This is a genomic window from Bacteroidota bacterium (assembly GCA_034439655.1).
GTDB lineage: Bacteria > Bacteroidota > Bacteroidia > UKL13-3 > UKL13-3 > CANJUD01.
The window spans coordinates 1-44,952 of record JAWXAU010000135.1; the positions used below are offsets into that span (position 1 = coordinate 1).

The 44,952-nt window shown below is 37.4% G+C and carries 36 protein-coding genes and 5 tRNA genes; 22 read left to right on the forward strand and 19 right to left on the reverse strand.

All coding sequences use genetic code 11. The features are described 5' to 3' along the window. Nucleotides 1-34: 34 nt before the first annotated feature. Genes SGJ10_09510 through moaA form a run of 4 tightly spaced genes read right to left on the reverse strand, consistent with a single transcriptional unit; the run spans nt 35 to nt 3,183 of the window. Nucleotides 35-274, reverse strand: coding sequence for a MoaD/ThiS family protein (locus tag SGJ10_09510; protein ID MDZ4758361.1), 240 nt, complete (start codon nt 272-274; stop codon nt 35-37). Continuing rightward, on the reverse strand, nt 274-1,020 hold the full coding sequence (locus SGJ10_09515; GenBank protein MDZ4758362.1) for a sulfite exporter TauE/SafE family protein: 747 nt from the start codon (nt 1,018-1,020) through the stop codon (nt 274-276). The genes SGJ10_09510 and SGJ10_09515 overlap by 1 nt, the downstream gene beginning before the upstream one ends. Nucleotides 1,021-1,024: 4 nt before the next feature. After that, a complete protein-coding gene (locus SGJ10_09520) occupies nt 1,025-2,206 on the reverse strand; it encodes a molybdopterin molybdotransferase MoeA (GenBank protein ID MDZ4758363.1) in 1,182 nt (393 codons plus the stop codon). A gap of 11 nt (nt 2,207-2,217) precedes the next feature. Continuing rightward, nucleotides 2,218-3,183, reverse strand: coding sequence for a GTP 3',8-cyclase MoaA (gene moaA, locus SGJ10_09525; GenBank protein MDZ4758364.1), 966 nt, complete (start codon nt 3,181-3,183; stop codon nt 2,218-2,220). A gap of 139 nt (nt 3,184-3,322) precedes the next feature. On the opposite strand from moaA, the gene SGJ10_09530 reads away from it, so the two are divergent. Then, nucleotides 3,323-4,420 (forward strand): glycosyltransferase family 4 protein, encoded by a 1,098-nt coding sequence (locus tag SGJ10_09530; GenBank protein MDZ4758365.1) that lies wholly within the window; start codon nt 3,323-3,325, stop codon nt 4,418-4,420. Further along, a complete protein-coding gene (locus SGJ10_09535; protein ID MDZ4758366.1) occupies nt 4,420-5,481 on the forward strand; it encodes a glycosyltransferase family 1 protein in 1,062 nt (353 codons plus the stop codon). Before SGJ10_09530 ends, SGJ10_09535 begins: the two co-directional genes overlap by 1 nt. A 147-nt stretch (nt 5,482-5,628) precedes the next feature. Here the strand turns inward: SGJ10_09535 and SGJ10_09540 are convergent, their stop codons facing one another. Further along, nucleotides 5,629-6,384: a biotin--[acetyl-CoA-carboxylase] ligase gene (locus SGJ10_09540; GenBank protein MDZ4758367.1), complete on the reverse strand. Its 756-nt coding sequence runs from the start codon at nt 6,382-6,384 to the stop codon at nt 5,629-5,631. 66 nt (nt 6,385-6,450) lie between these two features. Between SGJ10_09540 and rsfS the strand changes: the two genes are divergently transcribed. Further along, nucleotides 6,451-6,837: a ribosome silencing factor gene (rsfS, locus tag SGJ10_09545; GenBank protein ID MDZ4758368.1), complete on the forward strand. Its 387-nt coding sequence runs from the start codon at nt 6,451-6,453 to the stop codon at nt 6,835-6,837. Here the strand turns inward: rsfS and SGJ10_09550 are convergent. The 4 genes from SGJ10_09550 to argS are packed head-to-tail and all read right to left on the reverse strand — an operon-like array spanning nt 6,834 to nt 11,354. Further along, nucleotides 6,834-7,529 carry an RsmE family RNA methyltransferase gene (locus tag SGJ10_09550; protein MDZ4758369.1) on the reverse strand — a complete coding sequence of 232 codons (696 nt, stop codon included), beginning with the start codon at nt 7,527-7,529 and terminating at the stop codon, nt 6,834-6,836. The two genes, rsfS and SGJ10_09550, sit on opposite strands and share 4 nt — an antisense overlap. 9 nt (nt 7,530-7,538) lie before the next feature. Beyond that, nucleotides 7,539-8,153 (reverse strand): SCO family protein, encoded by a 615-nt coding sequence (locus tag SGJ10_09555; GenBank protein MDZ4758370.1) that lies wholly within the window; start codon nt 8,151-8,153, stop codon nt 7,539-7,541. A gap of 20 nt (nt 8,154-8,173) precedes the next feature. After that, complete coding sequence (locus SGJ10_09560) at nt 8,174-9,586, reverse strand: HD domain-containing protein (protein MDZ4758371.1); 1,413 nt, start codon at nt 9,584-9,586, stop codon at nt 8,174-8,176. A gap of 1 nt (nt 9,587) precedes the next feature. Further along, nucleotides 9,588-11,354, reverse strand: a complete 1,767-nt coding sequence (gene argS / locus SGJ10_09565) for an arginine--tRNA ligase (protein MDZ4758372.1) — start codon at nt 11,352-11,354, stop codon at nt 9,588-9,590. A 181-nt stretch (nt 11,355-11,535) separates the two neighbouring features. On the opposite strand from argS, the gene ahcY reads away from it, so the two are divergent. Continuing rightward, a complete protein-coding gene (gene ahcY / locus SGJ10_09570) occupies nt 11,536-12,840 on the forward strand; it encodes an adenosylhomocysteinase (protein MDZ4758373.1) in 1,305 nt (434 codons plus the stop codon). Between the two features lie 317 nt (nt 12,841-13,157). On the opposite strand, the gene SGJ10_09575 is transcribed toward ahcY, so the two are convergent. The 9 genes from SGJ10_09575 to SGJ10_09615 all read right to left on the reverse strand — a co-directional run bounded on the left by SGJ10_09575 (nt 13,158) and on the right by SGJ10_09615 (nt 24,607). Continuing rightward, nucleotides 13,158-14,036, reverse strand: coding sequence for a glycosyltransferase family 4 protein (locus tag SGJ10_09575; GenBank protein ID MDZ4758374.1), 879 nt, complete (start codon nt 14,034-14,036; stop codon nt 13,158-13,160). A 340-nt stretch (nt 14,037-14,376) separates the two neighbouring features. Continuing rightward, on the reverse strand, nt 14,377-15,315 hold the full coding sequence (locus SGJ10_09580; GenBank protein MDZ4758375.1) for a glycosyltransferase family A protein: 939 nt from the start codon (nt 15,313-15,315) through the stop codon (nt 14,377-14,379). A gap of 96 nt (nt 15,316-15,411) precedes the next feature. Beyond that, nucleotides 15,412-16,467 (reverse strand): NAD-dependent epimerase, encoded by a 1,056-nt coding sequence (locus tag SGJ10_09585; GenBank protein MDZ4758376.1) that lies wholly within the window; start codon nt 16,465-16,467, stop codon nt 15,412-15,414. 9 nt (nt 16,468-16,476) lie between these two features. Next, complete coding sequence (locus SGJ10_09590; GenBank protein MDZ4758377.1) at nt 16,477-17,766, reverse strand: nucleotide sugar dehydrogenase; 1,290 nt, start codon at nt 17,764-17,766, stop codon at nt 16,477-16,479. A gap of 9 nt (nt 17,767-17,775) precedes the next feature. Then, the gene (locus SGJ10_09595; protein ID MDZ4758378.1) at nt 17,776-20,325 is read right to left on the reverse strand and encodes a polysaccharide biosynthesis tyrosine autokinase; all 2,550 of its coding nucleotides are present in this window, start codon (nt 20,323-20,325) and stop codon (nt 17,776-17,778) included. Nucleotides 20,326-20,339: 14 nt separating this feature from the next. Then, nucleotides 20,340-21,038, reverse strand: a complete 699-nt coding sequence (locus SGJ10_09600; protein MDZ4758379.1) for a polysaccharide biosynthesis/export family protein — start codon at nt 21,036-21,038, stop codon at nt 20,340-20,342. 151 nt (nt 21,039-21,189) lie between these two features. Further along, nucleotides 21,190-23,307: a peptide MFS transporter gene (locus SGJ10_09605; GenBank protein MDZ4758380.1), complete on the reverse strand. Its 2,118-nt coding sequence runs from the start codon at nt 23,305-23,307 to the stop codon at nt 21,190-21,192. 186 nt (nt 23,308-23,493) lie between these two features. After that, a complete protein-coding gene (locus SGJ10_09610; protein MDZ4758381.1) occupies nt 23,494-23,793 on the reverse strand; it encodes a T9SS type A sorting domain-containing protein in 300 nt (99 codons plus the stop codon). A gap of 280 nt (nt 23,794-24,073) precedes the next feature. Further along, complete coding sequence (locus SGJ10_09615; GenBank protein MDZ4758382.1) at nt 24,074-24,607, reverse strand: hypothetical protein; 534 nt, start codon at nt 24,605-24,607, stop codon at nt 24,074-24,076. A 99-nt stretch (nt 24,608-24,706) separates the two neighbouring features. Between SGJ10_09615 and SGJ10_09620 the strand changes: the two genes are divergently transcribed. Next, complete coding sequence (locus SGJ10_09620; protein ID MDZ4758383.1) at nt 24,707-25,333, forward strand: SprT-like domain-containing protein; 627 nt, start codon at nt 24,707-24,709, stop codon at nt 25,331-25,333. Here SGJ10_09620 and SGJ10_09625 read toward each other — a convergent pair. Further along, a complete protein-coding gene (locus SGJ10_09625) occupies nt 25,330-27,588 on the reverse strand; it encodes a T9SS type A sorting domain-containing protein (protein MDZ4758384.1) in 2,259 nt (752 codons plus the stop codon). The two genes, SGJ10_09620 and SGJ10_09625, sit on opposite strands and share 4 nt — an antisense overlap. Nucleotides 27,589-27,796: 208 nt before the next feature. Between SGJ10_09625 and murF the strand changes: the two genes are divergently transcribed. The 17 genes from murF (at nt 27,797) to rpoC (ending at nt 44,738) form a co-directional block, all read left to right on the forward strand. Then, on the forward strand, nt 27,797-29,086 hold the full coding sequence (gene murF / locus SGJ10_09630; GenBank protein ID MDZ4758385.1) for a UDP-N-acetylmuramoyl-tripeptide--D-alanyl-D-alanine ligase: 1,290 nt from the start codon (nt 27,797-27,799) through the stop codon (nt 29,084-29,086). A gap of 76 nt (nt 29,087-29,162) precedes the next feature. Next, a complete protein-coding gene (locus SGJ10_09635; protein ID MDZ4758386.1) occupies nt 29,163-30,443 on the forward strand; it encodes a hypothetical protein in 1,281 nt (426 codons plus the stop codon). Nucleotides 30,444-30,571: 128 nt separating this feature from the next. Next, nucleotides 30,572-31,381, forward strand: a complete 810-nt coding sequence (locus SGJ10_09640; protein ID MDZ4758387.1) for a hypothetical protein — start codon at nt 30,572-30,574, stop codon at nt 31,379-31,381. Between the two features lie 264 nt (nt 31,382-31,645). Then, nucleotides 31,646-31,721: transfer RNA gene (locus SGJ10_09645), tRNA-Thr, on the forward strand. Nucleotides 31,722-31,730: 9 nt separating this feature from the next. Beyond that, a tRNA-Tyr gene (locus tag SGJ10_09650) sits at nt 31,731-31,811 on the forward strand. A 60-nt stretch (nt 31,812-31,871) separates the two neighbouring features. Next, a tRNA-Gly gene (locus tag SGJ10_09655) sits at nt 31,872-31,944 on the forward strand. A 53-nt stretch (nt 31,945-31,997) separates the two neighbouring features. Then, nucleotides 31,998-32,069: transfer RNA gene (locus SGJ10_09660), tRNA-Thr, on the forward strand. Between the two features lie 74 nt (nt 32,070-32,143). Then, nucleotides 32,144-33,331 (forward strand): elongation factor Tu, encoded by a 1,188-nt coding sequence (tuf, locus tag SGJ10_09665; GenBank protein MDZ4758388.1) that lies wholly within the window; start codon nt 32,144-32,146, stop codon nt 33,329-33,331. A gap of 56 nt (nt 33,332-33,387) precedes the next feature. After that, nucleotides 33,388-33,458 (forward strand) — tRNA-Trp (locus SGJ10_09670). Nucleotides 33,459-33,480: 22 nt separating this feature from the next. Next, complete coding sequence (gene secE, locus SGJ10_09675) at nt 33,481-33,672, forward strand: preprotein translocase subunit SecE (protein ID MDZ4758389.1); 192 nt, start codon at nt 33,481-33,483, stop codon at nt 33,670-33,672. A 31-nt stretch (nt 33,673-33,703) separates the two neighbouring features. Continuing rightward, nucleotides 33,704-34,246, forward strand: a complete 543-nt coding sequence (gene nusG / locus SGJ10_09680) for a transcription termination/antitermination protein NusG (protein ID MDZ4758390.1) — start codon at nt 33,704-33,706, stop codon at nt 34,244-34,246. A gap of 13 nt (nt 34,247-34,259) precedes the next feature. Next, the gene (gene rplK / locus SGJ10_09685; GenBank protein MDZ4758391.1) at nt 34,260-34,697 is read left to right on the forward strand and encodes a 50S ribosomal protein L11; all 438 of its coding nucleotides are present in this window, start codon (nt 34,260-34,262) and stop codon (nt 34,695-34,697) included. Between the two features lie 13 nt (nt 34,698-34,710). Continuing rightward, nucleotides 34,711-35,409 (forward strand): 50S ribosomal protein L1, encoded by a 699-nt coding sequence (gene rplA / locus SGJ10_09690; GenBank protein MDZ4758392.1) that lies wholly within the window; start codon nt 34,711-34,713, stop codon nt 35,407-35,409. Between the two features lie 24 nt (nt 35,410-35,433). Beyond that, nucleotides 35,434-35,955, forward strand: coding sequence for a 50S ribosomal protein L10 (rplJ, locus tag SGJ10_09695; protein MDZ4758393.1), 522 nt, complete (start codon nt 35,434-35,436; stop codon nt 35,953-35,955). A gap of 69 nt (nt 35,956-36,024) precedes the next feature. After that, nucleotides 36,025-36,399: a 50S ribosomal protein L7/L12 gene (gene rplL, locus SGJ10_09700; GenBank protein ID MDZ4758394.1), complete on the forward strand. Its 375-nt coding sequence runs from the start codon at nt 36,025-36,027 to the stop codon at nt 36,397-36,399. Between the two features lie 166 nt (nt 36,400-36,565). Next, nucleotides 36,566-40,372: a DNA-directed RNA polymerase subunit beta gene (gene rpoB, locus SGJ10_09705; protein ID MDZ4758395.1), complete on the forward strand. Its 3,807-nt coding sequence runs from the start codon at nt 36,566-36,568 to the stop codon at nt 40,370-40,372. A gap of 49 nt (nt 40,373-40,421) precedes the next feature. Further along, nucleotides 40,422-44,738, forward strand: coding sequence for a DNA-directed RNA polymerase subunit beta' (rpoC, locus tag SGJ10_09710; protein ID MDZ4758396.1), 4,317 nt, complete (start codon nt 40,422-40,424; stop codon nt 44,736-44,738). The last annotated feature ends 214 nt before the right edge of the window (nt 44,739-44,952 follow it).

Here is a 44,952-nt window from a genome sequence, read left to right on the forward strand (position 1 = left end):
GTGTATATCTATTCGTATTCATTATATATATAAATTATCCACCCGAAAATGGAGGTAGAATTGCAATTTCTGAATCTGATGTTATTATAATTTCATTACTTGCTATATTTTTATTAACTGCTACCAAATAATTAATCCCATTTAAATATATATATTTCTTTTCGAGTATTGCACGTAGTTGCTCCACATTTTCGACAGACTCATCCACTTCTATCATACTTCCTATTTGCTCTTGCAACATTCCAAAAAACTTTATAGATATGGCTTTATTCATTAGGCAAATATAAGTTTAATTGATGCAATACCAAGACCTATAGCCAGCAGTCGCTTAATGGAAACTTCATGGGCTTTTGCACTACCCCACCATGCACCCAATAATCCACCAAAAATTACAACTGATAATAACGCATAGGTTTCTTTTGTAAAAATTATATTACTTGGTGGCCAGGTTTTTTCATTTAATAATCCTGCAGCAGAATTAACCAATATAAACAAAGCCGATACCGCCGCTGTTTGCTTGGCCAATGCCCATCCAAAAAGCAATATAATAGGACTTAACAATATACCGCCCCCTATTCCCAGCAGTCCCGACAAGAAACCAATAACAGCACCAATGAGCAAGGCAATATATATATTCAATTCCAATTTAATTTTTTTGATGGGTATAGGAATACCACTTAATTTGATGACAGGGAATAACAAAATAATACCTAAAATTTTCTTATATGTTACAGGATTTATGGGAATACCCGCACCTATAAATGCCGCAGGAATTGAAGCCAGAGCAAAAGGATAAAACAATTTCCAATTAAAATATTTTTTAATATAATATTGACTAAAGGAAATAGACGATACCGCAATATTCAAAATTAATGCAGTAGTTTTCATATAATCTGTTGGCAATGCCCATAAGGCCATCACGGCCAAATAACCACTGGCACCGCCATGCCCCACTGATGAGTACATAATTGAAACGAGTCCAATCAATATAATCATATATATATCAAAATGAACTGGCATAGTATTAATTAATCCAATGAATTTCTATAATATCTCCCGCATTTTTTTCTTCCACATCTTCATGAATACAAACGAGGCAATTTGCCAAAGCATACGAATGTAATATATAAGATTCTTGACCTGATAATATTTCAACACCATTTTCATCAGCAATTCCTTTGAGAAAATGGGTGAGTCCCTTCTTTTTTGTATATGAATTTTTTAGCGGTAGAAAGGATTTTTTTAATACTGCATTATCATAACCCATCATTGATTTTAAAGCTATGGAAACATACTCATAAAAACAGGTAAGCACCGAGGCGGGGTTGCCTGGCAAGCCAAATACAAGTTTATCTCCCAGTGTTCCAAAATATAAGGGTTTGCCGGGTTTTTGTTTGACATTATGAAATACTTTTTTTACGCCTGCTTTTTCTAGCATCGTAACTACATAATCATAATCACCGACCGACACACCACCCGTTACCAAAAGCATATCTACTTTCTCAAATGCTATTTGTATATCTTTGTATAATACTTCAGGTTCATCAGGAACATGATTTATATAAATAGGTTCTATTCCTAAACTTGCCAAAGCAGCCACCAACATAGGTTTATTAGAATCATATATACTTCCTTCCTCAAGTTCCAAACCAGGCTCTATCAATTCATCTCCAGTTGTAATAATAGCTACCTTGGGTTTATTATATACGAATACTTCTGTAATACCCAAGCCCGTTAAATGCCCCACCGCAGCAGGTGTAATTAACTGCCCTTTGGCAAAAGCTATTTCCCCTTTTTGTATATGTGAACCTATGGGTCTAACATTCATTCCTTGTTTAGCAGGTAATGGCGAAAAAGCTATATTTCCACCCGATACAATTGCATGCTCCTGCATAATCACCGTGTCAGCACCTTCGGGTACAGATGCACCAGTAAAAATTCGAATAGCCGAATTGGGTTCTATCATACTTGTATAATATCCCCCAGCAGCAACTTCGCCCGCAAGCCTAAAATTATTCTTTTCTATATCTTTAAATCTGATTGCATAACCATCCATTGCACTTTGATTAAAGGGTGGCAACGCAAGTGGAGAATATATGTCTTGTGCCGATATAAACCCGCAAGCCTCAATAACACCAAGCCTTACCGAAATAAGCCCTGGAATATTTTCTTTAATAAATGCTACTGCTTCGTTAACACTAATCATATATTATATAATTATCCGCCGATAGAAATCATACTGCGATTTTCCATTTCATTGCTCAATTGCTGACCACCCAACATGGCAAATTTTGATTTTACATTTTGTATAATAAGTGGTCGAATATCTTCACCCTTTCTATATGCGGAAAGTAAATCTGTTTCGGTTTGCGAAAACAAACAATTTTTCATCTTGCCATCAGCGGTTAATCTTAACCGGTTGCACCCACTGCAGAAAGGTTCGGTAACGGTGCTTATTACGGCAAAGGTTCCTGCAAATCCTTTTGCCTGATATTTTTTTGCGGTATCTTCGGGTTTGTCTTCTAGTTTTTCTATATCATACTTCCCTTCTATTTGCTCCATCATTTCCCTGTAACTATATACTTTTTCATGATCCCATTCATTCCCTTTAAAAGGCATAAATTCTATGAATCGCACATGCACAGGGAGATTACGGGTAAGCTCCACAAAATCACAAATTTCTGTTTCGTTCATGCCTTGCATCACCACTGCATTTATTTTAACATGAAAATCGTGTTGAATTAATTTTTCGATATTACCAATCACTTTACTAAAAGCATCCACTTTGGTAATTGTTTTAAATTTATCTGCGTCTAAAGTATCCAAACTCACGTTGATGGAACGCAAGCCGATTTCTTCAAAACAGGATATATATTTATCGAGGAAAACGCCATTGGTGGTGATGGCCAATTTAAGTGGCAACTTTCCTATATTATTAAAAACATGGAGAGCATCTTTTCTCACTAGCGGTTCACCGCCTGTAAAACGAACCCTATCTACACCCAACTCGGAAAATATTTGTATGATAGCTGTTATCTCATCAGCTTGCATCAAGTGTGGTGAAGGGTGGTTGATTTCGCCAAACGAAGCCACACAATATTGACAGCGAAAATTACAGGCATCGGTAAGCGAAACCCTTAAATAATTATGGGCTCGACCAAAGGTGTCTGTAAGGCTATTCATGTCAGTCATTTAGATTTGATGCGTGAGGGATTTGATATGCAAATTTACGCTAAGTAACCCTAATTAAATAAGAATTTAAAAAAGACTAAAGTATCATCAGATATTGCACCTTATGTTTGCATAAAATTTTACACGGCCTTTGAAAAAGATTCTATTTTTGTGCAGCGAATTCCCTCCAGGGCCTGGTGGTATTGGTAACCATGGATTTAACCTGATCAAAACATTACAGCAAAAAGGTTATGAAGTTTCCATCGTTACCAATTTAGAAAATGCTACTCACGTTGAAAGTCAAAATTTTGCGACTGCCCAACATTTGGAGGTGAATTATATAAATCGGGAAGGCGTTTTGCCTGTTCAGTTCAGAAGAATTTTGGCAGCATTCTCTATCGTTTCTCATCATAATATTATACTTTGTTCGGGCATGTTTTCACTTTGGGTGGCTGGCTTATTAAAAATATTTTACAGAAAGAAAAAATATATAGCCATCATTCACGGAACCGAAGTTACTGATACCAATGCCATACACCAAAGATTCACCAAATGGGCTTTGAAAAAATTCGATACGGTTATATCTGTTTCTAAATATACACAAGAACAAATCGAGCCGAAAAATAAAAAAACTAAATATGAAGTAATTCCAAATGCGATCACCGCAGCCGATTTGCAAAAATATATTGTATCTGAACCTACCAAATGGAAAGGCAATCCCTCCTTGCTTACTGTGGGGAATGTTACCCGCAGAAAAGGACAACAAAATGTGATTAAAGCTTTGCCGCAAATTATTAAAATGTATCCCAAAGTACATTATCACATAGTTGGATTGCCTTCAAAGAAATCAGAATTTGAGACTTTGGCAAACGAATTAAAAGTGAGCGACTATATTACTTTCCACGGCAAGGTTGATGTACAAACACTATATACTTCCTATCAAAGTTGTGATGTGTTTGTGATGCTAAGTGAGAAACAACCCGATGGTGATGTAGAAGGTTTTGGAATAGCGATATTGGAAGCAAATTATTACGGCAAACCTGCCATTGGTGCAACAGCCTGCGGTATTGAAGACGCAATAGAAGAAGGAAGTACAGGCCACAAAGTATCCAACAAAAATCCAGAACTAATTGCAACAGCTTTACAAAAGATAATGGGGAATTACAATCACTATCATACTAATTCGAAAAGCTGGGCAATGAAACATGATTGGAATGATATTGCAGAAGATTATATAAAACTGATGTGATGACGACCAAGCTAATTGTAATATTTGACGCCACTAAAACAGGAAATAGGGAAAGTGGCCTGGGCAATTTTTGTTATAATTTAGGTAAAGAAATTTCGTTGATAAAGCCAGAACGTTTTGAGATACAATTTTTGGTACATAAGGAGCAAATTAATTTATTCGGCCCTGAACATAAATATATAATGCTGAATGCTACCCATAAATTTCCCGTAAACAATTTCAAAAACACGTCATTACTGCATGCTTGCTGGCAACTTAGCTCTTTGCAAAGCAGTAATAAAAAACTGAAATGGCTATACACGGTTCACGATTTAAATTTTCTTTTCAAATATAAAAGTTTCAAAAAAACATATTATACAAGCCGATTTCTAAGTAATATAAAACGTGCCGATAAGGTTGTATGTATCTCGCAAGCTACCAATGTACTCTTTGCTGATTTAACAGGCGATAATTACAGGGCCGATATTATATATAATGGAAATTCACTATCAAATATACTACATACTCAAAAACCTGCAATAGATTTGCCCCAAAGATATTTATTTTTTATTGGAATTATATCACCTAAAAAAAATATTGAAAGCATATTCGAACTATTACAACAAATTCCTGAATTAAACCTTGTACTTGCTGGCGAGGCACAAACTATATACAAACAGCAACTACAGCAAAAAGCCACCCAATTAAATATCGTAAATAGCATTATATTTACTGGCAAAGTGAGCGAAGAAGAAAAACTATATTTATATAAAAATTGTGAAGCATATATTAACCCTTCTATAGCCGAAGGCTTTGGTATTCCAGTAGTGGAAGCCATGAGTATGGGCAAGCCTTTGGTATTAAATAATATTCCTGCATTTATGGAAATAGCAGGAGATTTGGCTTTATATATAACCCCAGAAAACAAAACTGATTTTAGGAATAGTTATGATCACTATCTTCAAAAATTTAATGACTCTGAGATTGAGGATGAGATTAAATGTGCATCACAGAAATTTTCATGGAAACAAGCTGCAGAGAGTTATGTGAAACTATATGAAGATATTTTGTTTGGTGATTGATTCCGATTTGTCATTCCGAGTATGCGAGGCTCGCCGACGGCGGGTACTATGCTTGAGCCTTGCACCTGGCCTTATTAGCAGCAGATGTCTCCTTCTCCCGATAGCTATCGGGAGACGTGACAAACTACTTGTAAACTATGGAGCTACCTAATATATATAACCAATCTCCCCATTTTTAAATTTCAAAACGTTTCCTTCAATTTCCACCAACAAACAACCATATTCATCAATACCTTTTATTATACCTTTTACACATTGAGTCTCTATCAAGAAACTATGAGGCTCCTTCATTCCAAAAAGATGTTTTAAATAATCTGCTTTCAGTGCTTCAAACTTACGGGCACGAAGTTGTTTGTATCGTTCGTCGATGCTATCTGTTAGACGCAACTGACAGGCTGTTAAGTTATACTCCTTTGCTGTCAATATTTTTAACGACGTTGCGTGTGATAATTCAGGTTCAAATTGACTTTGGTTAACATTAATTCCGATGCCTATCACACTACTGGCTATGGAATCGCCACTTAAAGTATTCTGAATAAGCATCCCACAAATTTTCTGACCATTCACCATTATATCATTGGGCCATTTGATCGAAACCCCTTCAATAAGTTCCGCCAAAAAATCATATACCCCCAAACTCATGGCCATCGACAAATAAAACTGCTCTTCGGCTCTAATAAAAGTTGGATAAAGTACAAACGACATTAAAATATTTTGCCCTGGCAATGAGTGCCATTGCTTGCCCATTTGGCCACGTCCACCATTCTGATATGCGGTACTCACAGTAAAACCTTCCTTTACTGGCCCGCTCTTGAGGAGCATTTGCAACTGATGATTTGTGGAGTCTGTTTCCTGCAAAAAAACTTGCTCGTGACCCACAATTTTTTCTGTGGTAAGTAACATGTTGCAAATGTGTGGTATTTGTATTACATTTTTACACGATATTTGCAAAATATTTAATATTTTTTAGTGAAGGGTCAAATCAAGTTAGCACAAAAACAAAATGCCACCGCACAGCAGCTCTTAGACAGCGTGGTGGAAGGCATGAAGGAAAAGAAAGCAAAGAACATTGTAGTTCTAGACATGCTTAACCTCAAATCAGCTCCAGCAGATTATTTCGTAATATGTCATGGTGAGTCAGACAAACAAGTAGAAGCCATAGCCCGCAGTGTGGACGAAGTAGTAAAAAAGAATACAGGTGAAGATGCCCTACATATCGAAGGTCAGGACAATGCCGAATGGATCCTTCTCGATTATTTCAATGTGGTGGTGCATGTGTTCCAACAAGAAAAACGAAATTTCTTCGACATCGAAGGTTTGTGGGGCGATGCCCGAATACAAAATATCGAGGATTAATTTCCCAAATCCCAAACCGCTGCTATAGCCATAGCCGCAGTTTCAGTACGTAATATTTGTTTGGAGATTAATATCGGTTTAAATCCTTGGGCTTTTGCCAAAACAATTTCTGATTCATTAAAATCTCCCTCAGGGCCAATTAAAATTGTCGCTGACTTTTGTGCGTTAAATTTTATATATTCTTTGGCATCACAAAAAGCTATATATTTTTCACCCACAAATTCTTGCTGCATATATTTTTCATACGACATCACACCTTCTATAACGGGCAACCACGAGCGTTTGCATTGTTTTAAAGCAGCAATTGCAATCTTCTGCATTCGTTCCAAATTTAGCTTATTGCGTTCCGTGCGTTTGCATTCAATAAACGAAATTTTAGCTACGCCAAGTTCTGTTAGTTTTTCTAACATCCACTCCATGCGTTCATTGGTTTTTAAAACTGATACAGCAATGCTCAAACTATTAGTTGCAGGATGATGATATAATACTTTATCTAAAATTACTGCGGTTTGTTTGTCGTGAACAGTTTGTATTCTCCCCTCTCCTATCCAACCTTTGCCGTTTAATACTATAATACTTTCGTCATTTTTTATCCTCAATACTTTGGCTCCATGCCACGATTCTTCAGCATTTAAAGTAATTATTTCACCTTCTTTTAGTTCATCACATTCTGGAGTATAAAATGCTATCATGATAATATATTAATCTCTCAACAGCATCTTCGCATCCTCTATCAATTTATATACTTTATTCAAATCAGTTCCATCATAAGCATCACCACGCAAATGCCCTTGTTTATCGACCAACATGAAAAATTTGGTATGTAAAAAATATTCAGGTGATTTCACTCTTGCAGGCGAATCTAATAAATAGCTTTCGGCAGCCGTTGTATACAAATCTCTTTGAGTGCCTGTTAAAAACATCCAGTTTTTGCTTGAATGATGGGCTTCTGCATATTGTTTAAGTATATCAACTGAATCTGTTTCCGGATCAACCGTATGCGACAATATCATAAAATCATTCCTGTCTTTAAAAGCAGAATCCACTTTCATCATATTTTGGCCCATCGGCACACATATACTTTGGCATGTGGTAAAAAAATATTCTACCACATATACTTTCCCCTTTAAATCATTTTGTGTAACTATTTTCCCATCTTGATTGATGAATGAAAAAGGTTTTACTACGTGTCCAGAATCACCGAGAACAGGTATTTCCCTAATGGGCATTACATTATTCTTTTGCCATATATTATATAGAAAAAAACCTATCCCTACTATTGCAACTATAACTAATATCGTTTTTGTATTTTTCATTTTCTATTATAATATACTTTTCATTCTGCAATTGGAGCAAGCCCAATCTCTTTTGCTTTCTCTATCATAAATACAATAGCAGCTTCGCGGTTATTATCTATTTGTCCTTCTAATATTGCTTCTCTTATCGCATCTTTTATTACGCCTACTTCACGTCCAGGTTTTATATTAAATGTTTCCATAATATCCAATCCTGTAATGGGTGGCTGCCAATAGCGAAGATTATCACGCTCTTCTACCTCACGCATTCTTTCGCGTACCTCGTACAAATTTTTTCTAAAAGTTTCTACCTTAGTTTTGTTCTTAGAAGTGATATCTGCATAACATAAAGTAAAGAGGCTATCCACTTCCTCTCCTGCATCAACTATGAGTCTTCTAAAACCACTATCGGTTATTTGTGGACTTTCGGCCAGTGCTTTGGGACGCAAATGTAGCAATACTATTTTAGCCACAAATTCCATCTTTTCATTCAAAGGTAATTTCAGTTTCTTAAATATCTGTTTCACCATGCGTGCACCTTTATCTTCATGGCCATGGAAGGTGAAACCTTCGGGTTCAAATCTTTTGGTGATTGGCTTTGCAATATCATGCAAAATTGCAGCCCACCTTAACCAAAGATCCTCCGTTAATTCACTGATTTGATCGAGCACTTGTAAAGTATGATAGAAATTATCTTTGTGAGAAAGTCCGTTAATAGTTTCTACGCCTTGCAGGGCAACCATTTCGAGAAAGAACCGATGCAAAAGCATTGTATCGAATAAAATTTTAAAACCTATAGATGGTGTTTTAGATAAAATAATCTTATTTAGCTCATCGCTAATTCGCTCCATAGATATAATATCTAAACGGTGTGCATTTGCAGCAAGAGCTTGAAAAGTTTTTTCTTCAATTGTGAAATCTAATTGCGTGGCAAATCTCACGGCTCGCATCATCCTTAATGGATCGTCACTAAAAGTTATATCAGGGTCGAGCGGGGTTTTTATTATACTATTTTGTATATCGTCTACGCCGCCAAATGGGTCATTAAGCTCGCCAAAATTATCGGGATGTAAACTAAGTGCGAGTGCATTAATCGTAAAATCTCTTCGTTTTTGATCATCATCCAAAGTGCCCGGTAATACTTGTGGATTGCGTGATTCAAGACTATATGATTCTTTACGTGCTCCCACAAACTCAAATATCCAATCTTGGGTTTTTAATTGTGCGGTGCCATAGTTTTTAAAAAAGGAAAAATCACATTTTTCTTCATATCTTTTTTTAACTTCGTGGGCTAATTCTATACCATCTCCCAATACTACAATATCTGCATCTTTACTGGGGCGTTGCAAAATAAGATCACGCACAAAACCGCCAATCACGAACACTTGCTTTTGTTGCTCGCCTGCAATTTCTCTTATAATATTAAAAATAGGATGTTGTAATGCCTCTTTCATATTACATGCGTTCTACAGCTTCAATACCCAATATATTTAATCCTTGCTTGAGAACATGGGCAGTAAGTTGCGATATTGCTAAACGGTTGTTTTTTATGGCTTCATCGGATTCACGAACCAATGGTAATTCATGATATAAACGGTTAAATTCTTTGGCTACTTCATATATATAATTTGCTATAATAGCCGGACTATATAATTTGCCCGCTTCTATTATAATACTTGGCCATTTATATATTAATGCCAATAATTCTTTTTCATACTTATCAAATTTTTCTACCAAAACTGCTTGAGGTAATTTACCAAATGTACGCATTACCGAACATATACGGGCATGGGTATATTGTATAAATGGGCCAGTATTACCATGCAAGTCTATACTTTCTGCTGGGTTGAAAAGCATACGTTTTTGTGGGTCAACTTTCAATAAAAAATATTTAAGAGCACCCATACCCAAAGCATGATATAGTTTATTCATTTCTGCTTCAGTAAACCCTTGCGTTTTTCCTAATTCAGTAGTTTTATCTTTGGCGGCTTGCACCATTTCGTCCATCAATTCATCGGCATCAACCACTGTACCTTCGCGTGATTTCATTTTACCACTTGGTAAATCGACCATACCATAACTTAGGTGCATAACGCCCGGAGCATAAGGTTTGCCAAGCTTTTGCAAAATTAATTTTAATACTTTAAAATGATAATCCTGTTCATTTGCTACTACATATATAGATTTATCATAGCCCACCTCATCATATTTTTTTTGAGCAGTTCCTAAATCTTGTGTTATATAAACAGATGTGCCATCGGCACGCAAAACTAATTTTTCATCGAGTCCGTCTGCTGTTAAATCTATCCATACAGATCCGTCTGCCTTTTTGTAGAAAACTCCCGATGTCAAACCCTCCTCCACAAATTTTTTACCTAATAAATAAGTTTGCGATTCATAATAATAATTATTAAAATCGACCCCCATTCTACTATAAGTTTCTTCAAAACCTTTATAGACCCAGCCATTCATCAAAGTCCAAATGCGTAATGTTTCGGCATCACTAGCTTCCCATTTGCGTAGCATCTCCTGGGCCTCTATCATTAAGGGTGCTTGCTTTTCTGCATCGGCTTCTATAATACCCTTTGCTATTAGTTCTTGCACTTCGGCTCTATAATACTTCTCGAATGCTACATAATATTTGCCAACCAATTTATCGCCTTTAGAGCCTGTACTTTCAGGAGTTTCCCCATTCCCATAACTCATCCACGCTATCATACTTTTGCAAATATGGATTCCACGATCATTTACCAAATTGGCTTTATATACTTGGTAGCCGTTTGCTTTTAAAATTTCGGAAACACTCCATCCCAGTAAATTATTTCTGGTATGGCCTAAGTGCAAAGGCTTGTTGGTATTGGGCGATGAATATTCGACCATCACTTTCTGCCCATTTCCTACAGTACCTTTACCGAAAGATGGATTATTATATTGTTCATTTAAAAAATTACTCCAAATATTATCTGCAATTACTAAGTTCAAAAAACCCTTCACCACATTAAAACTACACACCACTTTGGTATTGGATATAATATATTCTCCAAGTTCCGCTGCGGTTTGTTCAGGATTTTTTTTGCTGATTTTTATATAAGGAAAGACCACAAAAGTATAATCACCCTCAAAATCTTGACGGGTGGTTTCCAATTTAACCCCCTCTGGTTTTGCACCATATAGGGTTTCAAATGCTTGTATTATATAGCCCGCAAGCTGATGTTCAATCATAATTTAATGCGGCAAATTTCGGCAAATTGAGCGACTAAGCCAAATTAAACATTGAGCTTATATATAGTACTCGCTCAAGAGGTCAAACCGTTTCAGAACTAAAATGCACACTTTCAAAAACTTTTTTTTTGTAATTAGCTCACAGTTATTATATTTTTGCACTGAAATTTAAAAAATAAACATGACAGATACAAACACAGTGCCTTACAAAGTTAAGGACATTACTCTGGCCGAATGGGGTCGCAAAGAAATCAAACTTGCCGAAGCAGAAATGCCAGGTCTTATGTCAATCCGCAAAGAATACGGTCCTTCACAACCTTTGAAAGGTGCCCGTGTTGCTGGTTGTTTGCACATGACTATCCAAACTGCGGTACTTATTGAAACCTTGAAAGAACTAGGTGCGGAAGTTACTTGGTCATCTTGCAATATTTTCTCAACTCAAGACCATGCCGCCGCTGCTATTGCCGCTGCAGGTATTCCTGTATTTGCTTGGAAAGGTCAAAATGCTGAAGAATTTGATTGGTGTATTGAACAAACCCTTACTGCTTTCAGTAATGGACAATCTTTAAACATGATATTAGACGATGGTGGAGACCTTACCAATTTGGTATTGGACAAATATCCAGAACTTGTCGCTGCTATTAAAGGCCTTTCGGAAGAAACCACCACTGGTGTTCACCGTTTGTATGAGCGTGTTGCTAAAGGTACTTTACCTATGCCAGCTATCAATGTGAATGACTCAGTTACCAAATCGAAATTCGATAACAAATATGGTTGCAAAGAATCTTTGGTTGACGCTATCCGTCGTGCCACTGATATTATGCTTGCTGGCAAGGTTGCTGTGGTTGCGGGTTATGGCGATGTAGGAAAAGGTTCAGCCGAATCATTGCGTGGTGCTGGTTGCCGTGTAATTGTTACCGAAATCGACCCTATCTGTGCACTTCAAGCCGCTATGGATGGTTTCCAAGTAATGCCTATGAGCAAAGCGGTAAATCATGCAAGCATTTTTGTTACTGCTACGGGTAATGTAAATATTATCAATGGCAAACACTTCGAGGCCATGCGTGATAAGTCAATCGTGTGTAACATTGGCCATTTCGATAATGAAATTGACGTTGCTTGGTTAAATAACAACCACAAAAAAGACACTTTGAAACCTCAAGTAGATGTGTATACGGTGAATGGCAAAGAAATTATTTTGCTTGCTGAAGGTCGTTTGGTAAACTTAGGTTGTGCTATGGGTCATCCTTCATTTGTAATGAGCAATTCATTCAGCAACCAAACACTTGCTCAAATTGAGTTGTGGAATAATAGCCATAATTATAAAAACGAAGTATATGTATTGCCAAAAATTCTTGACGAGAAAGTAGCCGCATTACATCTTGCCCACGTAGGTGCAGAGTTAGAAATACTTGACACGCAACAAGCCGATTACATTGGTGTTCCAGTTAATGGCCCCTTCAAAAAGGACACATACAGATATTAATTTTATATCAATCATTCAAAAGCCGGGCTATACATTGCTCGGCTTTTTTTATGCCTTATGCCAATTCTTAAACAATAATAGTTCTAAGCCTGTGGCGGATTTGGTTTGTAGAATGTTAATGCCGAACTACAATACGTTTTGTCCCTTTCTTTTGGAATATTATATATTGAGTTTCGGTGGTAATGCCGAACTACATCCCGAAAGCCCCGCTTAATCCCGATAATTATCGGGATGAGGGGGATTAGTCCCCCTTTTTTTGGACTATTATATATTGAGTGTCGGTATTATCAGTCTCGAAGCTGCTGCTAATATCAGAACTAATAGTCAAAATTGGTTTTATAATACAATACCATTTCTTTGGCTACTTGTTCCCATGAGAATTTTGCTGCTTGAATTCTAGCATTCTTTCTCATTTGTTTGTTCAAAGATTCATCATTGAAGAGTTGCGTTACCACATCAATAGTGTCATGCATATTATTATTCTTTATCATAAAACTACAACTTTCATCTAAATAACCTCTATTCCCTAAAATATCAGTAGTTACTATAGGTAATCCGCAGGCTAAAGCTTCAAGAATTGCATTACAAGCCGTTACATCTTTCAAGGGGAGCAATAGTAACGATGAGCTTCTGTAAAGCTCTCTCAACTTCTCATCAGAGATCCCTGAATATACTTCCACATAATCAATCTTGGGCAATAAGGCCATATAGTCTTTGCGTATAACGGCACGTAATTTAAATTTAGGGAAGCGTTTTTTTAACTCAAAAGCCAATTGTGACAATACTTCAAAATCTCTTAAGTGTATACCAACAAACAAGCAAGTAAATTGCTCCCACTCTTCGTGAACGGGGGTGAAAAAATTTGTATCAATTCCATGGGGGATATATTGAACAGCTTTACCGCCCAAAACTTCATTCAACAAATTTAATTGGTTCATTCCTACAGCGATGGCTCCATCAAGTTTTTTCAAATACTTGAAATCTTTAATTTCTGCGTGAATTGCACTTGGGGGTTCATGAAATGAAGCAGTAAATTTCCAACCCCTCACCCCTTTGAAAAAAGTACCGAAACGAACATCTCTTTCTCCATTCAAATAGTGGGCGATACCACCTTTTTGACTATACATTTTTTTTATTAAAGAAATATCCTTACCAAAGCTAGAACTATCATATATCCCCTTTTTTTCGGAGACCAAATAAGCAAACCATTTTCTGAACTGATACGGGACCCTGGAATATATGCCTGTAATATATTCGCAATCCATATAATCAATTAATTTTGTATAGCCTGAATGTGAAGCATGATGTCTTGAACTATGCTTTAAATAAATTAGAGGTTTACTCATTTGAACTCATTTGCTGTTGTTAAAAAAATATTATTTGTTATCTTTTGGCAATGTCTATCATATAATTGCGATTGGCAATATATAATATGAGTAGGTATTTTGCCAAGTTGCTGTAAATTTATGATATGATTAATATAAAAAAAAATAAACTTTATTTTTTATCCATTTAATAAAAGTCAATGCTTTTAGATTATGCAGTTTTTCGTTTGTTGGGGTGCGGAATTCCTAATAGTTTCCTCCGTATAAAATAAGTTCTTAACTTGCGTGAACGGGATAGAAATAATATAGAGAATATCGGGTGTAAGTATATTTTGCCTGTCCAAGAATATAACTCATTAAGGCTTTCTGAAATTTCCTGTCGGGTATTATCAAGCCCCCTGCTCGAAATCATCCGCCCATAACAGTTAATAAAAGAATTGAGTATGGCAGGGTCACTCTTTAAGTCCGAAGTTTTTAACAGCTTCGAGATTTTTGTAACAGCAATCAATTTGTCGGGTATATTTACTTGCGAATTTGAAAGCTTTTCTAGGGCACCCATATCATAGTAACAGAGGAGTTTGGGAACACATGAAATATGGTTTGATTGAAGTGCCGCAGTAAAATCAAAAAGATAATCCTCCCATGCTCTAATATCTTCAAAATAAACTTTACCTTTTATAAATGAAAAATTCCATAAACAAGAGGAGTTGGCCCATACTTTTTCGTGGATAAAAATAGTCGGGACAATTTTATCGAAAGCATATTTATTATTCTTGTATACTGAAACAACATGATTGTCTATTACATTATTAGTGAAGGTATAACACAGTATACTTGTAGGGTTCTTTGATAACTTTTCAAAAGTAAGTCTTAGGAAATCAGGATGCCAATAATCGTCGGAATCCAAGAAAGCTAGATAGGTCCCTTTTGCCAACTTCATTCCGCTGTTACGCGATAGACCAGGGCCGATATTCTTTTCATTCCTAATTAAATGTATTCTTGAATCTTCAAAGCCACTCTCAAATACTTCCTTCGATTCATCATCGATGAGTATTATTTCAAAATTGTTATATGATTGATTTAAAACCGAATTCAAGCATCGTTTTACCAAATCAAAGCGATTTCTGAATGGAATAACAACACTTATCATATATTATAAATTATTATGTATATATACAATAGCCCAAAACTTAGAATATATTAAGCCCAATTTGAAGCACCGCTATTTATGAGGATTGTTCCTAAATCAAACTTGATAATATTCCCTATACCAAGTAATGAAATTATGAATCCCTTCTTGCACACTGGTTTGTGGTTTAAAGTTCGTTAGCGATTCAAGTCTATCAACCCTTGCATAGGTTTGTTTCACATCGCCAGGTTGCAGTGGCATATAATTTATTTGGGCTTTAATATCCAATTCTTCTTCTATGGCATGAATAAAATCCATCAAGTTTACAGGGTTATTATTGCCAATATTAAATACCCTATATGGTGCCGAACTCTCCGATGAGCGTGTATTTGTAAAGTCGTAATCTGGATTGCTAAGTGGTGGTTTATCAATAAGCCTAGCTATTGATTCTACTATATCGGAAACATACGTAAAATCACGCATCATTTTCCCATTATTAAATACATTAATTGGTTCACCGCTTAATATAGCTTTGGTAAAAAGAAACAAGGCCATATCAGGTCTTCCCCATGGGCCATAAACTGTGAAAAACCTCAAGCCTGTTGATGGAATATTAAATAAATGAGCATAGGTGTGTGCCATCAACTCATTTGTTTTTTTGGTAGCAGCATATAACGAAACGGGATGGTCAGTTACAGCTTCTTCCCCAAAAGGCATTTCTTGGTTTAAACCATATACCGATGAAGTAGATGCATATATTAAATGCTTCACAGGATTATGTCTGCATGCTTCAATTATATTTAAAAACCCGTCAATATTACTTTTAATATATACTTCTGGATTGGAAAGTGAGTAACGAACACCCGCTTGGGCAGCCAAATTCACCACATAATCAAATTTGCTATCTTCAAATAGTTTGTCAACACCTTGCTTATCGGCCAAATCAAGTTTTATGAAATGGTGTTTCCCAGAAGTTGAATCTATTAATTTTCCATTTTCAATATGAGCAATATCGAATCCTTGCTTTGCTAAGCGTTGAAGTTTGAGATTGGGGTCATAATAATCATTAATAACATCTAACCCTGTTATTTCTAAATCGGCACTACCACACAAAAGATTGAATAAGTGATTGCCGATAAAGCCTGCGGTACCCGTAATCAAAAGTTTTTTCATCTACTAATATTATAAGCTCCAATATCCAATTTCCTTGAATTTATTGCGGTAAATTCCTTTGATATCTATCACAAAACCATTCGGTTTCTGGATGGACTTGAAGTAATTTTCGTCGAGGTTTAGATATTGATTATGGCTAACAGCCACTATCACCCCATCATAATCATTTGCCGTTTTTTCGGCAAGGCTATAATTATATTCATGTTCTAGTTCTTCTGAAGAGGCACAGGGGTCGACCACTTCCACATTGACCATAAATGATTTGAGCTCGTTAATAATATCCGCAACTTTAGAATTGCGTATATCGGACACGTTCTCTTTAAATGTGGCCCCCATAATCAATACTTTGGATTGTTTAATATTCCTATCGCGTGATATGAGTTCATTAACTACTTGACGAGCTATATATAATCCCATTGAATCATTGATACTTCTACCTGACAAAATTACTTTAGAGTGATAGCCAAGTTCGCTGGATTTATAAGTAAGATAATAGGGATCTACGCCTATGCAGTGGCCTCCTACCAAACCTGGTGTAAACTTAAGGAAATTCCATTTTGTACCTGCTGCTTCTAAAACATCGAAGGTATTAATATCCATTTTATGGAAAATAAGAGACAGCTCATTCATCAATGCGATATTGATATCGCGTTGCGTGTTTTCAATAACTTTAGCTGCTTCTGCCACCTTAATAGTAGGTGCTTTGTGTATTCCAGCTTTTATAATACTGCCATATATCTGGGCAATAGTTTCTAGGCTTTCGGCATCGGAACCTGATACTATTTTCAATATTTTTGTAAGGGTGTGTTCCTTATCGCCGGGATTAATGCGTTCAGGTGAATATCCTGCTTTAAAATCGTGCATGTATTTCAAACCCGAATGTTTTTCAAGCACTGGGATGCAATCTTCTTCGGTGCAGCCAGGATATACGGTGGATTCATAAACTACAATATCTCCCTTTTTTAATACTTTACCTACCGTAGTAGAGGCACCAATTAAGGGTCTTAAATCAGGATGTGTATGCTCGTCGATAGGAGTGGGAACAGCCACCACAAAAAAACAAACATCACGAAGGTCTTCTATAGAATGGCTAAATAATATATCTGCATCGTCAAACTCTTCGGGCTTCAATTCTTTGCTAGGGTCGATTCTGTTTTTCAACATCTCAATCCTAGCAGGGTTAATATCGAAACCTACAACAGAGAATTTCTTTGCAAATTCAAGAGCGATGGGCAAACCAACATAGCCTAACCCAATTACTGCCAATTTTTTTTCCCTATTGGAAAGTGCTTGAAACATCATAATTAATTATTCTTCGCGTCTTGGTTTTATGTTGAGTTTCCGCTGCAAATATTTAATAAATTTCTTAAATACATTGCCTTTATGTTGATCGTCTTCATCGTAGTATCCGTAGCCGTATCCATAACCATAGCCGTATCCATAACCATAACTATTACCTCCGTATTGACCACCATAACTGCCATAACCCGAGTAACTGCCATAACCACCATAGCCACCGTAACCATAACCATAGCCATAACCGGAGCCATAACCATAACTATAGCCGTAACGGTAACTGCTCGAATATATATTTGAGTCGTTTAGTACAATACATGTATTCTTTAGTTTACGCGTTTCAACCAATCCGTTAATGGCTTGTAGGAAATTCAGCCTCGAATAGTTTTCACGCATTACATACACATTGATATTGGAATAATCCATCAACAAAATAGCATCGGTTACAAGTCCTAATGGAGGTGTATCAACAATTACATAGTCATACTCTTTTTTAAGAACATCGAACAATATAGGAATTTTGTCACTCGCAATCAGTTCGGCAGGGTTGGGTGGAATAGGACCTGATGGTATAAAATATAAATTTTCTATTTGAGTAGGTTGAATGATATCTTTTATCTCGGCTTTGCCAATCAAATAATTGGTAATACCAATATCATTTTTTAATTTAAAATCTGTGTACAGTTTTGGTTTCCGCAGGTCAAATCCCAATAGCACCACTTTCTTATCGGACAATGCAAATATTGTCGCCAAATTCATTGAAAAAAAGGTCTTACCTTCGCCACCCACTGTAGAACTAGTAAGTATTACTTTTTTTTCTGACTCTGTCGAAAAATACTGTAGGTTAGTCCTTATGGCTCTAAATGCTTCTGCAATATGCGACTTGGGATTATTGTTCACCACCAAATTAATTTTCTTGAAGTTGTGGCTAATAATACCAATTAAGGGAACGAGTGAGGCTTTTTCAACTTGGAACCTGTTCCTAATCTTATCATCCAACATATTAATAAGATATATAAGTAGTGAAGGCAAAAACAAACCTAGCATAATAGCTATGGTATAATTTTGCGATTTTAAAGGTTTAATAATTCCTTTGGCTGTTGCATCATCCACCAATTTATTGTCAGGTATATTGGCTGCTTTTGTAATACTTAGTTCAGCCCTTTTCTGCAACATATATAAATATACGTTCTCACTAAGGGAGAACCTTCTTTTGATTTGCAGCAATTCACGTTCTGTATGAGGCACATGTCGAAGTTCTTCTTCAAAAACATTCATTTGCTCTTTTAAGGTGGTAATTGAGCTTTTGGTCGTAAGAATGGTATTATTAATATTTTCTAACAATAATCTTTTTGTATTCGAAATTTTATCTTTTAAAATTTTGATACTGGGAAAGGCATCTGTAACGTTTACCTGAAGTTCTTTTAGATTACTTTGGGCACCTCTTAATTCTTCAACAAAGTTCAATACCGATGGATCCTTTACATCTTCGAGTGTGGGTGCCAATAATGTTAAATCTTTATTAAGCACTATATAACTCCTCAACAATTCAAGAGAGTTCAGCTTTAATAGTATAGCTTGTTGCTGCCTGTTAATATCGTTGATATTTGTCATGAACTGCCGAGTCTCATCACTCAGATCCACAAAATTTTTGCTCTCTTTGAAATTCTCCAAATCACTCTCCACACTGTTCAATGAATTGGATATTTCTTCAAGTTGATTATTAATAAATTGAATTGATTTTTCCGAAATTTCATTCTTTGTTTCCAGATTTTGTTCTATATATACTTTGCATAGCATATTAAGAAAATCAACACCCTTCTGCACATTGGACGATGAAATAAAAATATTTAATAAGTTTGTTTCACGGTCATTTTTTGTGGTGATGGCCTCATTAAATTCCTTAATTAACGCTTCCCTGCTATTTAAAAAAAACTTGTATTCCCTGCTTTCTGAATTTAATACTTTTTTCAAACTATCGTTTACAGTGAGCACAATATCTCCAAATTTAAACTTGATCATCTGACCGTACTTAAAAATACCGGAAGAATTATCACCAGTTTTAGGGTCAGTAAAAACTAACTTGAATTCCTTATCGTCTTTGGTTTGTACGTAAAAGGCGTTACCATACGCACTGCTGTCCTTGATAAGTATATGTGCCTTAAATGGACATTGATTATATATTTCCTGAGTTGAGATATGTCCTATTTCGTAATAGCTAACCGAGAAATCCAGATTGCTCAATATCTCGGAGGTGAGCTGGCGTGAGGTTATTATTTGAACCTCGTCGGAAATGGATGACCCAAATTCCACAAAGTTCATGCTCCTATTTTTGTCGCCCAGTATGGATTGGGCCGATGAGTTTTGCTTATCATTAATCATCACCGAGCAACTCACTCTGTACACAGGAACGGTGTACTTATTAACGAGATATGCAACAATCATTGATGAAATGACAATAATGGCATACAAATACCAATATTTGATCACCAAATATATAATGGGCCTAAAATTATATTTTTGCCCTATTCCTGATAGTATACTTTCTTCCTGACTAGCCATTAATTATATCTTTTTTATAGAAAACGGAAGGAAATAGTTAAGATAATATTAATCGCTGACAACACTCCGTAAAATTGTTGTGCTTTATTTAGATATCTCTTATAATTATATTGCTGAACAATTATAATATCATTACTTTTCAAATAAAACGCTTCCGATGATAGCGTTGCTACAGAAGTTAAATCGAGTTCATACATATCTGTTTTATCAGCTTTGTTTTTACGCAGAACTTTGACAGTCTTCCTATTCGCTTCCTCGCTTAAATCACCTCCCATTCCTATTGCCTCAAAAATATTGATGGTAGAAACACCAACTATTTTTAACCCAGGCGTCCGCACGTCGCCCAACACAGAAATATTAAACGACACTAATTGCACGTTTACAGAAGGATTTATATATACTTTGCTATACAGCGAATATATAGTGTCGCTAAGCTGACTGATGGTCATTCCATCTACTTTCACTTTGCCTACAAATGGGATAGATATATTTCCATCTAATCCTACTTTTACGTTTGAAGCTGAACCTAATCTTTGTCCTGAACCTAATTGGTATTGATTGGGCTCAAGTGAAATAAGTACTTGGTCATTATGGTCGAGCACATGCTCAAAGGCCGCACTCGTTTTAATATTGCTAAAAATAGAATCTTGCGGGGCCTTATACCCACTCTTGTTCAAATAATAATAATTTCGCTTACTAACGCATGACAACATAAGACAGAGAGCAAAAAATATGTATGCGAGAAACTTGTAATTATACTTGTTCATTTTTATGGCTGCAAATATAGGCACGCCTATTCAAACGAAAAAACCCCGTTTGAAAATACCAAACGGGGTGTGAATTTTATAAGTAAGTGAGTGAACTCTACCTTACTCCATGCATCATTTTAAGCATTCTCCTCGATAAGAAAAACAAAATAATGGAAGCTGCTCCTGCCATGAAAACGAAAATCATAAAGAAATCTTTCAAATTGTTTATCTGAACACCCATGAAAGAAGGTTTGACTGGTTTCAAATCCCAAACCTGTAATTTTGCTACTTTCACAAACCCGCCATCTTTCTTTGTTTCAACTGAATCATGGGTATATAAATATCTACCATCGGCACTTACGGTGGCTCGGTCTATATTTCCGTTGGTCGACTTAATTATGCTTAGGAAATAATCGGAAACCTCTACTGATTTTCCATTACTGGCTATAGCAGTTACACTATCGATTTCGCTTTGTTTATTCTCAATTTTTGTAACGGCAACCATAGGTAGGGAGGTACTTAAATTTAATTTTAAGTCCTTCTTCCATACGTTGGTATCAATTTTATAATTTGACAAACTATCCAATACTGATTTATTTACCTCCGTATTAATTGATTTTTCTATTTTAACTTCTTCAGGATATAACGCACTTAAGGTTCCGGCAAACTTGTTTGCAAATGAAGTAGACAAGAACCATACGCCCATGAGCAATGATGCAAATTTAATGGGTGCCAATTTGTTAACCATGGAAAGGCCAATTGGCGACAAACAAAGTTCTCCGAAGGTATGGATTACATATAACATAACCAACCATAACATGGTTACCTTAACACCAGGGGCAAAAGGTGCTTGAGCTATAACCAAATATCCCAAAGCTAAAAGGAACAAACCAATAGATTGCTTATATGGCGATGCAGGTTCGATGTTTTTCTTGCCCATCCATGTCCACAACATAGCGAAGAAGGGAGCGAAAATAACAATGGCTACTGCATTAATAGATTGAAAGGAACTCGCTGTAATTGTTTTTATCTCTAATCCAGTTTCTGGTATTTTAATAAAACCATATATACAACCCCCGATACTGGCAAGCATGAGTAGCATAAACAACTCTTTTACCCCTGCCTTTTCATTTTTCATCTTCACAGTTTTGCTTAGCAGCCAACTCATAATTACAACAATTAAGCCCAATACTCCATATATTACTTCCCTTGGGAAATGCCAGTTTACATCGCGTTCTGTTTGGTCGGATGCAAAATAGGTGAGTGAGGCCCCTGCCTGCTCAAATGCTGCCCAAAAGAATATAACAAAAAATGCAACAATATATATTACCCAAATCCTATCTCGCTCTAATTTAGTAAGCGATTTATCGGAAATAATTAATCCCGGAGCAGCTATAGTTAACCCCAATATTATAGAACCAAACATATCGAAAAAATGCGTAAAATAAGAGGCCGCAGTAATTGCAGCAAAAATTACAGTCCACATTCCTATTTGTCCCATCGTAAATTCCGATTTAAGCTCGGCTGGAGTATCAATATCGGCCGCATCTCTGCTTACATTAGGAGATACGCCTATTTGCTTTCCTTCTGGTGTAACAATATAATGATTCTTGAGCCACACAAAAAGTATAATGCTTAATACCATCCCACAACCTGCGGCAAAAAATCCCCATTTAAATTCACTCGGCACTATACTGCCCGTTGAATCGTATACTTCACCCAAAGCACCACATAAAAGCGGTGCGATAAAAGCTCCCAAATTAATTCCCATATAGAAAATTGTAAACGCCGAATCTATCCGCTTATCCCCTTTGGGATACAACTGCCCAACCATGGTAGAGATATTGGGTTTAAAAAATCCATTTCCGAATATTAAAAAACCAAGTCCCGAATACATGATTAAACTAGCAGTGCCAGGATCCTGATACATACTACCACTAAAGAACATGAGGAACTGGCCCATAGCCATCATAATACCGCCTATGATTATTGATTTGCGATTGCCCCAATACCTGTCAGCCATATAGCCGCCCAAAAGAGGTGTTAAATAGACTAATCCAGTATAACTTCCATAAATTTGTGAACCCAAAGACTTGTCGAATAACAGTGCTTTGGTCATAAAAAGTGTGAAAATTGCTCGCATACCATAGTAACTGAAACGTTCCCACATTTCTGTTACAAACAGTACGTACAACCCCTTCGGGTGTCCATTGTTTGTAGATAGTTGATTCATGTTTTTTATATTTTATTTAGTTTTTGCGAAAGTGCAATAATACACCACTTTGCACACTTTAAAAATTTTGAATAATTTACTATCTCAATAAATTGATTCCCAAAGGGTAAAATTATATTTCCACAAATAAAAAAAGCCACATTGCTTTTTAGGGCAACGAAGCTTTCACTCAAAAAAAAACAGATATTACTTTATTACAATTATCTTTTGAGCATCAGTCCATTTTGCAGCTTCGCCATTTATCCGCACTATATAATTGCCTGCGGGCACACGTCGTAAATCGAGCTTACAGGTTTTGCCCGTGAAGGATTCGGTTTTTATAATACTGCCTGCCATATCAACTAAAAACACACTGGCCCTGATACTTTCTTCGCTCAACTCTATATCCCCACCCGAGCCGTCTGCGATAGCCCCGCCGCGGCGGGGGGATGCAATCGGCTTGTGAAAGGAAAAGGGTTTGTAACCCATCACTTTACTCAAATCCAAAGTGTCTTTGTGTATTTTAGCAATGGTGTCGATAGAAACGGTGTCTAACTATGTTGCCAATCCCATATTAATGGGGGCAGCTTCGTTCTGGCATGATGCAATAAAAAGCACCAACCCGGCAAGGGTATATGCTATTCGATTCATGAAAAACAGGGGTTATTGTTTACAATATTAGAAACGTAAAAATGAAATATTTATTGTGGTGGACACAATAATATCCATAAACAAAAAAGAGCAGACCAACTGGCCTGCTCTTCCTTTTATTATATTTATAAATATACTAATTAATAAGTTCGCCTACTACGTTCAACCTAACGGTGGCACGCATCTGTATTGGGTTAACAATGGGGGCATTGGTACGCCCTGACAAACGAAACTGTGCCGAACTTGATTTGAGGTAGGTAACCAATTCTTGTGGCACAACATCTAACATAATTGTGCGAACATGGTCGGCTGGAATTGGATTTTTAGAAGCTATTTTTATTTCAGCTTGGTTATCCACTTTACAATAAGCTTCAGCCCACGATACCAAATCAAAAGTACTACCATTTTGGTCTATAATATCAAGACGCACTTCGGCCAATTTAATTGATTTGATCTGCGAAAGACTAATGCTGTTTGCCTTGGCCAAACTATCCAAATTGTAATCTAATTTGTTCAGCACAAAGGTCATGTCGCCAGCTTGTGAGGTAACAGGTACGGTGAACTCTACTGTTTTAGGAGTAAAGTCAAATTTGACAGGTAAACTTGTTTTGCTGCATCCCGCAACAAACACAATTGCGGCCAAGGCCAAGGGTGTGAATATTTTTTTCATGTTATTAAAGTTTTTTATACCCAAATTTGCATGGGAATTGGTTAATGATTAACAAGTTCAAAATAAAGGTATTTTATTTAATCCTGCAAGACAATTTTCGTGAAAAACTTTCATCTTCTTGAACAATTTATCCCCGATGCGGCTGTGCAACGTGTTAACAGCCTGCTGCAACGACACCCCGTCAATATCCGCATCACGGGAAGGCGGTCATCAAAATATGGAGATTTTCGTCCCTTACCCGATCAGCATTTCCACGCCATCACTATTAACCACGACTTAAACCCCTATTCTTTCCTTATTACTTTTTTGCACGAGCTTGCCCATTTGCTTACATGGCAAAACCATCAAAACGGTGTGAGCCCTCACGGAAAAGAATGGAAAATGCATTTCAAAGTATTGATGCACCCTTTTATCGAAGAGCAAATTTTTCCTGACGATGTTAAGCATGCCTTAATGCATTATATGTCAGACCCTGCTGCTTCGAGTTGCAGTAGTCCCGGATTAATAAAAAGCCTACGCAACCACGACAAACGAAAGAAAGGAATTTTGCTCGATGAACTTGCTGCAGGCTCCACCTTTAAAATGGTTGACAACAAAAATTATTTGTTCCGCAAAGGTGAAAAAGCTCGCAAGCGTTATAAATGTCTCGACCTAAATAGCGGGCGTGAATATTGGGTAAGTGGGCTTGCAGAAGTAATACCAATACAAGAAACTTTAGGAATTTAATCTTTTACAATTTTTTTGTACCCTGCTGCTCCTTTATCGTTTTCTATTTTGAGGATATAAACACCCAAGGGTTGGCTTTGCAAATCAACGCTTATATAATTCCCTGTTTTGGCTTTACTTCTCAATATTATTTTGCCAGCTATATCCGATAAAGTTATATATACATTGCCAATATCCGAAGGCAGAACTATATTAATTTTATCGTGTGCGGGATTGGGAAATATTTCAAACGCCAACTGCTCGGCTAACTGAACGGGATTGATGATGGATTTAAATTGTGTGATTTTTTGAGAGCCCCAAAAATAAAACCCGCCACGTTGGGTCCCTACAAGAATATCAGGCAGCGAATCGCCATCGAGCATTGCTACTGCTGGCGAAATAAATGTATTATATTTAATATTTTCAAAGGTATCACTCACAAAATTAAATTGAAAACTGTCGGTCTCTTCTGCTTTTGCGTTTATATATTTATGGGCATCCATATACAGTCTTAAACTACCTTTATAACTTCCGGCCATTAAATCCAATTTGCCATTATTATCAAAATCATATAATACTGGCACTGCCATACCATTGTGCATCATCATCCAACAATAACAGGTATAATCAAAAAAACTATCTGATACATTAATGTTTCCAAAAGTATCGGTTACCAAGGTAAACGTTCCACTATTATTACGATAATAATTAAGCTCTCCATTATATCTTCCAATCAACATATCATTATCTCCATCGCCGTCTATGTCGCCCAGTGCTGGTGCAATGGGAGTTCCCAAATTAATACCTGCAAAAGAGTCTTTTTGCAAACTGAAAACCGGTGATAATGCAGTTCCAGTATTTTTCCACCACATTATTTTTCCCTTTGCATGGCCCACTAGTAAGTCAGGCAAATTATCTCCATCCACATCGCCAAAGGCAGGATGGGGCCAGATTATTTTTTGGCTACGCATACCTAACCAATTACTATCGGTCAATATATATTCTGGCTTGATTTTAGTGCCGATGTTCTTATATAATTTTAGTACCGATGTGGTGTCTTGGTTATTGAAATTATCACCCCCTGTGCCCACTATCAAATCCATGAGCGAATCGCCATCCACATCAAAAAATACAGGATTGTTCATATATCCTTCATCAATAGTTTGATCATGCAAAAAACTATTTGTTTGATATTTGAAATTTGGCAATTTATTACTGCCAGTATTCTTAAAAAATTGGATATTATTGATACCTTGGTTCACTTTTTCATCGTTCGATGCTACCAATAAATCTAATATATCATCGGCATCTACATCAACCAAAAAAGAAGCTGGAAAAGTAAAAGATTTTGCCCCGCCGCCTTCATTAGGCAAGTATATAGTATCCTGTGCAATGGCAGAATCGTAGGCCCAATTATATTCCTTTTTACCATTTTTAATATATAATAGTTCTGGCAAAAAAGCATCGCCTAATAATAAATCTTTATCTCCATCATTGTCAAAATCGTAAGCAGTAATTGTTGTGCCAGCATGTGCATGACGCTCGTAATACCTATCGCATGAATAACCAAGTCCTACTTTATTGTCGCCCGTTGGCAGAAAAAAGCCGCCGTAACAGAAATCCACCGCCATAAACATTAAACTGTCTTTAGGTAACTTTCGCTCTACCTGAACATTTTGGTACAGGTTCAAAAGCCCGCCCTGCAAATCAGTCACTAAAATATCATAGTCGCCGTCGTTATCAATATCATTTACTTCGGGATACATAAATGTGAAACAGGGAAGATTGATGGTATTAAAACCAAATATGTTTGAATCCAAAAAACTATATATGGAATCGGGTCTACGCTCGAAAATCAAATCTCCGCCGGTTGATTTATTATTGTATACAATAAAGTCGGAATACTGATTGGTGAAAATATCAAGATCCCCATCTCTATCATAGTCGACCATGCGAAACCAATTACTAATCTTTGGGAACTTGGCCGAAAGAAAGGCATCATGCACCCAAAGCGGGCTTCCACTTTTGGCAGTATCAGCATATACTGAAAGGCTGGCTCCTACTCTATCATATACCACCAAATCCTTACGCCCATCGAAGTTCGCATCAATTGTTGCAAACTGTGGTGCAGTTATTCCTCCAGAGAACGGATATCTGTACAAATCATTCGTTTTATGATTTTTGAAAATAGGGGGTTGTGTGGGATATAACTTGATTTGGGAATAGGATTGGCAAAAAACAAAGATTAAGAATGCAAGGGTGAGTAGCTTTTTCATGATAAAATATTTTTCAAATATACGGGGAATAATTAATTTGAATATCGAAATTCTACAGCAAAGAAAAAGGCAACACCATATATGAACCAATAAAAAAACATAGTTGCCTTTTCCATTTAACTGCAAGTCCTGTAAAAAATATGCTTTGCAAATGTGTTACAAGACTTAAAATTGCAGGACATTTCTATTTTAAACTAACCAATTAATTATGAACCTAGAAGAACTTTACCACAAATTCAAAAGTTGTGGTTCTATAAGCATCGACTCACGAACCCTGCCAAAAGGTTGCCTGTACATTGCCATAAAAGGAAATAATTTTAATGGAAATGCATTTGCACAAGAGGCATTGCACAATGGAGCCGCCTATGCAGTAGTGCAAGAAGTTGAATTTGCTACCGATGAAAATATTTTTTTAGTCCCCGATACTTTACAATTCTTGCAACAATTAGCCCACCGGTACCGCAACAGTTTCATTATCCCTTTTATAGGTATTACAGGTTCCAATGGTAAAACCACCACCAAAGAACTATTATATAGTGTATTGAAACAAAAATACAAAACCCATGTTACCAAAGGCAATTTAAACAACCATATCGGATTACCGCTCACTATATTATCCATGCCTACCGATACCGAGATAGCGGTAATAGAAATGGGGGCTAACAAAGTGGGCGACAATGCTGAACTGTGTGAAATATTTGACCCCAACTTTGGGTTAATAACCAATATTGGCAAAGAACACCTGGAGGGTTTTGGCAATATTGAAGGAGTGGTATTGGGGAACGGAGAATTGTTTAACCATTTGCAAAAAAAAGGTGGGACAACCTTTGTAAACCTTCAACAGGAGCAGGTGCTTATGATGGCAAGTAAACTTTCCAATAAGATTACTTATGGATTGGATATTGCCGAAGCGAATTATTCTGCCGAAGTATTATCGATTAACCCATCTATCAAATTAGCAATCGAGGGTACCATTATCAATTCACCACTCTTTGGTACTTATAATGCCGAAAATATGATGGCCGCAATCGCTATCGGATTATATTTTGAAACACCATTGGAATTAATAAAAAAAGGCATTGAAGAATATGTACCTGCCAATAACCGCTCTCAGGTAATTGAAAGAAATAGCAACCATATTATAGTTGACTGCTATAATGCGAACCCCAGCAGTATGGAAGTGTCCATCAAAAATTTTATGGGTATGAATTTACCAGGCAAAAGCAAAGTATTAATGCTTGGCGATATGTACGAAACAGGTGCATTTGAAAATGAAGAACACGCGGCCATTGCAAAATTAGTTTTAAGTTTAAAACCCGATAAAACATATTTATGTGGCAAGGCATTCGGCGTGCAAAAAAACTTACTAAACTGTGAATGGTTTGAAAAATCAGAAAATTTAGCAGAGCACTTAAAAAAACATCCGATTGAAAATGCTTCTATATTTATTAAGGGTTCCAGAGGCATGCAAATGGAAAAATTGTTAGAGAACCTATAATATATATCGCTTTAGCTTTATTGCAATAATTTCTATTATAAAAACTTTGATGTGCTATAATTGTTAAACTAGCTGCATGACAAAACATACCTCTTCCAAAAGCACAAATAATAAGGATGCCCGGTACGTTCTCTATACTAAATTATTCTGGTGTGTTGTACTTGTTTTTTGTTATTCTTTTTGTCAGGCACAATCAAAAGAGCCTGTGCTAAAAGATACGCTAAACACCGATACAGTGGTTGCACAGAAAGACTTAATAGATGTATTAAAAAAATGGTTCGGAAAAAAGAAAGATTCTCTTGAAAGTAATATAAAAAAGCCAGGCGTATATTACTTTGTATTTATCCCCAGTATTGGCTATGCCCAGCAAACAGGCTTTAGCTTGTGGAGTTCTATCAATTGTTCTTTTTATAATGATAGTGTGCACAAACAAAATATTTCTGTAATTTATGGGAGCGTTGAGTATGCTCAAAAAGGGCAATTGTCCACATTCTTATCTTCCAATATTTGGACTAAAGGTAACAAACTTAATTTATTAAGTGATGTTAGATATGAACTTTATTCTCAAGAGACTTATGGTTTAGGTGGGCAAAGTAACTTAGCAGACGCAGATAGGATTTATTATAATTATTTTAGGTTTTATCAATTGTTTCAAAAAAAAATTGCACATGATTTCTTAGCAGGAGCAGGATATAGCATCGATTATTATTTTAAAATAAATGACCAAAATGCAAATAAGCACCAGCTTAGTACATTATATAATCAATATGATAGCAGTAAGCGAAACGTGGCTTCAGGGCTAGTGGTCAATATATTGTACGATGCCCGTCGTAACGCCAACAATCCGGTAAATAGTAATTATGCCAATATTATATACAAGCAATGCACCAAAAGCTTAGGCAGCGACAATAATTGGCAATCGCTATATTTAGATTTCAGGAAATATATCAAGTTCCCCGCAAACTCTAAAAACCTGTTAGCTTTTTGGAACTTCAATTGGTTCACTTTTGGTAGCAAGCCTCCTTATTTCACGCTTCCTGGCACTGGTGGTGATACCTATGCCAACTCTGGCCGCCAATATATTGCAGGGCGATTTCGCAGCAAAAATATGTTATACCTGGAATCGGAATACCGCTTTACGGTAACCCGAAATGGCTTATGGGGTGGTGTGGTATTCGCCAATGTGCAAAGTGTAACCAATATGAATACATCACAATTCGATAATTTGAAAGGTGGGTACGGGGCTGGTTTCAGACTTAAACTTAACAAAAAATCCAATATCAATTTAATCGTTACCTATGGATTTGGAGCAGCCGGAGCAAAAGGCTTATTCTTTAATTTGGGTGAAGTATTTTAACCCTAAAAGTAATCAATATTCCAAAAAAGATTTTTCACCCAAAGCAACCAAATTCACAATATTGATATCTTGTTAAAAGACAATTGTATTTTTTATGCCTAGCTTTTGTAAATTTGCCCATTGATATTTTGAGAACTACTATTTTATATCTGATAATTAGCTGCTGCCTCGGTACTGTTGCCAGTGCCCAGAAAATGGAGGAGGAGGACAAGTACCACTTTGGTGTGGTTGCTGGGCTAGCAACGGGTTGGTACCGGAGTAACCGACTTAATGTTCAGGGTGACAGCGTAAGGTATTCCACAAAACCACATACTGGGTTTTCAGTGAGTCTTTATTCACGCCAAAAGATCGATAAGTTTTTTAAACCCTTCACCAATACTCGCAAAATAAAAAACTGGTACTGGCAGGCGGAGATAAGTGGGTCATACCGTGGTAGCAATTATAATTATTACGAAGGGCCTAAGGATACAGCAGGTAAATACATATATAATAGCCAAGGCAGAATTGATAGTTATACCAAAAGTGCCAAAGGCCGGTTCAACCGCATTACTACCTTTGGGTTGGAGGTGCCTTTAATGTTAGTTTGGGATATACGAAATAAACAAAAACACCAAGTCCTTTTTGGTGCTGATATCCATTATTTAATCAGTTGGGAATTTTACAGGGCTAACGACCCCTTCCCTGTATATTTTGACCCTGGAGGATACAAAGAAGATTTTTTCGACAAATTTGTAACCCCACAAAAATGGAATAGCAGTGGTCTCTTGGGATATCAGTATTCAGGCGATGTGTGTGGGTTTCGTGCCATGTTGCGATATGGTTTTTTTAATGTGAACAATAATATAGTGGTGGATTTTAATACGCAAAACAACCAACCTACTGCTATTATTAGAGGTTATCTTATCCCAATGGCGATTGACTTAAGTATTGTTTTTTAAAGCTTGCCCAGTGCGAGGTTAATCCATTTTATCACAGTTTTTATCTCGATAATTTCTGTTTATATTTCTTCCACATTAAAAGCAGAAATTTTTATTCCCTGTAAATCAAGCAAAAAGGGCATTTTTGCTAAATTTTATCAAAGGCTTATCAAGAAATTCGTAGCCCCTGTATTGTTTTTAATACAAATAGGTCTACATTTGCAGTCCTTTTTTGGGCAGGAATGCTTAGATTCAGTTCTTAATGTATTGATAAACAAGGTGTAGGCCACTTTAGCTCAGCTGGTAGAGCAACTGATTTGTAATCAGTAGGTCGCTGGTTCGATCCCGGCAAGTGGCTCCAAAAAACAAGGGGGAGATACCAGAGCGGTCAAATGGGGCAGACTGTAAATCTGCTGAGAAATCTACGAAGGTTCGAATCCTTCTCTCCCCACGCTGCACATCTTTATTTTGATTTGAAGATATTATATATTTAAGAATTTAAAATAACTCTGCGGGAGTAGCTCAGTTGGTAGAGCGACAGCCTTCCAAGCTGTAGGTCGCCGGTTCGAACCTGGTCTCCCGCTCTAAACCAAACTTTAACCAAGTTTGGCTGCTGCGAAAAACGCAAAAGGCGAAAGCCATTGTAGCTCAGTGGTAGAGCACTTCCTTGGTAAGGAAGAGGTCGGCAGTTCAATCCTGCTCAATGGCTCAACAAGAAAAGACAAGAAATAACAAAACAATAAAACATAAATTAAAAACTAACAACAATTAAATTCTACTAAAATGGCAAAAGAAAATTTCGACCGTTCAAAACCACACGTGAACATCGGCACCATCGGTCACGTTGACCATGGAAAAACCACCCTTACGGCTGCCATTACCAAAGTGCTAGCCGACAAGGGTCTTTCAACAGCTCGTTCATTCGAATCTATTGACTCTGCTCCTGAAGAAAAAGAACGCGGTATTACAATCAATACTGCACACGTAGAGTATTCTACAGCAAATCGTCACTACGCTCACGTAGACTGTCCAGGTCACGCTGACTATGTTAAGAACATGGTTACTGGTGCTGCCCAAATGGACGGAGCTATTTTGGTAGTAGCATCAACTGATGGCCCAATGCCTCAAACACGCGAACATATTCTTCTGGCTCGCCAGGTAGGTGTGCCTCGTATCGTTGTATTCATGAACAAAGTGGATATGGTTGATGATGAAGAATTGTTAGACTTAGTAGAATTAGAAATACGTGAATTGCTTACCAAATACGATTTTCCTGGAGACGATATCCCAATCATTCGTGGTTCTGCCCTTGGTGGACTTAACGGCGATGCCAAATGGGTAGAAAAAATTATGGAACTTATGGATCAAGTAGATGCATATATCCCTGTTCCTCCTCGTGCAGTCGATCTTCCTTTCTTGATGCCTGTAGAAGATGTATTCTCGATCACTGGTCGTGGCACGGTTGCAACTGGTCGTATCGAACGTGGCGTAGTTAACGTAGGCGACGCAGTTGATATCATCGGTATGGGTGCTGAAAACTTGAAATCAGTTTGTACTGGTGTTGAGATGTTCCGCAAACTATTAGATCGTGGTGAAGCTGGCGATAATGCTGGTATATTGCTACGTGGTATTGAAAAAACCGATATCCGCCGTGGTATGGTTATTTGCAAACCAGGTTCAGTTAACCCACACAGCGATTTCAAAGCCGAAATATATGTACTAAGCAAAGATGAAGGTGGACGTCATACTCCATTCTTCAACAAATATCGCCCTCAATTTTATTTCCGTACCACAGACGTTACTGGCGAAGTAATGCTACCTGATGGAATGGAAATGATTATGCCTGGTGATAACGTAACTGTAACCGTTAACCTTATCCAATCTATCGCTATGGAAAAAGGACTTCGCTTCGCTATCCGCGAAGGTGGTCGTACCATTGGTGCTGGTCAGGTTACCGAAATAATTAAGTAATTAACCAAAAAGAGAGTAAGCCATAAGCAACCGTTTATGGCTTACTTTATCCATAAACGGGCATAGTTCAATGGTAGAATAGAGGTCTCCAAAACCTTTGATCTGGGTTCGAATCCTAGTGCCCGTGCAAAAAACAAAACAAGAAAATTATGAGCAAGTTTTCAGAAGTAATAGAATCAACAACAGACGAGTTAAAAAACAAAGTAACCTGGCCTACTTGGCAAGAGTTGCAGAGTAGTACCGTATTAGTGATGGTTGCTACTTTAATACTTTCTGTAGTAATAGGAATTATTGATTTGGTGGGCAGCCAACTTATCAACCTCTTGTATTCATTGTCGTAAACTAACATTAATAATTATAACAGGTACAAAAATGGCTCACGATTTTAAATGGTACGTAGTCCGTGCCATAAGCGGGCAAGAAAGAAAAGTTAAGTCTTATATTGAGGCTGAACTTACTAGGGAAGGCTTGATGGACTTTGTTCCACAAATCCTTATCCCTATGGAGAAAGTGTACCAAGTTAAGAATGGCAAGAAGACTACCAAGGAGAAAAATTACTTCCCTGGATACATTCTAATTGAAGCTGATTTAACAGGTGAAGTCGCACCCACTATTAAAGCTATTAATGGTGTGGTTGGTTTTTTGGGAGCCAAAGACGGTGGCCCAACACCCTTGCGTCAAAACGAAGTAAACAGAATATTGGGAACCATAGATGAAGTTTCGGAAAAACCCGAAAGCATGATGGAGCCTTTTATCGTAGGCGAAAATATCAAAGTAACCGATGGCCCATTCAATGGTTTCTCGGGTTCGATTGAGGAAGTAATGGAAGACAAAAAGAAATTGAAGGTGATGGTGAAAATATTTGGACGCCGTACGCCTTTAGAACTTAATTATTTACAAGTAGAAAAAGAATAGATTTTATACAACCATGGCAAAAGAAATTACAGGATACGTTAAACTACAAGTTAAAGGAGGTGCTGCCAACCCAGCTCCGCCAATTGGCCCAGCCTTAGGATCTAAGGGTATCAACATTATGGAGTTTTGTAAACAGTTCAATGCTCGTACTCAGGATAAACCTGGAAAAGTACTTCCCGTTTTGATTTCTGTATATAATGATAAGTCATTCGACTTTGTGATCAAAACCCCACCGGCAGCTTCACAATTAATGGAGGCAGCCAAAATCCAAAAAGGCTCAGAAATGTCAAACCGTAAAAAAGTTGGTTCCGTTTCTTGGGATCAAATAAAAACCATAGCCGAAGATAAAATGCCCGACCTTAATTGCTTTAATATCGAGTCAGCCATGAAAATGATTGCAGGTACGGCCCGCTCTTTAGGATTAACACTTACAGGCAATTCACCCTTTTAATTGACATACGAAAATGGCAAAAATTACTAAAAAAAGAAAAGCTATAATAGGCAAAGTAGATGCTAACAAGCAATACACTTTGACCGATGCTTCTAAATTGGTTAAAGATATAACCTATACCAAATTTGATGCTTCAGTTGATTTAGATATCCGCTTAGGTGTTGACCCACGTAAAGCCAATCAAATGGTGCGTGGTATAGTTTCATTACCTCATGGAACTGGCAAAAACAAAACAGTATTGGTATTATGCACACCCGATAAAGAAGCCGAAGCTAAAGAAGCAGGTGCCGACCATGTTGGATTGGATGATTATATTGCAAAAATTGAGCAAGGTTGGACCGACGTAGATGTGATAATTACTATGCCAACAGTTATGGCAAAACTTGGTAGATTAGGTAAAGTATTAGGTCCCCGTAACTTGATGCCAAATCCGAAATCTGGAACTGTTACTATGGATATAGGTAAAACGGTAAAAGAAGTAAAAGGCGGTAAAATCGACTTCAAAGTCGACAAAGCTGGCATTATTCATACTTCTATTGGAAAAGCATCTTTTACGCCTGAGAAATTATATGAAAATGCCGTTGAGCTTTTAGTGAGTATTTCTAAATTGAAACCTTCATCAGCTAAAGGTACCTATATGAAATCGGTTTGCTTGTCGTCAACCATGAGCCCTGGAATTATCATTGATCCCAAATCAATTCCCGGCGTTTAATAAAAAATAAGGAGATAGAAAACAATGAAAAAAGAAGATAAAATAACTGCAATTGCTGAACTTACTGTTCAGTTCAAACAGTATAACAATATATATATATCCGATTCATCGGGTTTATCAGCCTCTGCCGATAACAGTTTTAGAAGGGAACTTCATAAAAACGGTATCAAAATGGTGATAGCAAAAAACACTTTGATTCAAAAAGCTATGGAAAATAGCGGTCGGGATTTTTCCGGATTATTTGGAACATTAAAAGGTACTTCTGCCTTAATGTTTTCAGATGATATTAAAGCCCCTGCAAAAGCTATCAAAACTTTTAGAAAGAAAGCTGAAAAGCCATCTCTTAAAGGTGCGTGGATCGATTCAGATGTGTTTTTAGGTGATGCCAGTTTAGATGCACTTATATCTCTTAAAACCAAAAACGAACTTATTGGCGAAATTATTGGCCTACTGCAATCACCTGCAAAAAATGTTATTTCTGGCTTGCAAAGCGGTGGCAACAAATTGGCCGGTATCATCAAGACTCTTTCAGAAAGGGCATCATAATCTCGGCTTCCAACGCAATCAAATATATACAATCATTAATTTAAACAATTTAAAAACACAATAAATATCATGGCAGACTTAAAAGCATTTGCTGAACAGTTAGTTAATCTTACAGTGAAAGAAGTTAACGAATTAGCTCAAATTTTAAAAGACGAATACGGCATCGAGCCTGCAGCAGCAGCAGTTGCAATGGCAGCTCCAAGTGCTGGTAGTGGCGAAGCCGCTGTTGAACAATCAGAATTCGACGTAATCCTTAAATCGGCTGGTGCCGCTAAACTCAACGTAGTGAAATTGGTAAAAGACCTTACAGGTCTTGGTTTGAAAGAAGCCAAAGATTTAGTTGACGGAGCACCAAAAGCAGTTAAAGAAAAAGTTTCTAAAGCAGACGCAGAAAGCTTGAAGAAATCTTTGGAAGAAGCTGGTGCCGAAGTTGAAATCAAATAATTGGTTTCGCAAAAACTTGTTATTCAGACCTCAGGTGTTCAAAACACTAGGGGTCTGATTTAACGTATATAGAGGTTACATCGTTTGGCCTCTCAAAACAATCGGACGATAAAACAGCCAACGGATTGAAAAATCCGTCTTAGGACTTTTAATATAAACTATTACCTTGGCAACAAAAAACAACAACAGCAGTCTTCGCATCAATTTTGCGTCGCAAAAAACGATTATCGACTATCCGGATTTTTTGGATATACAACTCGAATCGTTTAGGGAATTTTTCCAATTAGAAACATCTCCTGAAAATAGGAATCATGAAGGGCTTTTCAAAGTATTCAGCGAAAATTTCCCGATCACGGACTCAAGAAATATATTTTTGCTCGAGTTTCTTGACTATTTTGTTGATCCTCCACGTTACAGTCTCGATGAATGTATCGAAAGAGGATTAACTTATGGTGTTCCTTTAAAAGCAAAACTAAAACTTTCGTGTAGCGATAAAGAACACGAAGATTTTCAAACAATTATTCAAGATGTGTACTTGGGAACTATCCCCTACATGACCCCAAAAGGGACTTTTATTATTAATGGTGCTGAACGTGTTATTGTAAGTCAATTACACCGTTCACCAGGTGTGTTCTTCGGACAAACCTACCATACCAATGGTACCAAATTATACTCAGCCCGTATTATACCTTTCAAAGGAAGCTGGATAGAATTTGCAACTGATGTAAACAACGTAATGTATGCATACATCGACCGTAAAAAGAAATTCCCAGTAACTACTTTGTTAAGAGCTATTGGCTTTGAAACTGACAAAGACATTTTGAACATTTTTGATTTGGCCGAAGAAGTAAAAGTTTCCAAATCTGGATTGAAAAAAGTAATGGGTCGCAAACTAGCAGCTAGGGTGCTACGCACTTGGATCGAAGATTTCGTGGATGAAGATACCGGTGAGGTAGTTTCTATCGAACGAAATGAAGTAATACTTGAGCGTGATACACAACTAGAAGATGCAAATATTGACCAAATAATAGATGCAGGTGTAAAAACCGTTATTCTGCATAAAGAAGATGGTAATCATAATGATTTTGCAATCATTTTGAATACCCTGCAAAAAGATACATCAAACAACGGAAAAGAGGCTGTTGAGCAGATTTACCGTCAGTTACGTAATAGCGAAGCCCCCGATGAAGAAACTGCCCGTGGTATTATCGAGCGTTTGTTCTTTAGTGATAAGCGTTACGATTTGGGCGAAGTTGGTCGTTACCGTATCAACCGCAAACTAAATAAAGACACATCCATGAATGTGAAGGTATTAACCAATGACGACATTATCGCCATTATCAAATACCTAATCGATTTGTCCAATTCCAATGCCGATGTGGATGATATTGATCACTTGAGTAATCGCCGCGTGCGTACAGTGGGTGAGCAATTATATGCCCAATTTGGAGTAGGATTGGCTCGTATGGCTCGCACAATTCGTGAGCGTATGAACATCCGCGACAATGAAGTATTTACCCCTACTGATTTAATAAATGCCCGTACCTTGAGTTCGGTAATCAACTCCTTTTTTGGTACCAACCAATTAAGCCAGTTTATGGACCAAACAAATCCGTTGGCCGAGATTACACACAAACGCCGTATGTCGGCACTTGGCCCAGGTGGTTTGAGTCGTGAGCGTGCAGGTTTTGAGGTGAGGGACGTACACTATACCCACTATGGCCGTCTTTGTACCATCGAAACTCCTGAGGGACCAAACATTGGTTTGATTTCGAGCCTTTGTGTTCATGCCAAAGTAAATGGCATGGGTTTTATTGAAACCCCTTATAGAAAAGTAACTTCTGGAAAAGTATCATCCAATATCACCTATTTAAGTGCTGAGGATGAAGAAGGAATGACCATCGCCCAGTCGAATGCAACCATTAATGAAGGTGGAAACTTCCTTGAAAAAGCTGTGAAAGCTCGTAAAGAAGGTGACTTCCCGATGGTTGATCCTGCTCAATTGGATTATATGGATATTGCTCCAAACCAAATTGTATCTATCGCAGCCTCATTGATTCCTTTCCTCGAGCATGATGATGCTAACCGAGCTCTGATGGGTTCGAATATGCAACGTCAGGCTGTGCCTTTATTGAAACCTGAATCTCCCATTGTGGGAACAGGACTTGAAGGACGTATCGCACGTGACTCAAGGTCTATGATAACTGCCGAAAGAGAAGGTGTTATAACTTATGTAGATTCAAATGAAATTCGCATTAAGTATGATATGAGTGAGGAAGAAAAGATGGCGAATTTTGAAGATGAAGTAAAATCATATCGCCTTACCAAATTCCGCCGTACCAACCAAAACACCAGCATCAACCATAGACCCATCGTAAAAAATGGACAAAGAGTGAGCAAAGGTGATATTTTAGTGGAAGGCTATGCTACCGAAAAAGGAGAACTGGCCCTTGGTCGTAACCTAAAAGTGGCTTTCATGCCTTGGCAAGGTTACAACTTTGAGGATGCTATTGTAATCAATGAAAAAGTAGTGAGAGAGGATTGGTTTACTTCTATCCATATTAGCGAATACGAACTTGAAGTTCGCGATACCAAACGTGGTGAGGAGGAATTGACCAACGACATACCAAACGTGAGCGAAGAAGCAACTCGAAATTTGGATGAAAATGGTTTGATAAGAATAGGTGCAGAAGTACATGAAGGCGATATTTTGATAGGTAAAATTACTCCCAAGGGAGAAACTGAACCATCGCCTGAAGAAAAACTTTTGAGAGCTATTTTTGGAGATAAAGCAGGCGATGTAAAAGATGCCTCATTGAAAGCACCACCATCGACCATGGGTATTGTAATCGACAAAAAACTATTTGCCCGTGCCAAAAAAGACAAACAGAAAGCTGATGAAAAAGTTCGCATTGCTAAGATTGAAGACAAGCATAGCAAACAAATTGCAGCACTAAAAGTGATTTTGGTTGAAAAACTTTTCACTGTGGTAAACGGAAAAACTTCGCAAGGAGTTTCTACAGTTTATGGTGAAGAGATGATTCCAAAAGGAACTAAATTTAGTGCCAAACAATTGAATGAACTTAACTTCGATGTAGTTGACAACTCAGGTTGGACCACAGACAAAGCCAAAAACGAGTTGGTGAAAAACATTATACTCAATTTCAAAATGAAAGCCAATGAGGAAATTGCCCGTTACAAACGTGATATGTTTGCCATATCGGTAGGTGACGAGTTACCTTCAGGTATTTTGAAAATGGCCAAAATATATATTGCCCAGAAAAGGAAACTGAAAGTGGGTGATAAGATGGCTGGTCGTCACGGAAATAAGGGTATTGTAGCTCGTATTACCCGTGAGGAAGATATGCCATTTATGGAAGATGGAACCCCGGTAGATATCGTATTGAACCCACTAGGTGTGCCTTCGCGTATGAACTTGGGACAGATATACGAAACTGTTCTGGGCTGGGCTGGAAAAGAGCTTGGGGTAAAATTTGCAACTCCTATTTTCGATGGTGCTACACAAGCAAATATTGATGAGTACACCAAAAAAGCCAACGTGCCTGAAAATGGACAGGTATTTTTATATAATGGTTTAACTGGTGAACAGTTTGATCAGAAAACCACCGTTGGTATTATATATATGCTTAAACTTGGCCACATGGTTGATGATAAAATGCACTCACGCTCTATTGGCCCCTATTCGCTCATTACTCAACAACCTTTGGGTGGTAAAGCACAGTTCGGTGGTCAAAGGTTTGGTGAGATGGAGGTATGGGCATTGGAGGCGTTCGGAGCTGCAAATATCTTGCAAGAGATATTGACAGTGAAGAGTGACGACATTGTAGGCCGTGCCAAAACTTACGAAGCCATTGTAAAAGGGGACAATATGCCTACACCAGGTATACCCGAATCGTTCAATGTACTATTGCATGAGCTTAGAGGGCTGGGCTTGGATGTAACCTTGGAATAACACCCCTCAAATTAATTAACCATCATTTTTAATATTACAAAATTTTTGTATGTCATATAATAAAAAGGACCCGAAACTAAAAAGCAATTTTACGAGGATTAAAATTTCTTTGGCTTCGCCAGAGACAATTTTGCAACGTAGCCACGGTGAAGTTGTAAAGCCCGAAACGATTAATTATCGTTCGTACAAACCCGAAATGGGTGGTTTATTTTGCGAACGTATATTTGGACCTATTAAAGACTATGAATGCCATTGCGGTAAATACAAACGTATCCGTTATAAGGGTATTGTTTGCGACCGTTGTGGTGTGGAAGTTACCGAAAAGAAAGTACGTCGTGAGCGTATGGGACATATTAGTTTAGTAGTTCCTGTAGCTCATATTTGGTACTTCCGTTCATTGCCCAATAAAATAGGATACCTTATTGGTTTACCTACCAAAAAACTTGATATGGTTATATACTACGAAAGATATGTAGTTATTAAACCTGGTATTAAAGCCAATGATGGTATTACTTATTTAGATTTATTGACCGAAGAAGAATATCTTGAAATATTAGATACGCTTCCTAAAGAAAATCAATACCTAGAAGATACAGACCCTAATAAATTTGTAGCCAAAATGGGTGCCGAAGGTTTGTGGGAAATACTTACCAAACTCGATTTGGATCAAATGAGTTATGACTTACGTAACCAAGCCGCTAACGAAACTTCACAACAACGTAAAAGTGAGGCTTTGAAACGTTTGAAAGTTATCGAGGGTTTCCGTTCGGCCAAACAAAATGGCGTAGAAAACAGACCTGAGTGGATGATTTTACGCATGCTTCCTGTTATACCACCAGAACTTAGGCCCTTAGTGCCTTTGGAAGGTGGCCGTTTTGCTACTTCCGATTTGAATGACCTTTATAGAAGAGTTATTATAAGAAACAACCGTTTGAAAAGATTGGTAGAAATAAAAGCCCCTGAGGTAATTTTGCGTAACGAAAAACGTATGCTTCAAGAAGCTGTCGATTCGTTGCTTGATAATACCCGTCGTGCCAGTGCTGTAAAATCTGAGGGTAACAGACCTTTGAAATCTTTGAGCGATATGCTTAAAGGTAAACAAGGTCGTTTCCGTATGAACCTACTTGGTAAACGTGTTGACTATTCTGGTCGTTCGGTAATTGTAGTAGGTCCTAATTTGAAATTGCATGAATGTGGCCTTCCCAAAGGCATGGCTGCCGAGCTTTTCAAACCATTTATTATTCGCAAATTATTAGAAAGAGGTATTGTAAAAACAGTCAAATCTGCTAAGAAATTGGTGGATCGTAAAGAAGCTATTATATGGGATATCCTTGAGAATATTTTGAAAGGCCACCCAATATTGCTGAATCGTGCTCCTACACTGCACAGACTTGGTATACAAGCTTTCCAACCTAAACTGATTGAAGGTAAAGCTATACAATTACATCCATTAACTTGTACTGGTTTTAACGCCGACTTTGACGGTGACCAAATGGCTGTGCACGTACCATTGGGTAATGCTGCTATTTTGGAAGCCCAATTGTTGATGCTTGCTTCGCACAATATCTTAAACCCTGCCAATGGTACTCCTATTACTGTTCCTTCTCAGGATATGGTACTTGGTTTATACTATCTTACTAAAGGTCGTAACCATACCAAAGAGCATCCTGTTGCTGGCGAAGGCATGACATTTTATAGCCCTGAAGAAGTTATTATAGCTTTAAATGAAAAGATAGTTGACCTTCATGCCAATATAAAAGTGAAAGTAACTACCTTGGACGAAAATGGCGAATCAATACAAAAAATTATAGAAACTTGTGTAGGTCGTGTTATTTTAAACCAAGTAGTGCCAACTGAAATTGGCTATGTAAATACACTTTTGACCAAGAAGAGTTTGCGTGATATTATAGGTGAAAGCATTAAGAAAGCTGGAACTGCACGTACTGCTAAATTCTTGGACGATATTAAGGATTTGGGATACTATCACTCTTTCAGAGGTGGATTGTCATTCAACCTTTCTCATGTGCAGATTCCTAAAGAAAAAACACAATACATTAAAGAAGCCAATATCGAAATTGCAACTATTAAAGACAATTACGAGAATGGTTTTATTACGAATAACGAAAGATATAATCAGGTAATTGACCTTTGGACACGTGTAAACAACCGTCTTTCGGATGTGTTGATGAAACAATTATCAAGCGACGATCAAGGATTTAATCCTGTATATATGATGCTTGACAGCGGGGCCCGTGGATCTAAAGAGCAAATTCGTCAGCTTGGTGGAATGCGTGGATTAATGGCTAAACCACAGAAGAACCTTTCTGGTTCTGGTACTGGTGAGATTATCGAAAACCCGATTTTATCAAATTTGAAAGAAGGTCTTTCGGTACTGGAATACTTTATCTCCACTCACGGAGCTCGTAAAGGTTTGGCCGATACGGCTCTTAAAACTGCGGATGCGGGTTACCTTACCCGTCGTTTGCACGATGTGGCTCAGGATCTTGTTATCAATGAAGTTGACTGTGGAACCCTTCGTGGTATCCCTGCAACGGCGTTGAAAGAAAATGAAGACGTAATCGAATCATTATATGACAGAATATTAGGCCGCTTCTGCTTGCATGATATCTATCATCCATTAACAAATAAACTTATTGCAACTGCAGGTACTGAGCTCAACGAAGACTTATCTGTAGCAATTGACGAATCGCCTATTGAAATGGTTGAAATTCGTTCCTTACTTACTTGCGAAGCCAAAGTGGGTGCCTGCACCAAATGCTATGGCCGTAACCTTGCTTCTGGACGTACCGTTCAGAAAGGTGAAGCCGTTGGTGTTATTGCAGCCCAATCAATTGGGGAGCCTGGTACACAGCTTACACTTCGTACTTTCCACGGTGGTGGTACTGCTTCCAATATTGCAACTGAATCGACCATGGTTGCTAAGTTCTCGGGTAAACTTGAGATTGAAGATGTGCGTACCGTTAAATACAAAGGCGATAACGATGAAGAAGAACAAGTTGTTGTTGTGAACCGCCAAGGTGAGGTTAGAATTATAGATGAAAAATCTGGTACTGTTATTATTACCAATAATATTCCTTATGGCTCGGTATTGTATGTAAAAGATGGCCAAAAGGTAGAAAAAGGTGACAAGATTTGTGCATGGGATCCTTTTAATGCTTTGATATTAACTGACCTTCCTGGTAAAATCGTATTTGATAATTTGATTGAAGGTATTACTTATAAAGATGAAACTGACGAGCAAACAGGTCACAAAGAATCGGTAATTATAGAAAGTAAAGATAAAACCAAAATTCCTTTGATTCGTGTAGAAGATAAAGGTGGTAAAGTGATCAAAGAATTTAACTTACCTGTGGGTGCCCACATTATGGTTGAAACTGAAGCCAAGGTAAAAGCAGGACAAGTAATTGTGAAGATACCTCGTATGGTGGGTAAAACCCGAGATATTACAGGTGGTCTTCCCCGTGTTACAGAGTTATTTGAAGCACGTAACCCTTCAAATCCTGCGGTAGTTACCGAGATTGACGGTGTTGTGACTTATGGCGGTATCAAACGTGGTAATCGTGAGATTATGATTGAATCGAAAGAAGGTGAGATTAAAAGATATCTGGTTTCTTTGGGCAAACATATTTTGGTGCAAGATGGCGACTATGTGAAAGCTGGTCAACCGATGAGTGATGGAGCCATTACGCCTCAGGATATTTTAAGAATTCAAGGTACACTTGCGGTTCAAATGTATATAATCAATGGTATCCAAGAAGTTTATCGCTTGCAAGGTGTTAAAATTAATGACAAACACGTAGAAGTAATTGTACGTCAAATGATGCAGAAGTTTACCGTTGCCGACCCTGGAGACACCCGTTTCCTTGAAGGTGAAGTGGTAGAACGCCTTGACTTTAAAGACCAAAACGATTGGATATATGATAAGAAAGTAGTAAGTGACCCTGGTGATAGCCCAGCGATGAAAGCGGGTATGATAGTGAGCATGCGTAAACTGCGTGACGAAAACTCAAGCTTGAAACGTAAGGATTTAACTTTGGTTCAATACCGTGATGCAAAACCTGCTACCTCTAGCTCGGTGCTGCAAGGAATTACCAAAGCATCATTGGGCACACAAAGCTTTATGAGTGCTGCATCGTTCCAGGAAACCACCAAGGTGCTAAACGAAGCAGCGGTACAAGGTAAAATAGACGATATGCTAGGCCTAAAAGAGAATGTAATTGTAGGACACTTGATACCTGCCGGAACTGGAATGCGTGATTACGACAAACTAGTAGTAGGTTCGCAAGAAGAGTACGATGCATTGTTAGCTTCTAAAAAAGAAAGCCGCACAGCGAAAGTTAGTTAGTATAAAGTATATAGTAGCAAGTATAATATTTGCTACTCCATAAACAAAAAACCCTTGAGTGAATGCTCAAGGGTTTTTTTATACCCATTCTACAAACCTAAAATAGTCAAAAGACTATTTTAGGTTTGTAGAATGGTAATGCCGAACTACATCCCGAAAGCATTCGGGATTAGTCCCTTTCTTTTGGACTATTATATATTGAGTTTCGGTATTA

Excerpts from the sequence above, each read along its gene's own strand:
- SGJ10_09510 (MDZ4758361.1), bottom strand. The coding sequence starts at position 274 with ATGAATAAAGCCATATCTATAAAGTTTTTTGGAATGTTGCAAGAGCAA.
- SGJ10_09515 (MDZ4758362.1), bottom strand. The coding sequence starts at position 1,020 with ATGCCAGTTCATTTTGATATATATATGATTATATTGATTGGACTCGTT.
- SGJ10_09520 (MDZ4758363.1), bottom strand. The coding sequence starts at position 2,206 with ATGATTAGTGTTAACGAAGCAGTAGCATTTATTAAAGAAAATATTCCA.
- moaA (MDZ4758364.1), bottom strand. The coding sequence starts at position 3,183 with ATGAATAGCCTTACAGACACCTTTGGTCGAGCCCATAATTATTTAAGG.
- SGJ10_09535 (MDZ4758366.1), top strand. The coding sequence starts at position 4,420 with ATGACGACCAAGCTAATTGTAATATTTGACGCCACTAAAACAGGAAAT.
- SGJ10_09540 (MDZ4758367.1), bottom strand. The coding sequence starts at position 6,384 with ATGTTACTTACCACAGAAAAAATTGTGGGTCACGAGCAAGTTTTTTTG.
- SGJ10_09550 (MDZ4758369.1), bottom strand. The coding sequence starts at position 7,529 with ATGATAGCATTTTATACTCCAGAATGTGATGAACTAAAAGAAGGTGAA.
- SGJ10_09555 (MDZ4758370.1), bottom strand. The coding sequence starts at position 8,153 with ATGAAAAATACAAAAACGATATTAGTTATAGTTGCAATAGTAGGGATA.
- SGJ10_09560 (MDZ4758371.1), bottom strand. The coding sequence starts at position 9,586 with ATGAAAGAGGCATTACAACATCCTATTTTTAATATTATAAGAGAAATT.
- argS (MDZ4758372.1), bottom strand. The coding sequence starts at position 11,354 with ATGATTGAACATCAGCTTGCGGGCTATATAATACAAGCATTTGAAACC.
- ahcY (MDZ4758373.1), top strand. The coding sequence starts at position 11,536 with ATGACAGATACAAACACAGTGCCTTACAAAGTTAAGGACATTACTCTG.
- SGJ10_09580 (MDZ4758375.1), bottom strand. The coding sequence starts at position 15,315 with ATGATAAGTGTTGTTATTCCATTCAGAAATCGCTTTGATTTGGTAAAA.
- SGJ10_09585 (MDZ4758376.1), bottom strand. The coding sequence starts at position 16,467 with ATGAAAAAACTTTTGATTACGGGTACCGCAGGCTTTATCGGCAATCAC.
- SGJ10_09590 (MDZ4758377.1), bottom strand. The coding sequence starts at position 17,766 with ATGTTTCAAGCACTTTCCAATAGGGAAAAAAAATTGGCAGTAATTGGG.
- SGJ10_09595 (MDZ4758378.1), bottom strand. The coding sequence starts at position 20,325 with ATGGCTAGTCAGGAAGAAAGTATACTATCAGGAATAGGGCAAAAATAT.
- SGJ10_09600 (MDZ4758379.1), bottom strand. The coding sequence starts at position 21,038 with ATGTTGTCATGCGTTAGTAAGCGAAATTATTATTATTTGAACAAGAGT.
- SGJ10_09605 (MDZ4758380.1), bottom strand. The coding sequence starts at position 23,307 with ATGAATCAACTATCTACAAACAATGGACACCCGAAGGGGTTGTACGTA.
- SGJ10_09615 (MDZ4758382.1), bottom strand. The coding sequence starts at position 24,607 with ATGAAAAAAATATTCACACCCTTGGCCTTGGCCGCAATTGTGTTTGTT.
- SGJ10_09625 (MDZ4758384.1), bottom strand. The coding sequence starts at position 27,588 with ATGAAAAAGCTACTCACCCTTGCATTCTTAATCTTTGTTTTTTGCCAA.
- murF (MDZ4758385.1), top strand. The coding sequence starts at position 27,797 with ATGAACCTAGAAGAACTTTACCACAAATTCAAAAGTTGTGGTTCTATA.
- SGJ10_09635 (MDZ4758386.1), top strand. The coding sequence starts at position 29,163 with ATGACAAAACATACCTCTTCCAAAAGCACAAATAATAAGGATGCCCGG.
- tuf (MDZ4758388.1), top strand. The coding sequence starts at position 32,144 with ATGGCAAAAGAAAATTTCGACCGTTCAAAACCACACGTGAACATCGGC.
- secE (MDZ4758389.1), top strand. The coding sequence starts at position 33,481 with ATGAGCAAGTTTTCAGAAGTAATAGAATCAACAACAGACGAGTTAAAA.
- nusG (MDZ4758390.1), top strand. The coding sequence starts at position 33,704 with ATGGCTCACGATTTTAAATGGTACGTAGTCCGTGCCATAAGCGGGCAA.
- rplK (MDZ4758391.1), top strand. The coding sequence starts at position 34,260 with ATGGCAAAAGAAATTACAGGATACGTTAAACTACAAGTTAAAGGAGGT.
- rplA (MDZ4758392.1), top strand. The coding sequence starts at position 34,711 with ATGGCAAAAATTACTAAAAAAAGAAAAGCTATAATAGGCAAAGTAGAT.
- rplJ (MDZ4758393.1), top strand. The coding sequence starts at position 35,434 with ATGAAAAAAGAAGATAAAATAACTGCAATTGCTGAACTTACTGTTCAG.
- rplL (MDZ4758394.1), top strand. The coding sequence starts at position 36,025 with ATGGCAGACTTAAAAGCATTTGCTGAACAGTTAGTTAATCTTACAGTG.
- rpoC (MDZ4758396.1), top strand. The coding sequence starts at position 40,422 with ATGTCATATAATAAAAAGGACCCGAAACTAAAAAGCAATTTTACGAGG.